This window comes from Eggerthella guodeyinii, assembly GCF_009834925.2.
In the GTDB taxonomy this organism is placed as follows: domain Bacteria; phylum Actinomycetota; class Coriobacteriia; order Coriobacteriales; family Eggerthellaceae; genus Eggerthella; species Eggerthella guodeyinii.
Genome location: NZ_CP063310.1, coordinates 2010070 through 2064344, shown reverse-complemented (window position 1 = coordinate 2064344; position 54275 = coordinate 2010070). Strand labels below are relative to the sequence as shown.

At 66.6% G+C, this 54275-nt stretch carries 61 protein-coding genes (2 of these 61 only partly in view); 8 read left to right on the top strand and 53 right to left on the bottom strand.

The features are described 5' to 3' along the window. Positions 1-175, bottom strand: the 5' portion of a protein-coding gene (locus GS424_RS08595) for a PadR family transcriptional regulator (protein ID WP_160941546.1). Its footprint begins 146 nt before the window's first position; 175 of the gene's 321 nt are visible here — the first part of the coding sequence; the start codon lies at positions 173-175; the stop codon falls past the left edge of the window. Between the two features lie 394 nt (positions 176-569). On the opposite strand from GS424_RS08595, the gene GS424_RS08590 reads away from it, so the two are divergent. Beyond that, on the top strand, positions 570-830 hold the full coding sequence (locus GS424_RS08590) for a hypothetical protein (RefSeq protein WP_160941547.1): 261 nt from the start codon (positions 570-572) through the stop codon (positions 828-830). A 28-nt stretch (positions 831-858) separates the two neighbouring features. After that, complete coding sequence (locus GS424_RS08585) at positions 859-1473, top strand: acetate uptake transporter (RefSeq protein ID WP_160941548.1); 615 nt, start codon at positions 859-861, stop codon at positions 1471-1473. A gap of 90 nt (positions 1474-1563) precedes the next feature. On the opposite strand, the gene GS424_RS08580 is transcribed toward GS424_RS08585, so the two are convergent. From GS424_RS08580 to GS424_RS08495, 18 genes are all read right to left on the bottom strand, one after another. Then, a complete protein-coding gene (locus GS424_RS08580) occupies positions 1564-2376 on the bottom strand; it encodes a rolling circle replication-associated protein (protein WP_160941549.1) in 813 nt (270 codons plus the stop codon). Between the two features lie 212 nt (positions 2377-2588). After that, positions 2589-3203: a Lar family restriction alleviation protein gene (locus tag GS424_RS08575; RefSeq protein WP_160941550.1), complete on the bottom strand. Its 615-nt coding sequence runs from the start codon at positions 3201-3203 to the stop codon at positions 2589-2591. Next, a complete protein-coding gene (locus GS424_RS08570; RefSeq protein ID WP_160941551.1) occupies positions 3196-3828 on the bottom strand; it encodes a zonular occludens toxin domain-containing protein in 633 nt (210 codons plus the stop codon). The genes GS424_RS08575 and GS424_RS08570 overlap by 8 nt, the downstream gene beginning before the upstream one ends. Further along, on the bottom strand, positions 3829-4110 hold the full coding sequence (locus GS424_RS08565) for a hypothetical protein (RefSeq protein ID WP_160941552.1): 282 nt from the start codon (positions 4108-4110) through the stop codon (positions 3829-3831). Position 4111: 1 nt separating this feature from the next. Next, on the bottom strand, positions 4112-5728 hold the full coding sequence (locus GS424_RS08560; protein WP_160941553.1) for a hypothetical protein: 1617 nt from the start codon (positions 5726-5728) through the stop codon (positions 4112-4114). A 76-nt stretch (positions 5729-5804) separates the two neighbouring features. Then, the gene (locus GS424_RS08555; protein WP_160941554.1) at positions 5805-5969 is read right to left on the bottom strand and encodes a hypothetical protein; all 165 of its coding nucleotides are present in this window, start codon (positions 5967-5969) and stop codon (positions 5805-5807) included. A 21-nt stretch (positions 5970-5990) separates the two neighbouring features. After that, positions 5991-6140, bottom strand: a complete 150-nt coding sequence (locus GS424_RS08550; RefSeq protein ID WP_160941555.1) for a hypothetical protein — start codon at positions 6138-6140, stop codon at positions 5991-5993. After that, the gene (locus GS424_RS08545; RefSeq protein WP_160941556.1) at positions 6140-6421 is read right to left on the bottom strand and encodes a hypothetical protein; all 282 of its coding nucleotides are present in this window, start codon (positions 6419-6421) and stop codon (positions 6140-6142) included. The genes GS424_RS08550 and GS424_RS08545 overlap by 1 nt, the downstream gene beginning before the upstream one ends. A 102-nt stretch (positions 6422-6523) precedes the next feature. After that, positions 6524-6739 carry a hypothetical protein gene (locus tag GS424_RS08540; protein WP_160941557.1) on the bottom strand — a complete coding sequence of 72 codons (216 nt, stop codon included), beginning with the start codon at positions 6737-6739 and terminating at the stop codon, positions 6524-6526. Then, positions 6732-6959 (bottom strand): hypothetical protein, encoded by a 228-nt coding sequence (locus GS424_RS08535; protein ID WP_160941558.1) that lies wholly within the window; start codon positions 6957-6959, stop codon positions 6732-6734. Before GS424_RS08535 ends, GS424_RS08540 begins: the two co-directional genes overlap by 8 nt. Continuing rightward, on the bottom strand, positions 6960-7232 hold the full coding sequence (locus GS424_RS08530; protein ID WP_160941559.1) for a hypothetical protein: 273 nt from the start codon (positions 7230-7232) through the stop codon (positions 6960-6962). A gap of 10 nt (positions 7233-7242) precedes the next feature. After that, complete coding sequence (locus tag GS424_RS08525; RefSeq protein ID WP_160941560.1) at positions 7243-7590, bottom strand: hypothetical protein; 348 nt, start codon at positions 7588-7590, stop codon at positions 7243-7245. Between the two features lie 286 nt (positions 7591-7876). Beyond that, on the bottom strand, positions 7877-8335 hold the full coding sequence (locus tag GS424_RS08520; protein ID WP_235904739.1) for a hypothetical protein: 459 nt from the start codon (positions 8333-8335) through the stop codon (positions 7877-7879). 160 nt (positions 8336-8495) lie between these two features. Beyond that, positions 8496-8903, bottom strand: a complete 408-nt coding sequence (locus GS424_RS08515) for a MerR family transcriptional regulator (protein WP_160941561.1) — start codon at positions 8901-8903, stop codon at positions 8496-8498. 60 nt (positions 8904-8963) lie between these two features. Continuing rightward, entirely contained in the window at positions 8964-9410 is a 447-nt protein-coding gene (dut, locus tag GS424_RS08510) for a dUTP diphosphatase (protein WP_160941562.1), read from the bottom strand. A gap of 1 nt (position 9411) precedes the next feature. Beyond that, entirely contained in the window at positions 9412-9858 is a 447-nt protein-coding gene (gene nrdR / locus GS424_RS08505; protein WP_009307018.1) for a transcriptional regulator NrdR, read from the bottom strand. A 106-nt stretch (positions 9859-9964) separates the two neighbouring features. Beyond that, on the bottom strand, positions 9965-11479 hold the full coding sequence (locus GS424_RS08500) for an ATP-binding cassette domain-containing protein (protein ID WP_160941563.1): 1515 nt from the start codon (positions 11477-11479) through the stop codon (positions 9965-9967). Positions 11480-11877: 398 nt separating this feature from the next. Then, positions 11878-12147 (bottom strand): hypothetical protein, encoded by a 270-nt coding sequence (locus GS424_RS08495; protein ID WP_244977711.1) that lies wholly within the window; start codon positions 12145-12147, stop codon positions 11878-11880. Between the two features lie 142 nt (positions 12148-12289). On the opposite strand from GS424_RS08495, the gene lexA reads away from it, so the two are divergent. After that, complete coding sequence (gene lexA / locus GS424_RS08490) at positions 12290-12928, top strand: transcriptional repressor LexA (protein WP_160941565.1); 639 nt, start codon at positions 12290-12292, stop codon at positions 12926-12928. A 57-nt stretch (positions 12929-12985) separates the two neighbouring features. On the opposite strand, the gene GS424_RS08485 is transcribed toward lexA, so the two are convergent. From GS424_RS08485 to GS424_RS08380, 22 genes are all read right to left on the bottom strand, one after another. Further along, complete coding sequence (locus GS424_RS08485; RefSeq protein WP_160941566.1) at positions 12986-13537, bottom strand: signal peptidase II; 552 nt, start codon at positions 13535-13537, stop codon at positions 12986-12988. Then, a complete protein-coding gene (gene hflX, locus GS424_RS08480) occupies positions 13524-14840 on the bottom strand; it encodes a GTPase HflX (protein ID WP_193666559.1) in 1317 nt (438 codons plus the stop codon). Before hflX ends, GS424_RS08485 begins: the two co-directional genes overlap by 14 nt. 198 nt (positions 14841-15038) lie before the next feature. Beyond that, complete coding sequence (gene miaA / locus GS424_RS08475) at positions 15039-16019, bottom strand: tRNA (adenosine(37)-N6)-dimethylallyltransferase MiaA (protein ID WP_160941567.1); 981 nt, start codon at positions 16017-16019, stop codon at positions 15039-15041. Beyond that, positions 16000-17379, bottom strand: coding sequence for a tRNA (N6-isopentenyl adenosine(37)-C2)-methylthiotransferase MiaB (gene miaB, locus GS424_RS08470; RefSeq protein WP_160941568.1), 1380 nt, complete (start codon positions 17377-17379; stop codon positions 16000-16002). The genes miaA and miaB overlap by 20 nt, the downstream gene beginning before the upstream one ends. A 10-nt stretch (positions 17380-17389) precedes the next feature. After that, the gene (locus GS424_RS08465; RefSeq protein ID WP_160941569.1) at positions 17390-17740 is read right to left on the bottom strand and encodes a stage V sporulation protein S; all 351 of its coding nucleotides are present in this window, start codon (positions 17738-17740) and stop codon (positions 17390-17392) included. A 156-nt stretch (positions 17741-17896) separates the two neighbouring features. Then, positions 17897-18982 carry an ATP-binding protein gene (locus GS424_RS08460; RefSeq protein WP_154331910.1) on the bottom strand — a complete coding sequence of 362 codons (1086 nt, stop codon included), beginning with the start codon at positions 18980-18982 and terminating at the stop codon, positions 17897-17899. Positions 18983-18994: 12 nt separating this feature from the next. Then, positions 18995-20527, bottom strand: coding sequence for a ribonuclease Y (gene rny / locus GS424_RS08455; protein ID WP_160941570.1), 1533 nt, complete (start codon positions 20525-20527; stop codon positions 18995-18997). Positions 20528-20782: 255 nt separating this feature from the next. Beyond that, entirely contained in the window at positions 20783-21541 is a 759-nt protein-coding gene (locus GS424_RS08450) for a regulatory protein RecX (protein WP_160941571.1), read from the bottom strand. A gap of 1 nt (position 21542) precedes the next feature. Continuing rightward, positions 21543-22601, bottom strand: coding sequence for a recombinase RecA (recA, locus tag GS424_RS08445; RefSeq protein WP_160941572.1), 1059 nt, complete (start codon positions 22599-22601; stop codon positions 21543-21545). A gap of 273 nt (positions 22602-22874) precedes the next feature. Further along, positions 22875-24104, bottom strand: coding sequence for a CDP-diacylglycerol--glycerol-3-phosphate 3-phosphatidyltransferase (pgsA, locus tag GS424_RS08440; RefSeq protein ID WP_160941573.1), 1230 nt, complete (start codon positions 24102-24104; stop codon positions 22875-22877). A 5-nt stretch (positions 24105-24109) separates the two neighbouring features. Further along, a complete protein-coding gene (gene rimO / locus GS424_RS08435) occupies positions 24110-25420 on the bottom strand; it encodes a 30S ribosomal protein S12 methylthiotransferase RimO (protein ID WP_160941574.1) in 1311 nt (436 codons plus the stop codon). Positions 25421-25435: 15 nt separating this feature from the next. Then, a complete protein-coding gene (locus GS424_RS08430; protein WP_154331904.1) occupies positions 25436-25933 on the bottom strand; it encodes a YajQ family cyclic di-GMP-binding protein in 498 nt (165 codons plus the stop codon). 143 nt (positions 25934-26076) lie between these two features. Beyond that, positions 26077-27216, bottom strand: coding sequence for a helix-turn-helix domain-containing protein (locus GS424_RS08425; protein ID WP_244977710.1), 1140 nt, complete (start codon positions 27214-27216; stop codon positions 26077-26079). Positions 27217-27220: 4 nt separating this feature from the next. Continuing rightward, positions 27221-29752, bottom strand: a complete 2532-nt coding sequence (locus GS424_RS08420) for an FtsK/SpoIIIE family DNA translocase (protein WP_160941575.1) — start codon at positions 29750-29752, stop codon at positions 27221-27223. 100 nt (positions 29753-29852) lie between these two features. Continuing rightward, a complete protein-coding gene (locus GS424_RS08415) occupies positions 29853-31808 on the bottom strand; it encodes a ribonuclease J (RefSeq protein ID WP_114532765.1) in 1956 nt (651 codons plus the stop codon). Between the two features lie 214 nt (positions 31809-32022). Further along, positions 32023-32919 (bottom strand): 4-hydroxy-tetrahydrodipicolinate synthase, encoded by an 897-nt coding sequence (gene dapA / locus GS424_RS08410; protein WP_154331902.1) that lies wholly within the window; start codon positions 32917-32919, stop codon positions 32023-32025. A 101-nt stretch (positions 32920-33020) separates the two neighbouring features. Then, positions 33021-33788: a 4-hydroxy-tetrahydrodipicolinate reductase gene (gene dapB, locus GS424_RS08405; RefSeq protein WP_160941576.1), complete on the bottom strand. Its 768-nt coding sequence runs from the start codon at positions 33786-33788 to the stop codon at positions 33021-33023. 174 nt (positions 33789-33962) lie between these two features. Further along, the gene (gene pnp, locus GS424_RS08400) at positions 33963-36200 is read right to left on the bottom strand and encodes a polyribonucleotide nucleotidyltransferase (RefSeq protein ID WP_114532759.1); all 2238 of its coding nucleotides are present in this window, start codon (positions 36198-36200) and stop codon (positions 33963-33965) included. A 154-nt stretch (positions 36201-36354) separates the two neighbouring features. Next, positions 36355-36642: a 30S ribosomal protein S15 gene (rpsO, locus tag GS424_RS08395; protein ID WP_009307039.1), complete on the bottom strand. Its 288-nt coding sequence runs from the start codon at positions 36640-36642 to the stop codon at positions 36355-36357. Between the two features lie 251 nt (positions 36643-36893). Beyond that, positions 36894-37346 carry a GNAT family N-acetyltransferase gene (locus GS424_RS08390; protein ID WP_160941577.1) on the bottom strand — a complete coding sequence of 151 codons (453 nt, stop codon included), beginning with the start codon at positions 37344-37346 and terminating at the stop codon, positions 36894-36896. Positions 37347-37395: 49 nt separating this feature from the next. Beyond that, a complete protein-coding gene (locus GS424_RS08385) occupies positions 37396-38550 on the bottom strand; it encodes a sensor histidine kinase (protein WP_160941578.1) in 1155 nt (384 codons plus the stop codon). A gap of 12 nt (positions 38551-38562) precedes the next feature. Further along, positions 38563-39261, bottom strand: a complete 699-nt coding sequence (locus tag GS424_RS08380) for a response regulator transcription factor (protein ID WP_160941579.1) — start codon at positions 39259-39261, stop codon at positions 38563-38565. Between the two features lie 268 nt (positions 39262-39529). On the opposite strand from GS424_RS08380, the gene GS424_RS08375 reads away from it, so the two are divergent. The 5 genes from GS424_RS08375 (at position 39530) to GS424_RS08355 (ending at position 43028) form a co-directional block, all read left to right on the top strand. After that, positions 39530-40207: a leucine-rich repeat domain-containing protein gene (locus GS424_RS08375; protein ID WP_160941580.1), complete on the top strand. Its 678-nt coding sequence runs from the start codon at positions 39530-39532 to the stop codon at positions 40205-40207. A 25-nt stretch (positions 40208-40232) separates the two neighbouring features. Then, entirely contained in the window at positions 40233-41339 is a 1107-nt protein-coding gene (locus GS424_RS08370; protein ID WP_160941581.1) for a 3'-5' exonuclease, read from the top strand. 137 nt (positions 41340-41476) lie between these two features. Then, positions 41477-41704 carry a type II toxin-antitoxin system RelB family antitoxin gene (gene relB, locus GS424_RS08365; RefSeq protein ID WP_101722542.1) on the top strand — a complete coding sequence of 76 codons (228 nt, stop codon included), beginning with the start codon at positions 41477-41479 and terminating at the stop codon, positions 41702-41704. Further along, complete coding sequence (locus GS424_RS08360; RefSeq protein ID WP_280527521.1) at positions 41705-41977, top strand: type II toxin-antitoxin system RelE family toxin; 273 nt, start codon at positions 41705-41707, stop codon at positions 41975-41977. It abuts the gene before it with no gap. Between the two features lie 268 nt (positions 41978-42245). After that, the gene (locus GS424_RS08355) at positions 42246-43028 is read left to right on the top strand and encodes a C39 family peptidase (protein WP_160941582.1); all 783 of its coding nucleotides are present in this window, start codon (positions 42246-42248) and stop codon (positions 43026-43028) included. Here GS424_RS08355 and GS424_RS08350 read toward each other — a convergent pair. The 12 genes from GS424_RS08350 to hrcA all read right to left on the bottom strand — a co-directional run. After that, positions 43013-43264: a TIGR03905 family TSCPD domain-containing protein gene (locus GS424_RS08350; protein ID WP_160941583.1), complete on the bottom strand. Its 252-nt coding sequence runs from the start codon at positions 43262-43264 to the stop codon at positions 43013-43015. The genes GS424_RS08355 and GS424_RS08350 overlap by 16 nt on opposite strands. Positions 43265-43314: 50 nt before the next feature. Next, a complete protein-coding gene (gene recO, locus GS424_RS08345; protein ID WP_160941584.1) occupies positions 43315-44091 on the bottom strand; it encodes a DNA repair protein RecO in 777 nt (258 codons plus the stop codon). 6 nt (positions 44092-44097) lie between these two features. Continuing rightward, positions 44098-45642 carry a PASTA domain-containing protein gene (locus tag GS424_RS08340; protein ID WP_160941585.1) on the bottom strand — a complete coding sequence of 515 codons (1545 nt, stop codon included), beginning with the start codon at positions 45640-45642 and terminating at the stop codon, positions 44098-44100. Positions 45643-45831: 189 nt separating this feature from the next. Continuing rightward, positions 45832-46755 (bottom strand): GTPase Era, encoded by a 924-nt coding sequence (gene era, locus GS424_RS08335; RefSeq protein ID WP_160941586.1) that lies wholly within the window; start codon positions 46753-46755, stop codon positions 45832-45834. A gap of 20 nt (positions 46756-46775) precedes the next feature. Continuing rightward, the gene (locus tag GS424_RS08330; protein ID WP_160941587.1) at positions 46776-47255 is read right to left on the bottom strand and encodes a diacylglycerol kinase family protein; all 480 of its coding nucleotides are present in this window, start codon (positions 47253-47255) and stop codon (positions 46776-46778) included. A gap of 23 nt (positions 47256-47278) precedes the next feature. Beyond that, positions 47279-47740 carry an rRNA maturation RNase YbeY gene (ybeY, locus tag GS424_RS08325; protein ID WP_154332305.1) on the bottom strand — a complete coding sequence of 154 codons (462 nt, stop codon included), beginning with the start codon at positions 47738-47740 and terminating at the stop codon, positions 47279-47281. 5 nt (positions 47741-47745) lie between these two features. After that, positions 47746-48702, bottom strand: coding sequence for a PhoH family protein (locus GS424_RS08320; RefSeq protein ID WP_154331891.1), 957 nt, complete (start codon positions 48700-48702; stop codon positions 47746-47748). 101 nt (positions 48703-48803) lie between these two features. Then, positions 48804-49931 (bottom strand): C39 family peptidase, encoded by a 1128-nt coding sequence (locus tag GS424_RS08315; protein ID WP_160941588.1) that lies wholly within the window; start codon positions 49929-49931, stop codon positions 48804-48806. A gap of 146 nt (positions 49932-50077) precedes the next feature. Next, on the bottom strand, positions 50078-51409 hold the full coding sequence (locus GS424_RS08310) for a MiaB/RimO family radical SAM methylthiotransferase (RefSeq protein ID WP_160941589.1): 1332 nt from the start codon (positions 51407-51409) through the stop codon (positions 50078-50080). Then, entirely contained in the window at positions 51406-52203 is a 798-nt protein-coding gene (locus GS424_RS08305) for an RsmE family RNA methyltransferase (RefSeq protein WP_160941590.1), read from the bottom strand. Before GS424_RS08305 ends, GS424_RS08310 begins: the two co-directional genes overlap by 4 nt. A 10-nt stretch (positions 52204-52213) precedes the next feature. Beyond that, entirely contained in the window at positions 52214-53353 is a 1140-nt protein-coding gene (gene dnaJ / locus GS424_RS08300) for a molecular chaperone DnaJ (RefSeq protein ID WP_154331887.1), read from the bottom strand. A 58-nt stretch (positions 53354-53411) separates the two neighbouring features. Beyond that, on the bottom strand, positions 53412-54275 hold the 3' portion of the coding sequence (gene hrcA / locus GS424_RS08295; RefSeq protein WP_160941591.1) for a heat-inducible transcriptional repressor HrcA. It continues 150 nt past the right edge of the window; the window shows 864 of its 1014 coding nt (coding positions 151-1014); its start codon lies beyond the right edge, outside the window; it ends in the stop codon at positions 53412-53414.

The following is a 54275-nucleotide window of genomic DNA, read 5'->3' as shown; positions in this document are numbered from 1 at the left end:
GCCCGTTCTTCTCGAGCCGCACGAGGATGGTGTACACGGTGCCCTCCACCACGTCGGAGAAGCCCAGCTCGTTCAGCCGACGCGTGATCTCGTAGCCGTACGTCTCCTCCCGGCCGACGATCTCCAGCACGCACCCTTCCAGCACGCCCTTCAGCATCTCCGTCAAGTGCTCCACGCCGCCCACCGCCTTGCTAGTAAGTATCACCAACTACCAGTACATAGTACTGCGCAGTAGTGTTGGAGTCAAGCATTAGAGTTACTCTAAGATCGATGCGCGCGCAGGGAGCGGCGGCGCATCGATCGCCGAGGGGAGGGCTTCCCTGCCTCCTCGACGAGAAGTCTCGACAGATCGTCGATGAACAAGCGAAGCTGGCTCGCCGGCAAGGGCCCCCAATGCTCGCCAGCGAGCCAGACCAGATGCACCGCCAGCACGAGGGCGACCGACAGCGTTGCCGCGGCTCCGGCTATGATGCCAACGGATTCAAGCGGCACATCGTACTCGATTCTTCTTTGACGAGACAACAAGAAAGACGGCGATGCAAACTCCGTACACGGGAAGCAGGACGAGATTGAACGATACGATGATACCGAAAACCACCAGCACGGCATCGAAAACCACGAACATCGCGAACACGGCCTTCTCTTGGATCACTAACGCGCTCCTGATCCTCGTCGAAGCAAGCCGAGCTGCATATGATTATTATCGCACTCATCGTCGAAGCGCAGCGAGGGCGATCACCGACAATACCGATACGTTCGGTGGCCGAGGAACCATCGGCGCGCTTTGTTGCTTGCGAGCCGGTATCATTGCTCAAAATTTACTGTTTTAGTAGGAATTAATCGAAAGGAGCTGCAAGCATGGGGGAGATGAAGATGGAACAACGAAGCTCGTGGGCCGACCCGAGTGCTTTAGGGCTGTTCGGACTCGCAATCGTCACGCTTGTCGCTTGCTCCCAGAAGCTCGGCTTTACCGACGGGACGGCAGCCCTTATGGGATGGGCCATCCTGCTCGGAGGGTGCGCCCAGCTTGTCGCCGGCCTGATCGATCTGAGGAAGAACAACGCGTTCGGCGGCACGGCATTCATCGCTTATGGGCTGTTCTGGCTTGCTATGGCGTTCGGATGGGCGACGACGAACGGCATGTTCGGCTCCTATGCCGCCGAGACGTTCGATCCGCATCAGACTGGGGTCGCCTTCGTCGCATACCTGCTCTTGACCGCGTTTATGACCGTAGGGGCGCTGCGTACCACCAAGGTGCTGTTCTTCATCTTCCTCGCCATCGATTTCCTGTTCGCCGGCTTGGCCCTGAGTGCTTTTGGGGTAGCCCACGAGACGACGCATACGCTTGCCGCGATCAGCGAGCTGGTCATCTCGCTCCTCAGCTTCTACGGGGCAGGCGCCAATATCTTGAACAGTCACTTCGACGAGCAGTTCCTACCGCTCGGCAAGCCCTTCTGGTCAAGCAAATCCTGAATTCCTATTTAGGTTTACATAAGCTGCATTATCACCTCTACCTGGGGAAACAGGCGAGGGAAGGGGAGAATTCCCGGATGATCTAAGCTGTCAATATATCACGTAAAGCTCGTGCGCTACCTTTCTCGGCTCTACGCTTGAATCGAATATTACCGATTCGCTCCCAGAAATCAAGACGTTATTTTCGTCCGTCACAAAATCGAGGTAATCATGGTAGGTGAGGTGCCTCGAAGTCGGGCGCTTGACACCGCGCGAGCAATTATAAAGCCGTATGCCGCTCTCGTAGTTGACCAACCTGGCTCCCTTCTTGCTTTCGGCATGATCGTCCGTCAGATAGGCGCACAGGTAGTTCCCGAGGTTGTTTATGTCGCCCTCGAAGCCCTGGACGTTGACGAAGCCGTGCCCCCAAGCGTCGCGCACGGGGTGTTCCTCGTCGGTGTTCGGCATGTACGGAGCCTCGCCGGCGAAAAAGAGGACGACGTGCATATGCCAGGCACCGCGAGCCTGTTTTTCCTTGACATAGAGATACTCGAACGAACCGTAGCGCCGTTTCATATTGCGGAAAAAGTAGCGCATGTCGTCACGGATGCGGTCGTTTTCCTGCATGTTCTCGGCGTAGGTGAGCGTCAGGTAACGCACCGATTCCGGCATTGTGTAGTTGCAGTTGACCACGGCTTTTAGACGGTTGAAAGACTTGCGAACGCTTGCTAGATTGTCGCCCTTCTCAATTGACTTCTCACGATAAGGACGGAACTCTTCGCTCGTCGTGACGTAGTAAAACCATTTGTTCACCCGCATCACGCGAGGGCGCTTCGGGTCGGGCGGCAGGAACGGGCAATGGGTGACGAGCGCAGTAGCGCCGCACTCGGTCAGCTTGATATAGGGATAGGGTTCCTCGACCACGAAAACCTCCTAAATCGTGCGCCCTCCTGACCTGGGAAAGGGCGCATTGTGTCACTTAATCAAGTTAATAAGGGGGCACCGCCCCCGAGCACGTCCGGCAAGACGTGCGGGCAAAGCCCGCATCGCTGACGCGCTGCGCTTGCCAACGCCCCGGTACCGCGACGATCAAACCCGCATCGCCGCGGTACCGGGGCGGGTGGGGGAGTGTAAGCCTACCAGACTGACAAGGATCGACCGATAGACCAAACGGCAACGGTAATAACCAGAACAGCGAAGAACACCGCAACAGGGCTAAGCTTGGAGGGGGAAGCTGACGACGAGCTCTTGGGAGCGGGCGACAGATCGGGCTTGGTGGGCACGGAAAGCACATCGCCAACGCGCTGGTTCCAAGCGTGGACGGCTTCCGACTTCGAACGGTTGTAGTCAGCGTAGTTGAAAGGCTTAGAGCAAAGCCCGCATGTCTTGCAAGTCGCGACAACGAGATAACGCCCGGTCACATCAGCCGTCAAAGAATCGTACGATTCGCCGTAGAATTTGCGAATCTGCGCCGATGAGAAATCAACTTGACCGATAGCTGAATCACTGCCACAGCACGGGCAGGGAAGCAGCATCGAACCGTCATCGACCGCGACAACACGCTGATTCCAGCGATGAACCGCCTCAGCCCTCGACCGCTCGGGGGTCGGATAAACGCACGGGGAGATTTGTGCATGGCAACCTCTGCAATGCACAATGTAAGATGGATCGCCATCATCGAGCTGCCGCATATCGGCGACGAACGCAGGGTTTCCGCAAAACGGACAGGGAAGCAGTTCGGCATCATCCATGATCGGGCTCCTTGCTACTGAAGAGCTTCAGCGTGTCGTACAACTCATAATAGCGCTTGCGTCCCAGGAAGAACTCACTGCCCAGGCGCTCCTTCATGCCGTACCAATACGTCACGCCCACGCAGAGGGCGCGGCCAGCGAGAAGGACGTTCAGGAGCTGGCCGAACTTCCCGAAGTTGTTAAACTTGCGGTGCTTGACCTCGTACTCGACCAACGAACGTATCTGCTTATCTATCATCGTGTCGAACTGGGCGACCATGTAGATATCATACCCCAACTTCCGGTGCTGGGAGAAGAAGCGAACCCACTTCAAGCGATCCTTGGCGTTCCAATCTCGAGCGTTGAATAGCAGTTGACATTCGTCCAGATAGAGCTTTATAGAACCCTCGCGGTTCTTCCGGCGGTCATCATGGTTAGAAAAATACTCCAAAGCGAACTTTTCCAAAAACTCCGGCGTCATCTGGGGATTGTCTACGAAGTAGAACAACCCGAGCTGGTAAGAGCTCGCGTCGATCTCGAAGTTGGCGATAACGGGCTTCTTCGTTTTGAGCGCCCAATGGATGTTCATGGCCTGGTGCAAGCTCTTGCCGCTTCCAGGCGTGCCGGTGAAGAGATAAATCGTCATCTATTCCACCCACTTGATCAATCGCCATACGAACATGCAGAACCACGCGAAGAGCATCATGCCCAGCCAAACGTTGAAGATGGTCACGAAATCGGAGATCGGGAACAGCCAATCGACGAGCGCGCCGAACTGGCCGACGCCCTCGGCCACCGGCATATCGGCGATCATCTCCGGGAAAGGGTCGATGTCGAACCAGGAAACGAGCGCGACCAGGAAGTTATAGACGGTGTCCAGAATCAGGCCCAACAGGCCGTCGATGAAGCTCAGATCAGGCATCAGCATGTCAATCGCTCCTTGCCTTGAGGAAGAGGGAAATCGAGAAGTACAGCAATCCCACCACCAGCATCACGTCGAACGCCATATGGAACGTGCCCTGCATATCCCGATAATCCGTCAGGTCGATGACCAGCGGGGCATCGAAATAGCCGAAACCCACGTCGAACTCGAACACCAGCGAATCATCGGCCATCGTTGCAACGCCGCCACCGGCCACGTGCTCGACGAGCAGCTGTATATCGTAGATCAGGCAGAAGGGGAACAGCTGCTGAACGGGCAGCTTCGCGAGCTTCTCGGCTTTCTGCGCCGTCGTCTCGTCGCCGCCAGGGTCGGGATCGGGATCGCCGCCCGGGTCAGGGTCAGGCTCGGGATCGCGCACCACCTTGTCGTAATCGGCGGTGTCCTCCAGCGACGAAGGGACGGTAACGACCTTCTCGCTGTTGGCGATGTTGTTGGTCACGTAGCTGTTAACGATCTGCTGCGCCGCTTCGGAGCCAACACCTGCTTGGGCAACGCCGCCAAGCATGTCAGAAGAAGCGATTGGAGCATTCGACGAAAGAAATCCCGAATTTGAACTATCAATCAAAGAATCGTCCCATACGCCATTGCTGTAAATTTCACCGCCTTTTCCGGAATCTGTATTGTCAATTAAGCTAATAACAGAAGGAAAAACGGGATAAACAGCACAAAGAGACGTATCTACATCAGCAGGATTAAAGTATCTATACTCATAAGAACCCGAAGGGTCAACAGTTTGATATTTCAAAGAATAATTACCATCTGTACCCTTCGACCATGAAAACGGACGCGGAACCAAAAACAAACGACCATCAGTATTTTGGAATAAAATAAAAAACACTTGCCCAGAAAAGACATTAGACAAAAGCAACCTATTGTCCGAAGTATAACCAACCTGAAACATATTATATTGACTACCAAACTTGTAACCATTGCTGAGAACATTATTGGATAGCAACGATATAGAGGGAATATCAACATCCAAGCCTTTGATTTTCTTACCAGAACCAATGCCCAAGCCAGTAAGCAAACCGTTCTCGTCCTCACCGGCGGGATTGGTCAAAAAGTCGATGAGATACCCCGCAGCATCGGCCAAGTCCTTGACAGCAACCACCCCGGCACCTGTGCAAAGCGCAATGATGGCAGCGTTGAGCTTGTTGCCGCCGTCGCCGTTAGGCTCGGGAGGTTCGCCGCCGTTCTGATCCCAAGTCCATAGACCTTGACTAATGGCACCGCCGAACAACAGAGCTTGGAGGTAGCCGGTCTGAGAACCATACGTTTGTTTGTCTTTCAAGCTCAGATCATCCCAGGCTTGAACGAGCGAAACGCCAGCAACAGCCGTGCAGATCGCAGCGAACGCAGCAGCAGCCGTTTCGGTGGTAACACCCGCAGCCGTCAAAGCCGCCGGCAACGCGAGCGCGGGTAGGATGGCGTGGGCTTCCTGAGCGCCGAACTCGGACAAGTATTGATCATAGAGCGAGGACAGATAATCGTCCTGGTCGTGCCATGCCTCGAACGCCGCCGAGTAGTTCGGCAGGGACAAGGCGACGGCAAGGAAAAGAGCCGTCAAGGCTCTGGGGACTATCGTTGTTATGCGTTCCTTCATCTTCACCCCTCACGAGGTCGCGCATCCCTCGCGCGAGCGCGAACGCTGCGCGCCCACGCAAGGGGTAACGATTGGACTAACGGCCGACAATGCGGCGCACCAGTTTCAGGATGATGCCGACACCGACAATGCCGCCGAACACTCCCATCAAAGTAGGAATGTTGGAAGCAATCGCGGTACCCAGCGAACTGGCAAGATCAAAAACGCTAGCGGTAAGCGCAGTGAAAATCCCTTCAAGCATAGTTTCACCCCCTTTCAAAAGCTACGAAACGAACTTATGTACCATCCGGAAGAACGCGCCAACAATCCAGGGCACGAACGCCAGAACGAAACCGAACACCAAGCCACCGAATGCGAAGGGCGACAGCGCGTCGTAATAGGCAAGGTTGAACAAAGCGTCGAGGGCATCCATCAGGGCACCACTCGGTCGAGCAGGATGCGGGCGAGCATGATCCCGGCGCACAGCCATACGCCCAGCACCAGCAGCACCGCGTCCGTGTGCAGGTAGTCGGCGTAGGCTAGCGCCTCGTTCCAACCAGGCGAAGGAGCTTCAACAGCAACGAGAGCGCTTGGTTCAGCGTCCGCAGCATCTTGGGGAACCTCCTTCTCGGCGGCATCGTCCACGGGTGCGGCGGCATCAGGCCGCGCGCCTCCGGTATCAGCACCGGCAGCTTCTCGGGATTCATCGGCCATCACGACCCCCTACGTCCAGGCGGCGAGCGTCCTTTACGAGCAGGATGCAAGCGGCAACGAAGGAGACGGCGGCGATGCCCAGGCACGTATAGCAGACAAGCATCAGCGACCGCCTTTCGGGTAGATGTCGCGGTAAGCCAGAGAGACGCGTTGGATGGAGGGGAACATGGTGACGCCCCCGTCGTCCATCAAACGAAAATCGACCGTCGAAATGAAGCAGCCGTGATGCTCGTTCCAAGCGCGGACGAACGCCGCGATGTCGCGTTCGGCGGCAGGGATGCCATCGCCAGAGGACATGACGGTAAAGAGCCTAGGCATCGGGGCACCTCCCGCGATCGCAGCCGACAGGATCAGAAAGGGTTTTCGAGTACTCGACGTTCACCCCGCCGATCACGTACGTCCCGTTCAGGGCGTTGTAGAGGGGCACCACCGCATCGAAGAAATCGGCAGGGGAGAGGAGGACGGAGCGGAGCAGCCGGCCGCGGCAATCGTAGGCGCGGGCGACGTCGGGGCTGAGGCCGCAAGCGGTGCAAGCCATCTAGACCACCGCCCGCAACGCATAGCGAGGCTCGCGTTTGACGGCATCGTCCGCGAAGTTGAAGAACGTGCCGTAGTCGAAATTAATCTGGCCCAGAGCCTGACCGATAAGCTCGATGGCCTCGGGCGAGCGCTGGAACGTCACGACAAACTGGCCGTTGTAAGGATTGACCGAAACCTCAAGGAGGTTGCCGCGAGGAACGCCCTCCGGAGCAGCGGGGCATACCTTGTGAAAATTCGCGTTCTCGATCACGTCGAAGCAAGTCGGCTTCATGGCGCACCGCCTAGGCATGGTGCGAGGACTGGGCGGCTTCGGCAGCCTCGGACTGGGAGAGCAAGGGCGCGGCAGCCATGGCCTTGGCATCGGAGAAGAGGTTGAGCAAACGGCCCTTGAACGTGCCATACTTCTCGTCGAATCGGAATTCCACGAGCATATGCGCGTCCTGGTAGTCGGCGAGCAGCGAGCAGTCCAAGTCGCGAGGGACGGACAGGACGAACGTCTCGGTTGTTCCACGGGTGGAGAACTTGGCTCGACGGTAGTCGATGACCTCGACGACCTTACCGGAGGCGTCCTTCTTATCGAACGATTTCGCCTCGAGGCCGAGGCAGACAGCAGACAGTTTCGCGCGCATAATATCACTCCTCAATCCGTTTGCCCAGATCAAGGGGGATATTCTCTTTCTAATACAGCTTTACATAAGACATATTATCAATAAACTATAGTATATGATGAAGGGAAACGAGAGGGATTGGAAACGATTATGCTTATCAGTATTATCGCGGTGACCTTGTGGTGGTGTGGAGATTTGCGTTTCGCTTCGCGCAAACACCCTAATCTCGGCGATAGGTCTCAGACAAAGAAAACGCCGCGGGATCGGTGCGTATCCTGCGGCGTTGTATGCGGTTTGGCGGCGGTTGCTATCCCCAGGTGGACGTTCCGGCGGCACCGGAGCCGACATCCGTCATGGCACCCGTGTAGTCGCCGCTTTCCATCATCTCGAGCACGACGGGCATCATCAGGTAGAACGAGATCGCGTTGAGCGCGAACGCGACGCCGCAGACGGCCATGCCGACGATCGCCGATCGCTTGAGGCGCTGCGCGAGCACCGAGACGTCCGTGTGCTTCGCGATGAGCTTCTTGAGCTTGCGAAACGCGACGATGGCGCAGACGAGCCCGACGCCGCTGAGCAGCACGCCGCCGATGAACAGCGACACGGGCCCGGCGATGCTGGCCACCATGACCATCGTCTGGGACTTCTTCAGCTCGCGTAGGTCGTTCATGTTCGAAGACGGTACCGGAGCGCCGTTGAGCTCCGTTTGACGCTCGGGATCGTGCCCGGGAGGCGGCTCAGGCGGCCTATGTTCGCTATCAGTCATGCATCTTCCTTGTTTCTCGAAATTTCATGGCTTCTGACCTGGGGTTTTATAAACGAGGCTCTGAGAGCCGTTCTAAGGCCCTATCTTGCCTTCGGACGAGTCCTAGGTCATGGAAATCGCGCTTTTTCAACCGGATCTGGCGAGTACTATACCATGAAGGTCATCGAGGACCCCGATCCGTCGACAATTCCACACCTGCGGCGCTCAGCCGCTTCAAACTTTCGTCGAGTTCCGCGCGTTGATACTCGAGCACCGTCTCCTGGGCCCGTACGATGGCCAGCCGCTCGTCGCGCGTCGACGCGCCGCGCCGCTGCAGCTTCACGTAGTATTGGATGCCTTCGATGGACAAGCCGCTTTTCCGCAGCGCGTCGACGAAGTACAGCTGCGCCACGTCGGATTGCGAGAACGTGCGCACGCCGCGCGCATCGCGGGCCAGCTCGGGAAAGAACCCGCACTTGTCGTAGTAGCGGATGGTGAACGCGGAAATGCCCGTCATGTCGGCGACCTCGCTGATGCCGAAGCACGGCAACGTGCTCCGGGCGCTTTCACCGTGCTCGCTCGCATCCATCGGCGTCCCCTTTCGTCCTTGCTTAGAGTTACTCTAAGTGAGCGGAAACGGCGCGACGACCTACAGGCTCACGCCGCTGCTGCCGAAGCCGCCCGCGCCGCGCTCCGTCTCCGGCAGCTTCGCGCATACGTCGAATGAGGCGTCGGGCACGCGCATGATGACGAGCTGCGCGATGCGGTCGCCCCGCTTGATCTCGAACGCGTTCTGCGGATCGAGGTTGACCAGGATGGCCTGGATCTCGCCGCGGTAGTTGCTGTCGATCAGACCGGGCGCGTTGACCAGCGACACGCCGTGCTTGATGGCCAGCCCGCTGCGCGGCAGCACGAAGCCGGCGTAGCCGCACGGGATGGCCACGGCGATGCCGCACGGAACGAGCTTGCGCTCGAAGGGCTTCAACGTGTCGTCGCAGGTGGCGCGCAGATCCACGCCGGCGTCGCCCTCGTAGGCGTACGCGGGAACGGGCAGCTCGGCATCGAGCTGCTGCAAAGGTACCGATACGTGCTCCATGTTAGCGCAATCCCTCCAATGCGGCGGCGAACTCCTCGACGTTGCGGAAGTCCTTGTACACGCTCGCGAAGCGCACGTAGGCGACGTCGTCGAGCTTGGCGAGGCGCACGAGCACCATGTCGCCCAGATCCTTCGATCCGATCTCGTTGCGCGAGGCGTTGCGCAGCTCGGCCTCGATGCTGTCGATGAGCGAGGCGATCTGCTCGGGCCCGATGGGTCGCTTCGCGGCGGCGTTGAGCAGCCCGCGCATGAGCTTCTGGCGATCGTAGGCCTCCGACGAGCCGTCGGCTTTGATGACGATGAGCGGATTGTCGCCCAGGCGCTCGTACGTGGTGAAACGACGCCCGCATTCGAGGCATTCGCGGCGCCGGCGAATGGCCGTGCCGTCTTCGGAAGGCCTCGAGTCGACCACTTTCGACTCTGGATTGCCACAGGAAGGACAACGCATACTTGCTCCTTTGCCGATTTTGGTTCAGCCTAACATACAATATATAGTGGTTCAATCGGCATACCGGATTCGCGCAAAAAACCTGCACGAACCGTGCGCGCCACCCCTACCGAACGGCGCGCACATACGTATCCCCCAGCCCAACCTCCCCTTTCGCCCGTTCGACCTCGAATACCCAGCGCTCGTCCACGAGCGCGTCGAGGAACCGCTCGTCATGCGACACGAGCACAAGCGCGCAGGCGCATTCGCCGAGCACGTCCTGCAGGGCCTCGATCGAGCGGATATCCAGATGGTTCGTCGGCTCGTCCATGACGATGAGATGCGGCGACGAGAGCAGGCTGCGCGCGATCAGGAGCTTGCGCACCTCTCCCGGGCTCAGATCCTCCCCGTCGAGCACGCGCGACGGCGGCGATTCGAGCCGCGCCACGATAGAAAGCACGCGTCCGCGCTCGGCCGGCGAGAGCCCGTGCAGCTCGTCGAGCAGCGCGCGCACCTCGCCGTCGTCTGCCTCCTGCGGAAGGTGCGCGACGCCCTCCGACAGCGTAACCCGGCGCAGGAGGGCTCTGAGCAGGGTGGACTTCCCTGCTCCGTTTCTGCCGACGAGTCCGATGCGGTCCTCGTTTCCCAGGTACAGCTCGGGATGGTGCAGCGCGCGTCCCGCGCCGAGCGGCATGCTGCCGGCGGGAAGGCGGGCGAGCACCTTGCGGGCGGCGGGAGCGGCATCCGTTTCCAGGGAGCCTCGGGCCTCCTTTTTGGCATCGAGGCCTTCGATACGCTTCTCGACGGCCTCGATGCGCTTGTCCATCTGCGACGAGAGCTTGCCCGCCTTGCCGTCCTGCCCGGAATAGACGGCGAGCTTGATCTTCGCCCGCCCGTCGCGATCGTGCCGGTCGAGGTGCCGCGCCGAACGGCGGGCCGACGCGCGGGCGGCGACCCCGTCGCGCCGCGCACTCTCGTTCCTGATGCGGGCAAGCTCCTCGCGGGCTTGGCGGCGCTCCGTGCGCACGGTCTCCTGGCGCAGGTCGAGCTCCCGGCGCGCCTGCGTGTAGGTGCCCGGGATGGCGACAGCCCGTCCCGCCTCGACGAACACGCACGATTGCACGAGACCGTCGAGCAGCGTGCGATCGTGCGACACGAGCAGCCCGACGCCCTTGAACGAGGCGAGCGCCTGCGCGACGAGGGCACGCGTGGGCGCGTCGAGGTGGTTCGTCGGCTCGTCGAGGGCGAGCACCTGCGGCTCCGCGGCCAGCGCGCAGGCGATCTGGATGCGCTTGCGCTCGCCATGGGACAGCGAATCGTAGCGCCACAGCCATTCGTCCTCGATTTCCAGCAGCGCGCGCAGTTTCACGGCCGTCGAGCCGTAGTCGCAGGCGAACTCCTCGAGCGTCGCAGGGGGCAGCGCGGTGGACTGCTCGCATATCGTGCCGCGCGTCCGGGGCGACACCGACCCCCGATCGGGCGGGAGCGCGCCGCACACGCAGCGCGCGAGCGTGCTCTTGCCGGCGCCGTTCGGCCCGACGATGCCCGTCCAGCCGTTCGAGAACGTGAGCGAGACGTCGTCGAGCGCGGGCTCGTCGGCACCTTCGTAGGTATGGGAAAGATGATGGGCGGTAACGAACATGGCGACCTCCGTCTGAGAGGCGCACGGGCGGCTCGGTGCAGCGTTCAGCGATGCCGATGAAGGGAATGCCAAGCGGCTTGGGAAAGCGGATGAAGCGCGAGGCGGAGTCGAGAACGATGGCGAAAGCGCACCCGATGCGGCTGATGGATACCTGCAAGGGGTGAAAAGAGGGCTTTCGTTATCGCTTCATGTTCCTTGTCTCCTTCGCGAGGCGCGCTCGCCTGCGGGTGCGGCGGCGCGGCACGGTTGCTGCTCGGCCGAGTCTACCACGGCGGGCGGAATGCGTAAACCCCCGAATGGACGCGCCTCCGGGGTGGCGGAGGCGCTACGCAGCCACAGAAACGCAGCATCTGTGGGTTATGGAACGGCCGCTGCGGGCCGTGGGAGAACGACGGGCGCTACAGCCCCATGAACAAGCTGGCGAACGCGAGCGCCGCGAACACGCACCCGCCGACGACCGCCTGCCAACGCTGCACGCGGCCGAACGACACGCCTTGCGCCGTGCCCGCGCGCACGGCGGACGCGAACGACGCATCGCCGCGCCCCGCATGCGCGCCGCGCCCGGTTTGGGCCGCGCGCTCGGGAAACGCGATAATGCGCGCCTGCCGAGCAGGTGCCGAATCGAGCTTCGGTTGAAGGGCCGAGGTTCCCTCGACGGGGTATTTCATCTCAAAATTCTTCATTTTATGCCCTCCTGCTCTTGCGTAGAACCTTTGTTCGCGTATATAATAGGTCGAACAAAGGTTCATGTCAATAGAAATTTCATACATTTGTTCGGTAGAAGATAGGGCGGCGACGAAAGGACGATCCATGGCCGAGAAAGTGACGAAGCGCCAGCAAGCGGTGCTCGACTGCATCGAGGAGTGCATTCGGGAGAAAGGGTACGGCCCGACCGTGCGCGAGGTATGCCAGAGCCTCGGCCTCTCCTCCCCCTCCACCGTGCACGTGCACTTGAAGGCGCTCGAGGAAAAGGGCCTCATCAAGCGCGACCCGCTCAAGTCGCGCTCCATCGCGCTCACCTATCCGCTCGAGGACGCTGCGCTGGCCACCAACGTCGTCGCGCCCAGCTTCAGCAACATCGTGAGCGTGCCCCTCGTGGGCAACGTGGCGGCCGGCTCGCCCATCCTCGCCGAGGAGAACATCACCGACACCCTGTCGCTTCCCACCGAGATCGTGGGCGACGCCCCGTCGTTCTTGCTGTCGGTGCGCGGCGAGAGCATGATCGAAGCGGGCATCAACGACGGCGACTACGTCGTGGTCAAGGAGCAGCCCGTCGCGAACAACGGCGACATCGTCGTGGCCATCATCGACGACGGCGCCACGGTGAAGCGCTTCTTCAAGGAAAGCGACCACATCCGCCTGCAGCCGGAGAACTCCACGATGGACCCCATCATCACCACCGATTGCGCCATCGCCGGCAAGGTGGTCGCGGTCTTCCGCCGCCTGTAACGTCGCACGCCGAACCAACGAAACGCCCCGCCGCTCGATGGAAGCGACGGGGCGTTTCTATTTGGCGTCGCGCCTCAACCGGGATGCCAGGTACGAGCCGTACGCCCGGAGGTCGAACGCGTCGCCGTGCGCAAGCGCCAGCGCGACGAAGACGACGAGCGAGACGCTGAGGTAGCAGTCCTTCACGTCGAACACGAACGCCCCGGGAACCTGCAGGAAATCGAGGCTGCCGCCCCAGAACACGCGGTCGACGAGCCCGCAGACGCAGCCGGCCAGGCCCACGGCGAACACGAAGGCCGCCGCCTTGCCCGGCTTCTCCACCGACGCGCGGTAGAACGCGTACGCGCTGAGCGCCAGCGCGATGGCCAGCACGTTGAGGGCGATGGCCACCGCCGGCACGCTGAGCACCTCGATGAAGTTGCCGCCCCAGGTCATCTTCTCGTTGACCGTCGGATAGTACTGCAGGACGTCGCCGACGAGGGAGAAGCTGTACCCCATCCCCCACCGCGCGATGACGAGCTTGACGCCCTGGTCGACCGCCACGAGGAGCGCGATCGACCCGATGAGCGCCAGCCGCCCTCCCGAGGGGGACGGCCTACTCGCCGCCATGCACGAACGGCCTGAACAGCCCGGCGTACGAAGGGCCCGCGAGCATGACGATGCGCGTGCCCGCCTCCTCGTGCGTCTCCGAGAGAATGTGGCAGCGCTCGTGCGCGATGGAGACGAGGTCGCCCCGGCTGTAGGGGATCAGCACGTCGAGGTGCTCGTCCTGCGCCGAGGCGACGCGGGCGACGTGGTCGACGAGCGCGCCCACGCCCTCCCCTGTCGCCGCCGACGCGAACTGCGCCTGCGGATGGCGCGCCTTGAGGGCCGCGAAATGCTCCTCGTCGAGCAGGTCGCACTTGTTGAACACGAGCACGCGCAGCAGGTCCTGCGCCTGGATCTGGCCGAGCACGTCCTCCACGGCGGCGATCTGCGCCTCGTACTCGTCCGACGACGCGTCCACCACGTGCAGCACGAGGTCGGCGCCCGTGATCTCGTCGAGCGTCGACTTGAACGCCTCGATGAGCGTCGTCGGCAGCTTCTGGATGAATCCGACCGTGTCGGTGATGGTGATCTCACGGCCCTCGGGCAGCTCGAACTTGCGCGTGGTCGAGTCGAGCGTGGCGAACAGCTTGTCGTACGCCAGCACGTCCGCATTCGTCAGCCGGTTGAGCAGGCTCGACTTGCCGGCGTTCGTGTAGCCGGCCAGCGCCACCTTGAACATGCCGCTCTCGTAGCGGCTCTCGCGCTGGACGGCGCGCACCTCGGCCAGGTGCTTGAGCTCGCGCTTGATGGACGTGATGCGCTTGCGCACCATGCGGCGGTCGACCTCGAGCTGGCTCTCGCCTTCGCCGAAGCGCGACCCCACGCCGCCGCCCATGCGGTTGGAGGCCAGGTGGGCCCACATGCCACGCAGGCGCGGCAGCAGGTACTCGTTCTGGGCGAGCCGCACCTGCAGCCGCCCCTCTTTGCTGGTGGCGTGCAGGGCGAAGATATCGAGGATGAGCGCCGTGCGGTCGATGACCTTCACGTCGCGGCCCATCGCCTTCTCGAGGTTCGCCTGCTGCGAGGGCGTCAGCTCGTCGTCGAACACCACGAGATCGGCCGCGTGGGCGCGCGCGAGCTCGGCCACCTCGTCGGCCTTGCCCGTGCCCACGAACGTGCGCGGGTTGGGAGCGTCGAGCTTCTGCGTGGTGGAGGCCACCACGTCGGCGCCCGCCGTGTCCACGAGGCGCTCGAGCTCGGCGAGCGACGACGCCAAGGGCCAGGTGGAGCCGGGGCGGTCAACGCCGACGAGCACGGCGCGCTCGCGGCGTTCTTCGGCGACGGGGGTCATGCCCCGCGTGATAACAGATTCGTATTCCGTCATGGATGCAACCTTTCGATGCGAAGACGAGCACGCCGGCATCGGCGTCGGCGCGCGGAGACAGTCGGAAGCGGCGGCGGCCGCTAGAGGAACGCGTGTGCTGTCTGCATGATAGGTGCTCCGATCTTGAACGGTTCGACGGCAGAACCCTGCCTGTGGCTCCGTATCATACCACATGCGCCCTTCCGTCCGGAGAAACCGTCAGGCAACGCCGCCGTCCAGCAGCCCGAGCGCCTCGTCGACGAGCGACGGCAGCTCGCGCCCGGTGGCGTCGAGCCATCGGATGCGCGCGTCCTTGCGAAACCACGTGCGCTGGCGCTTCGCGTAGCGCCGCGTGGCCAGCTTGATCCGCTCGACGGCCTCGTCGAGGGAGACGAGCCCGTCGAGCGCGTCGACGATCTCCTTGTACCCGATGGCCTGAGGCGCTGTGACCCCTTCGCGGAACCCGCTTCTCAGCAGCCCCTCCACCTCGGCCACGAGGCCCGCCTCCACCATGGCGTCCACCCGCGCGTCGATGCGCGCGCGCAGCGCGTCGGGATCCACGGCCAGGCCGAGGAAGACGGCCGGCACGAGCTGCGGGAGCTGCGCGAGCCGGGCGCGCTGCTCGGCGTAGGTCGTGCCCTCCTCGAGCAGCTCGAAGGCGCGCACGACGCGCTTGACGTCGGCTGCCGGGATAAGATCCGCGCTCGCCGCATCGCGCGCGGCCAGCAGCTTCCACAGCGCCTCGGCGCCCTGCTCGCGCGCCACGGCCTGGTAGCGGTCGCGCACGGGGTTGCCCACCTGCTCGCCCGCGGGGAAGTCGTACGCGTCGACGGCCGCGCGCACGTAGAAGCCCGTGCCGCCCGCCAGCACGATGCGCTTGCCGCGGGCGTCGAGGGCGCGGAAGCAGCCGCGCGCGTACTCCTGGTACAGCGCCGCGGAGAAGGGCTCGCCGGGGTCGACGAGGTCGAACCCGTGATGCGGGACGAGGCGCTCGGACGCGGGCAGCTTGCCCGTGCCGATGTCCATGCCGCGGTAGATCTGCATGGAGTCGGCGCTGACCACTTCCCCGCCCAGCTCGAAGGCGAGCGCCTGCGCGAGATCGGTCTTGCCGGACGCGGTGGGCCCGACGACGCAGACCGCCGGGGCGCTCAACGGGAACGGCGCGCCCGCTGCGGCCGGATCAGCGTTCCGGGGCCGCATCGCGCCCGTCCACGACCTCGCCCGCGAGGTACCACGTCTTCGCCTCGTCCACCCGCACGCGCACGATGCTGCCCGCGAGGTCCTCCGCACGCACGTCCACGGGCGCCGGGGCGTGCACGGTCTGGTTCTTCGGGCTCTTGCCCGCCAGCAGGCTCCCGTCGCGCTTCGAAGCGCCCTCCACCAGCACGTCGATCGTGCTTCCCAGGTCGCGCTGGTTCGCCTCGAACGCGCGCTCCTGCACGAGGTCCACGAGGCGGTCGAAGCGCTGCTGGATCACCTCGCGCGGCGTGTCGTCGTCCATGGACGCGGCCGGCGTGCCCTCGCGCTTCGAGTAGATGAACGTGAACACCTGATGGTAGCCCACCTCGTCCACGAGGCGGTACGTGTCCTCGAAGTCCTTCGCCGTCTCGCCGGGGAACCCGACGATGATGTCGGTGGACAGCGCGATGTCGCCCACCGCATCGCGCAGCTTCGCGATGAGGCCGCGGTAGTGGTCGCGCGTGTAGCGGCGGTTCATCGCCGCGAGCACGGCGTCCGAGCCCGACTGCACCGGCAGGTGCAGCGCCGGCATGAGCGAGCGCAGGGTGGCGAACTTGCCGATGACCTCGTCGTTGAGGTCCTTCGGGTGGCTCGTGGCGAACCGCAGCCGCTCGATGCCCGTCCGGTCGAGCGCGTCGAGCACCGCGGCGAAGCGGGGCGAGCCGTACAGGTCGCGCCCGTAGGAGTTCACGTTCTGGCCGAGCAGCGTGATCTCCTTCACCCCGGCGGCCACGTAGCGCTCGGCCTCGGCCACGATGTCCTCGAGGGGCCGCGACTTCTCGCGCCCGCGCACGTACGGCACGATGCAATACGAGCAGAAGTTGTTGCAGCCGATGGTGATGGGCAGCCACGCCGCCCATTCGTGCTCGCGGGCCGTGGGCAGCTCCGTGGGGAACGACGACGCGGCGTCGAGCACCTCCACCTGGTGGCCGCCTTCGGCGAGCGCCGCCTCCAAGAGGCGCGGCAGCGACCCGAGGTTGTGGGTGCCGAACACCACGTCGAGGTGCTTCAGCTCGTCGACGAGCTTCTCGCCGTCGCGCTGGCCGATGCAGCCGCCCACGGCGACGACGCGCTTCGACAGCGGCGTGCCCGCGCGCAGCGGGATGTTCTTGAGCGAGGCCACCTGGCCGTACAGCCGCGTGTCGGCGGCTTCGCGCACGCAGCAGGTCATGAACGCCACGATGTCGGCGTCCTCGATGGTCTCGACCGGCAGCGCGCCCAGCCCCTCGAGCATGCCGGCGATGCGCTCGGAGTCGTGCTTGTTCATCTGGCATCCGAACGTGCGGATGCAGAACGTCAAGTTCGTGAATGGAGTATGCATGCGATTCGTTTCAGCGGGTCTCGGGGGCGGAACGATGGGGATCGTCGCCCAGGGGCTGCGCGACGCCGCGCGTGTAGCGCGGGTCCACCGTGAAGCGGATGGCGGTGCGGTACTCGCCGTCGATGACGATGTCGGCGAACGACGGCACGCAGGCGATCTCGATGCCGATGGGCGACAGGAAGCCGCGGGAGATGGCGATGGCCTTCACCGCCTGGTTGACCGCGCCGGCGCCGACCGCCTGGATCTCGACGCTCACGCCGTCCTTCACCATGCCGGCGATCGCGCCGGCCACGGAGGCGGGCGACGACTTCGATGATACCTTTAAGCAGCCAACGTCTGGCTTGTGTTCGGAAGTGGACATGCCTATCCTTTGTCGTTGGGTAGTCCGTATGGTATGGCTTGTATGCTGCGATAGGATTCCGTTGTGCGATAGATAGGTTATTCTTATGCTCTTGCTATTCTACTCATTAACGCTATGGCACGCAACCTGCGGCTATGCTGTTGTCAAGCGGGTTCGTCATCGTAGCTTCTCGATGGGGATGTGGATGCGCACGCCGTCCTTGCCCACGCGCACGTCCGGCTTCACCGCGGGTTCCAGGTAGTAGTCGCGCGCGAGGTCGGAGAAGGCGCGCGCGATGCGCTGCGAGAAGGCGTCCAGGTCGTCGGGCGCGATCTTGAGGCCGCGGGCATCCCCCGCCGGCGCCTTCGCCGGACGCGCGACCGGGCGCGGCTCGGCGTCCCCCTCGATGCGCACGCGGTTGACCAGCGCATCCACCGGCGCGATCTCCCCGTCCAGAATGCGGCGCGCCGAGCGCTCGGAAATGAGCAGCCCGAGCGCTTCGGCCTCGTCGGCGAAGCCGGCGGGGTCGACGGCCACGGACAGGCGCTTGGCCACCGGCAGCTCGGAGGCGTCGGTGCAGAACGCGCGCATGGCGGAGGTGAGCGAGGACAGCCCGAAGGCGTAGAGCGTCGCCGCGATGTCGGTGAGCGAGCCGAGGTACACGGTGCAGTCGTGGCGGCATTCGATGGCGAACTCGCAGGCGGTGCGCAGGATGTTCTTCGGGCCGCGCACGGCGATGCTGCCCGATTCGGTGCGCTCGAACACGGGGAAGCTCGACTGGTCGGTCTTCTCGCCGAGGCGGTCGAGGTCGGTCTCCACGACGAGCGCGGCGCCCTTGCCCGCATCCGAGGCCGCGACGCACGCCGTCTCGGCGTTGACCGCGATGGAGTACAGCGCCATGCCGCGACCGTGGACGCCCCACTTGTCCATGTGCATGCTGTCGAGCTTCGAGGTGACGCGCGGCTCGAAGATGCGCTCGTGCATGGGCGCGGGCACGCCGTCGCCGTCGTCGATCATGACGAGCCGGCGGCGCTGGCCCTCGCGGGACACGGCGAGGAAGATGCTCTTCGCGTGCGCGTCGCGCGCGTTGCGCAGCATCTCGATGACGATGTCCTCGGTGGAGCGGATGTCGTGCGCCGCCTGCCGGCGCTCGGCCTCGGCGCTCCTCAAACGGACGAAGCCATCCCCGAGGTCGGCCTCGACCCGGAGATGGCTATCGCCGCATACGTTCTCTATGAAGGCTTCGAGCGCTTCGTCGGCCATGCCGCGCGCGTCCTACTTCGCGACGCCGACCGCGCGGCTCTCGCGGATGACCACGACCTTCACCTGGCCGGGGTACTGCATCTCGTTCTCGATGCGCTGCGCGATGTCGTGCGCGAGCACCGTGGTGGCGGCCTCGTCCACCGTGTCGGGCTCCACCATCACGCGCACCTCGCGGCCCGCCTGGATGGCGTACGTGCGCTCCACGCCCTTGTACGAGCTGGCGATCTCCTCCAGCTTCTCGAGGCGCTTCACGTAGGCGTCGAGCGTCTCCTTGCGGGCGCCGGGGCGCGCCGCGGACACGGCGTCGGCCGCCTGGACGAGCACGGCCAGCACGCTGGACGGCTCCACGTCGTTGTGGTGCGCCTCGATGGCGTGGACGATCTCGGCGCGCTCGCCGAAGCGGCGGGCCAGATCGGCGCCGATGACGGCGTGACTGCCCTCCACCTCGTGGTCGACCGCCTTGCCGAGGTCGTGCAGCAGGCCGGCGCGCTTGGCCGGGATGGGGTCGAGCCCCAGCTCGGAGGCCATGACGCCGGAGAGGTAGGCCACCTCGAGCGAGTGGTTCAGCACGTTCTGGCCGTACGAGGTGCGGTAGCGCAGGCGTCCGAGCGTGCGCACGAGCTCGGGGTGCAGGTCGTGGATGCCGGTGTCGAACGTGGCCTGCTCGCCCGCTTCCTGGACGCGCTGGTTCACGAACGCCTCGGCCTTGCCGAACATCTCCTCGATGCGCGCCGGATGGATGCGGCCGTCGGCCACGAGGTTCTCCATCGTCACGCGGCCGATCTCGCGGCGAACCGGGTCGAAGCACGAGATGGTCACGCACTCCGGAGTGTCGTCGATGATCAGGTTCGTGCCGGTCAGCTGCTCGAACGAGCGGATGTTGCGGCCCTCGCGGCCGATGATGCGGCCCTTGAGGTCGTCGGAGGGGATGTGGATGGTGGACACGGTGGTCTCGGCCGAGTGGTCCGCCGCCACGCGCTGGATGGCCAGACTGAGGATCGAGCGGGCCTTCTTGTCGGCTTCGGCCTTCGCGCGGGCCTCGGCGTCGCGGATGATGGCCGCGGACTCGTGCGTCACCTCGTCCTTGAGCGTGTCGAGCAGCTCCGCCTTCGCCTCGTCCGGCGTCATGCCGGCGGCGCGCTCGAGGCGGTAGTTCACTTCGCGCGTGGCTTCCTCGAGGTCGCGCTCGCGACGCTCGAGCTGGCCCTGCATGGACGAGATCTGGTGCTCGCGCGCGTCGAGCGACTCCACGCGGCGGTCGAGCGATTCCTCGCGCTGCGAGATGCGGTTCTCGGCGGAACGCACTTCGCGCAGGCGCTCCTTGCTCTCGGCTTGCGCATCCTGCTTCAGTTTGAGCGCTTCGTCCTTCGCTTCGATGATGGCCTCTCGGCGCAGCGTTTCGGCTTGTCGTTTCGCATCGTTCACCACGGACTCGGCCTCCTGCGCCGCACGCTTCGTGGACGCGTTGACCAGGTAGCGGGTGACGACGAAGCCGAGGGCGATGCCGATGACGGCTCCGATGATCAGCCAGATGAATTCGGGCATACGCTCCCCCTTTCGTTTCAGTTTCCGATAGAGCGTTACATTCAAGGGACATAGGCATAAAAAATCCCGGAAAACCGGGCATGAACGAACGCACGCGATACGGGTGGCATCGTATGAATTTGTCTATAAGAAGTACCCTCATCAGGTACGATCATTCAAGCTATACCATATGATAAAGGTTGTGCCCGAATTGTAAAAGCCCTGAGAGGAAATAATCTGAAAAGCGGGCGCAGAATACCGGGGAAACGAGGGCCTCTACCCCTCGGCGGGGTTCGCTTCGCACCACAGCCGAGCCGCCGTGGACGACACCGAGGCGCTGAAGCCCTTCTGGGCGAGGCGGCGATAGGCGGCGTCGCGCCGGTTCTTCGCGCGCGGCGGCTTGCGCTCGAGCAGCGCGAGGGCGCGCTCGACCTCGCCCGCGTCGTCGCCGTCGCCCGCAGCGAGCGCGTCGACGCTGTCGGCATCGATGCCGAGCCCCTCGAGCTCCGCCGCGATGCCGCGCCGACCGCGCCCCTGGGCGAGGCGGCTGCGCACGAGCACGTCGGCGAACCGGGCGTCGTCGACGAGGCCGCAGGCCAGCGCGCGCGACAGCGCCGCCTCGACGGCCTCGGGCTCGAAACCGTCGCGCGCGAGACGCTGGCGCAGCTGCTCGCAGGCCTGCTCGCGCACGAGGCAGAGGCGCTCGATCTTGCGGAAGGCGGCCTCAGGGTCGGCGAGGCGAGCGTCCTCGGCGGCATCGGCGGCATCGTAGCGAGGGGTCTTTTTGCGAGCACCGGAGGCACCAGAGAGGTTGCCTGATGCGGCGCGAAAAGCAGCGTGAACCCGCGGGTCGTCGGGCGCCTCAGGGAAACGGGCAGATTCCTCAGGGGAACGGGAGGGCGTCTCGCGGAAGCGGGCAGGTGCTTCATGGGGGCGGGACGACTCCGCGATGTCGGCAGAGGGCACGGCGCCTTGCTCGATGGCGGCGATCTCCGCGCGCAGGCGGGCGCGGAGATCGCTCGGGGACTCGGGCATGCTACTTCTTCTTCGTGGGCTTGGCGACCGGAGTGAGGGCGTCGGCCTCCTCGGTCGAGCGCGTGATAATGGGGATGTCGAAGGCCTCGCGCACCTTCGTCTCCAGCTCGTCGCGCAAATCGGGGTTCTCCTTGAGCGTCTGCTTCGCCGCCTCGCGGCCCTGGCCCAGGCGCTCCTCGCCGTAGGTGTACCAGGCGCCGCTCTTCTTGGCGACGCCGGCCTCCACGGCCATGTCGACGATGCAGCCCTCGCGCGAGATGCCCTCGCCGTACATGAGGTCGAACTCGGCCTGGCGGAACGGCGGGGCCACCTTGTTCTTGACCACCTTGGCGCGCACGCGGTTGCCCACGATCTCGCCGTCCTTCTTGATGGAGTCGATGCGGCGGATGTCGATGCGCACGCTCGAGAAGAACTTGAGGGCGCGGCCGCCCGTCGTGGTCTCGGGGTTGCCGAACATCACGCCGATCTTCTCGCGCAGCTGGTTGATGAAGATGCACGTGGTGTTCGACTTCGAAAGCGACCCTGCCAGCTTGCGCAGCGCCTGCGACATGAGGCGCGCCTGCAGGCCCACCGTGGTGTCGCCGATCTCGCCCTCGATCTCGGCGCGGGGCACGAGCGCGGCCACCGAGTCGACCACGACCGCGTCGATGGCGCCCGAGCGCACGAGCATGTCGCAGATCTCGAGCGCCTGCTCGCCGGTGTCGGGCTGCGAGATGAGTACCTCGTCGATATCGACGCCCAAGCGCGCGGCGTACACGGGATCGAGCGCGTGCTCGGCGTCGATGAAGGCCACGATGCCGCCCATGGCCTGGGCTTCGGCGATGATCTGGAGCGCGAGCGTCGTCTTGCCGCTCGACTCGGGGCCGTACACCTCGATGACGCGGCCGCGCGGAACGCCGCCGATGCCGAGCGCCGCGTCGAGCGGCAGCGCGCCGGTCGGAATCGCCCCGATGTTGAGGTCGTGGCCGCCCTCGCCGAACTTCATGATGGAGCCCTTGCCGAACTTGGTCTCGATCTGGTCGGTGGTCAGCTTGAGCATCTTCGATTTTTCTTCGTTCATGCGGTTCCTTCTCTTCCTGCCGCGAGCGCCAAGGACGCGGAGCGTTTGCTGCTTACCATTATACGAACATATGTTTGTCGGTCAAGCATTTTCGCGAAAGAAGCTTGCAACCCCAGTATAACGCCGCCGCATCACGCCGCGATGGCGCGCGTTCGACGCGCAGCACCGCTCGATCCAGCGCGTTTCCCACGCCGAAGGCACGCGGTTTCCACGTTTCCTGCCAGCCGATCCAACGCGGTTTCCACGCGGCTCTCGCGCGACCCCCGCGCGGTTCTAGCGCGCTTCCAGCGCCTCGAGCGCGAACTCGAGCGCCGCGCGCACGGTGAGCAGGCGCACCTCGTCGCGGGTTCCGGGGAAATGGCAGCAGCGCGCGCAGGTGAGGGCCGCGTCGGCGCGGCCGATCCACACGGTGCCCACCGGCTTGCCCGGCTCGGCCCCGCCCGGCCCGGCGATGCCCGTCACCGACACCGCCACGTCGCACGCGAGCGCGCGCCGGGCGCCCTCGGCCATGGCGCACGCCGTCTCCTCGCTGACCGCCCCGCACAGGGCGAGCGTCTCGCGGCCCACGCCCAGCACGTCGCGCTTCACGTCGGAGGAGTAGCTGACGATGCCGCCGCGCACGACGTCCGAGCTGCCCGGCACGTCGGTGAGCGTCGCGGCGATGAGGCCGCCCGTGAGGCTCTCGGCCGTGCCGACGGTCTTGCCCGCCGCGCGCGCCGCCTCCAGCACGCGCCCGGCCAGCTCGTCGAGCGCCTCGGGCGCGATGCCCGCGGCCTCCTCGGCGCTGAGCGCGTGCTCCCCCGCCCCGTCGGTCGCATCCGCTTCCGGTGCCGCCTCTCCGGCGGCCGCGGCCGCGCGCTTCGCGCGCTTGCCCGACGGCGTGAACCCGAGGATCTCCTTCGCCTTCACGAAGTAGTCGAGCATCGAGATGATGGTGAGCGCCACCGCGATGAGCATGGCCAGCCACGACACGAGGTACAGCGGGTTGTGCAGCACGCCCTCGGGGTCGGCGATGACCACGCTGTCCTTGATGATGAACAGCACGATGGCGACGATCTGCGTGACCGTCTTCGCCTTGCCGTACCAGCTGGCCGCGATGACCACGCCCTGGCTGGCCGCCACCATGCGGATGCCCGAGACGATGAACTCGCGCGTGAGGATGACGAGCGCCACCCACGAGGGCAGCACGCCCAGCTCGATGAGCGCGAGCAGCGCCGCCGCCACGAGGATCTTATCGGCCAAAGGATCGATGAACTTGCCGAAGTTCGTCACCTCGCCGCGGCTGCGGGCCAGGTACCCGTCGAGGCCGTCGGTGGCGGCCAGCAGGATGAAGATGCCGGCGGCGATCCACGACTTCGACGCCTCGGCGTCGGGCCAGAACGGGAAGTACTCCGGCCAGGGGCTGATGATGGCCACCACGAACACCGGCACGAGGCAGATGCGCAGCAGCGTCACCACGTTCGCCGGCGTCCACAGCTTCTCGTGGACGGGACCTTGCGTCATCGCGCTCACTCCCCTTCCATCTCGTAGAGCAGCGTGTCGGCGATGCGCACGCGGCGCACCTCGCCCGGCTCGCCCGCGGCGAGGTAGGTGACGCCGTCCACCTCGGGCGCCTGGCACATGGCGCGCCCGAACAGCTGGCCGTCCTCCTCGAAGCCCTCCACGAGCACGTCCATCTCGCGGCCGACGCGCGCGGCGATGCGCGGGCAGCACACGGCGTCGGCCAGGTCGCGCAGGCGCTGCGCGCGGTCGGCCTTCTCGTCCTCGTCCACCTGGTCGGGCAGGTCGTAGGCGCGCGTGCCCTCCTCGCGCGAGTACGGGAACACGCCCACGTAGTCGAACAGCCCCTCCTCGACGAAGGAGCACAGGTCCTCGAACTGCTCGTCGGTCTCGCCCGGGAAGCCCGCGATGAGCGTCGTGCGCAGCGTGGCGCCCGGCACGTGCGCGAGCACGCGCTCGACGAGCGCCAGGAACTCCTCGCGCGAGCCCGTGCGGTTCATGGCGCGCAGGATGCCCGCGTCGACGTGCTGCAGCGGGATGTCGAAGTAGTCGCACACGTTCGCATGCCCGGCCACGGCGTCGAGCAGCTCGTCGGTGAGGCCCTCCGGCTGGATGTACATGACGCGGAACCACGTCTGCGTGAACTCCTCGGCCAGCGCGGACACGAGCGCCGCCAAAGACGACGGCTCCTCGAAGTCGGCGCCCCAGCGCCCCGTGTCCTGGGCGATGAGCACGATCTCGCGCGCACCGGCCGCCACCTGGGCGGCCACGTCGGCGCGCACGTCGTCGAGCGGGAAGCTGCGGTAGCGGCCGCGGATGTACGGGATGGTGCAGTACGTGCAGAACCGGTCGCACCCGTCGGAGATCTTCACGTAGGCCGACACGGCGCCCGGCAGGGCCGCGGGCGCCTCGGCGCCCTCCGCAAGCCCGTCGAGCCCCAGCGCGTCGGCCACGACGGCGGCGATGTCGTCCTCGCGGCTGCACGGCACGAACGCGCGCGCCTCGGTCAGCTCGCCGGCCAGGTCGTCGCCGTAGCGCGCGGGCATGCACCCGGCCACGATGAGCGCGGCGCCGGCTGCCACGTTGGGCAGCCCCGCCACGTCGAAGATGGCCTCGAGGCTCTCCTCCGTGGCGCTCTGGATGAACGAGCAGGTGTTGACCACCACGGCGTCGGCGCAGGCCGGGTCGTCCTCGATCGAGAATCCCGCCTGCACGAGCCGCGCGCGCATGTGCGCCGTGTCCGCTTCGTTCTTCGCGCATCCCAGCGTGACGAAGGCGACGCGGGACGCGACGGGCGCCGCGTCAGATGAGCGTGTCATAATGGCGCGACCGTCCTAGCGGTAGTTGACGAACTGGAGCGGCTGGCCGTAATCGTTGCCCTTGAGGAACGCGATGACCTCCTGCAGCGCATCGCGCGACGGCGAGCTGACGCGCAGCTTGTCGCCTTCGATCTGCACCTTCACCTTGAACTTCTCGGCCTTGATGTCCTTGTTGATCTTGCCGGCCACGTCCTTCTCGATGCCTTCGACGATGGTGGCCTTCTGGCGCACGCTCTGGCCGGCGGCCGCCTCGGGCTCGGCCCACTGCACGGCGGCCAGGTCGATGCCGCGGCGGATGAGCTTCGAGCCGATGACGTCGATGACCTGCTTGGCCACGAAGTCGGCCGGAGCCGCCACCGTCATGGTCTTGTTCGCCTTGTCGAGCGAGATCTCGGCGCCCGAGTCCTTCAGGTCGTAGCGCTGGGCGAGTTCCTTCTTCGCTTGCTGGAAGGCGTTGTCCACTTCCTGCATGTCGACCGTGGACACGACGTCGAAGCTGGATTCCTTGGCCATGAGCGTTCCTTTCCGTGCGACGCGGCCCGCGCTTGCGGGCCGCTCGAATTTTCGTTTGCGCACAGCATAGCGCATTTTCGTGCTCAGACCGGCAATTTCAGAGGCGCTCCACGACGAATGGGCGCCCTCGACCGGCGGGTTTCCTACGCCCCGGTCGAGCCGTCGTCCGTTCCCGTGCCCGCATCCGCGTCTCCCGCGTCGGCGCTGCCCGCGTCCTTCTTCTTCGCGTCCGGATGGTCTTCGTACCACTGATCCAAGTAGGCGTCGAAGTCCACCGTGGCCATCGGCATGCCGCTCGCGTCGGAGCCGTCGAAGACGACCGCCTCGCCGTCCGCGGTGATGGTCACGCCGTCGCTCGCCCAGGCCGCGAACGTCCACACGTCGCCCTCGGCGAGCTCGACCGTCTCCTCCTCGCCGCCCGAGAACATGCTCTCCGTCGCCACGCCGTCCTGCGTGATGACCGCGTACACGGGGGTGTTCTTCGCGATCGAGTACGTCACCTTCAGGGTCGTCGGCGCGGTTTCCGCGGGCGCGGCCTGCGGCTGGGAGTTCTCGCCGTCGCCGTCCGTGCCGCTGCCGTCCTTCGTCGGATCGGTGACGCCCGTCACCGGCAGCTTCGTCAGATCGTCGTTCGAAGCGCCGCCGGCGTTGCCGAACACCAGCACGAGCACCACGATGAGCAGCACGAGGATCACGCCGCCGGCGATGATGAACGGCAGCTTCGACTGCACGACGCTCGAGGCCTTCGGCCCGGCGTAGAAGTTCGTGTACTCGGCGTTCGGCAGCGCCGCGTGGCGGCTGGGGTGCGTGCGGTCCTCGGAGTAGAGGCGCCCCGCCCCGCCGCTGCGCGTGCCGTAGTCGCGGCCGTAGTCGCGCCGATCGTCGTACATGGTGCGCCCGAGCGCGTTCTGCCGCGGGGGGCGCTCGTCGGCCTGCTGCGCGGGGCGGGCGCCTTGGCGCGCGGACGAGCGCGCGGTGCGCGACGTGCCGCCCATGTCGAAGCCCGAGGGCTGCGCGTCGTTGCGGGCGCGTCCCACCTGGTAGGCGTAGGCCTCGTCCAGGTACATGCGCGTCATCTCGGTGGGGTTGAGGCCCACGAGGCGCGCGTAGGCGTTCACCATGTTGCGCGCGTAGCCGCGCGGGGGCATGCGCGAGAAGTCGTCCTCCTCGATGGCGCGGAGGATGTCGGGCCGGATGCGGAGCCGCCGCGCGGCCGTCGCGAGGTCGTAGCCCTTGCGCTCGCGGGCCTCTCTCAAAATGGTTCCGAATGTCACCTGCGCCACCTCGTCACTCCTCCGGGCTCGCCGCGTCGTGCGCCTCGAAGGCCTTCAACGTCTCGAGCTCCATGGCGTCCACGAGCACTTCGCGGGGCTTGCTGCCGTTCGGCGATCCCACGACGCCCTTTTCCTCCAGCATGTCCATTATACGCCCAGCGCGCGAATAGCCCACCTTGAGGCGGCGCTGGATGTTCGAGGTTGATCCGAGGCCGCTCGACACCACGATGTCGGCTGCCTCCCAGATGAGCGGGTCGTCGTCGGAGACGCCGCCGCCCGAGCCGTCGGGCTGCGACGCGCCCAGCGTGATGAGGTTCGTCTGCAGGATCTCGGAGTGGTACTCGGGCTCGCCCTGGTCCTTGAGCATGGCCACCACGGCGTTGATCTCGTCCTCCGACACGTAGCAGCCCTGGATGCGCTGCGGCCGGGCGAACTCGGGCTTCGACAGCAGCAGGTCGCCCAGGCCGATGAGGTTCTCGGCGCCCGGCGTGTCGAGGATGACGCGGCTGTCGATGCCGCTGGCCACGTTGAACGAGATGCGGTTCGTGATGTTGGCCTTGATGAGGCCCGTCACGACGTTCGTGGACGGGCGCTGCGTGGCCACGATGAGGTGGATGCCGGCCGCGCGCGCGAGCTGCGCGATGCGGCTGATGGAGAACTCGACTTCCTTGCCCACGTTCATCATGAGGTCGGCCAGCTCGTCGATGATGATGACGAGGTAGGGCAGCTCGGCGCCCATCTCGCCGGCGGGCGGCTCCTCGCCGGCCTCGACGGCCCTCTGCTGGGCGGCGATCTCGGCCTGCACCTTCGCGTTGTACTGGCCGATGTTGCGGGCGCCCACCTTCGAGAACACCTTGAGGCGGCGCTCCATCTCGGCCACGCCCCACGACAGCGCGCTGGCCGCCTCGCGCGGCTCGGTGACCACGGGGACGTACAGGTGCGGGATGCCGTTGTAGGGCGTGAACTCCACGCGCTTCGGGTCGATCATGATGAAGCGCACCTCGGAGGGCGTGGCGCGCATGAGGATGGACATGATCATGGCGTTGATGGCCACCGACTTGCCCGAGCCCGTGGTGCCGCCGATGAGCAGGTGGGGCATCTTCGCGAGGTCGGAGATGATGGAGCGGCCCTCGACGTCCTTGCCGATGACGATCTGCAGCGGGCCTTCGGTGGCGTCCTTGATGACGTCGCCGAGCAGCACGCTTTGGCGCGAGCGGTTCGGCACCTCGATGCCGACGTAGTTCGTGCCGGGGATGGGCGCGAAGATGCGCACGCCCGGCGCGGCCAGCGCGAGCGCGATGTCCTGCTCGAGCGCCGTGATGCGGCTCACGCGCACGCCGGCGGGCAGGTCCACCTTGAACAGCGTCACGGTGGGGCCCGCGACCCAGCCCACGACCTCGGCCATGATGGCGAAGCTTTCGAGCGTCTCCTGGAGGCACGCGGCGGTGTCGGCCAGCTCGGCGTCGGAGGCCTTGTCCTTCTTGGAGTTCTTCGACACGGCCAGCAGGTCGGCGGGCGGCAGCACGAAGCCGTCCGCCGGGCTCGGCGCGGCCAGGGGCGTGGAGCTGGCCGACGACTTGGGGGCCGACGAAGGGCCGGCGTCCTTATCGTGCTTGCGGCCGAGCTTGCGTGTGAGCGCCTGCGGGGCCTCGCCCACCGCCTCCTCCGCGGCGGATGCGCGGCCGCCGATGACCTGCGTGGCCAGCGACTGCGACGCGCGGCGGGGCTTGCTCGGACGGGCCTTCGCGGCTTCCTTGGCGCGCGGCAGGACGTTCGTCGCGCCCGCCTCCACCACCTCGCCGGTCGTGGGCACCACGGGCACCTTCGCGCCTCCTTCGCGCCTCACGCGGGCGTAGGGCGGCGCGGCCAGCACGCCGCCGTCGCCCTCCTCGCCGACGAGCGCCCGGCGCGCGTCCTGCACGCGCTCCACGAGCTTCGACACCGAGAACCCGATGATCACGAGCCCGGCCAGGATGACGCCGACCATGACGATGCACGACACCACCTGCCCGAACAGGCTGAGGCCCACCCACGCGATGCCGGCGCCCACGTAGCCGCCGCGCGCGACGAGCTCGTCGGCCAGGAACAGCCGGTCGGTGGCGTCGGGCGCGGACTCGGGCGTGAACAGGGCCAGCATGGTGAGCACGGCCACGAAGATCATCACGAGGCCCACGGCCACGCGCAGCGGCACGCGCTCGCGGTCGAAGCGCGCGAGGAAGCTGGCGCCGATGACCAGCAGGAAGAACGGCAGCAGGTAGGCACCCAGGCCCAGCGTGAGGTGGAGCGCCGACGAGACGAACGAGGTGACCACGGCGTTCGTGGGCAGCACCGCCGCCACGAACAGCACGACGGCGAGCACGGCGAACGCCACGCCCGTGATGTCGCGGCGCGTGCGCTCGTCGAACAGGCGGGGTTCCTCCGCCGCCTGCGCGCGGGAGCCCTTGGCCTGCTTCGCCCGCTTTTCGGCGGGAGAGGCCGCCTTGCCCTTCGATTTCGCCGCGGAAGACGGTTTCGGCTTCGCGGTGCTGGATGACTGTCGGGCCACGCCCTACTCCTTTATGCTGCGTTTGATCTGCGTTTCATGAGTTCGTTTCGGCCGATGACGCGGCCGCATGCGCCCATAAGGTGCATGCGGCCATTATAGCTTAAACCTCGAGCAAGTTCACAATCACCATGGGGCGGGTTTTCGTGCGCTCCCACAGCAGCGACAGCAGGGCATCGCGCCCGGCCTTCTTCCACTCCTTCTGGCCGCCGCCCTTGCCCATGGCGCGCCCGAGGGCGCTCTTCACGGTGTTCTGCGCGTCGCGCACGAGGAAGTCGTCGTCGCCGCCCGTGATGCCGTGCATCTCGATCTGCACGCTGCCCACCACGTTCTTGCCCTTCGGCGACACCGCGGCGGCGATGGCCGCGAAGCCCTGCGAGCCCAGCGCGTTGCGCTCGTCCAGCACGCCCTGCGACGTGTCGCCCACCGACAGGCCGTCCACGAACACGATGCCGCTCTGCACGGTCTCGCCGCGGACGACGCCGTTCGACGTCAGCTCGAGGCTCTCGCCGTTCTCGCAGATGAACACGTTGTCGGCCGGCACTCCCGTGGCCTCGGCCAGGCGGGCGTGGGCGCGCAGGTGCGTCGCCTCGCCGTGCACCGGCATGAACGCCTTGGGCTTCACGATGCTCAGCACCAGCTTGAGCTCCTCGGCGCCGGCATGGCCCGACACGTGCACGCGGGCGCGGTTCTTGTCGTACACGTCCGCGCCGATCTTCGCCAGGCCGTTGATGACGCGTGTGACCGCCTTCTCGTTGCCCGGCACCGGCGTGGCCGACACGATGACCGTGTCGCCCTCGTCCATGGTGATGGTGCGGTGCTCGCCGTTGGCGATGCGGGCCAGCGCCGAGAGCGGCTCGCCCTGGCTGCCCGTGCACATGATGACCACCTGCTCGGGCGGGATGCCCTTGAGGTCGTAGGCGTCGATGAGGTCGGTGTCGCTGATGCTGAGGTAGCCCAGGCGTCGCGCGATGTCGGTGTTCTGGATCATCGAGCGGCCCGTGACCACCACCTTGCGGCCGTTGGCCACCGCCGCGTCGCAGATCTGCTGCATGCGGTGGATGTGGCTGGCGAACGACGCGATGATGACGCGCCCCTTCGCCTGCGCGATGATCTTCGCCAGCTCCTTGCCCACCTCGGCCTCCGACGGCGTGAAGTTGGGGTTCTGCGCGTTCGTGGAGTCGCTCATCATGAGGTCGACGCCGATCTCGCTGAACTTCGACAGCGCGCCGAAGTCGGTGTTCACGCCGTCGATGGGCGTCTGGTCCAGCTTGAAGTCGCCCGTGTGCAGGACGTTGCCGGCCGGGCTCTGGAAGAACACGCCCACGGCGCCCGGGATGGAGTGGTTCACGGCGAAGAACTCGGCCGTGAAGCAGCCCAGCTTGATCTGGTCGCCGGGCTTGATCTCCACGAGCTTGGCGTTCTTGATCTTGTGCTCGGCGAACTTGCCCTCGATGAGGCCGAGCGTCATCTTCGTGCCGTAGATGGGCACGTTGCGGTCGAGGTCCTTCATGAGGTACGGCAGCGTGCCGGTGTGGTCCTCGTGGCCGTGCGTGATGATGATGCCGCGCAGCTTGTCGGCGTTCTCGAGCACGTAAGTGTAGTCGGGCAGGATGAGGTCGACGCCCGGATGGTTGTCGTCGGGGAACATGAGGCCGGCGTCGTCGAGGATCATGTCGCCCTTGCACTCGAAGGCCGTCATGTTCTTGCCGATGGCGTCGAGGCCGCCGAGCGGGATGATCTTGAGCGTGGCGTTCGGATCCTTCTTCGGCGAGGCGAAGCTGCGCCGCGCGCTCTGGTCGTTGCGGTCCGCCGGGCGCTGGCCCCCCTGGGAGGCCTGCTCGCCCTTCGTCAGCTGCGGGCGCTTGTGCTCGAGCTGCACGTGCTTGTACGTGCGCGTCTTCTTGTTGTTCTGGCCGTTCTGGCCGGCGTTCTGGCCGCTTTCGCCGCCACCGTTCGCGCGGGGCGCTTTCTCACCCTTGCGCGGGGTCCCGCCGGTGCGGTTCTCCGTGCGTGCGCGATCGCTTCCGCGCTGAGCGCGCGGGTTCTTCTCTTCCATGTCGTTCCTTTTTCTCGGGCGACGGGGGGGCGCATATGCGAGGAGCCGGGGCATCCCGGCTGGTCTCGCCGCAGGTGGAAATCCGTTCGCACCTGCAAGCCCGCACATCGCGGTTATGTCATGCACCGCTTCACGCGATGCTTCGGTCCTTGCTTGCGAAACCGCTTGGACGCAGCGCTCGCGCGCGGCGTCCAAGCGGTTTCGGCGGTCGCGCTCACGCGTCGAGCACGCCCACTTCGCGCATGGTGGCGGCCAGGCGCTCGGACTGCTCGGGCGTGGCGTCCACGAGCGGCAGGCGCACGCCGCCCACGGGGAAGCCCAGCAGCTTGAGCGCTTCCTTGACGAGGATGGGGTTCGAGGTTTCGAACAGCCCCGTCATGAGCGGCATCAGGCGCTCGTTGGCCGCCGCGGCGGCCTCCCAGTCGCCGGCCGCGCACAGATCCACGATCTCCTTCATGCGCGCCGGAGACACGTTGCCGATGGTGGAGATGACGCCGGTGCCGCCGAGCTTCATGATGTCGAACGTGGCGGCGTCGTCGCCGGAGTACACGGCGAAGCCCTCGGGAGCGCCGTCGACGATGGCCTTGATCTGGTCCATCTTGCCCGACGCCTCCTTCACGGCCACGACGTTGGCGCAGTCGTGCGCGAGGCGCAGCGTGGTGTCGGCTTCCATGTTCACCACGCAGCGGCCCGGGATGTTGTACAGGATGATGGGCAGCTCGACCGCGTCGGCGATGGTGCGGAAGTGCTGGTACATGCCCTCTTGCGGGGGCTTGTTGTAGTAGGGCACCACGCACATGAAGCCGTCGACGCCGAGCTCTTGCACATCGCGGGCGAAGTTCACCGTGTCGGCCGTGCAGTTGTCGCCGACGTTCGCGATGACGGGCACGCGGTCGCCCACGGCCTCCACCACGGCGCGGAACAGCTCCATCTTCTGCGGGTAGAACACGGTCGGGCTCTCCCCCGTCGTGCCGTTGATGATGAGGGAGTCGCTGCCGCCGTCGACGAGGCGCGCGGCGAGCGCCTGAGCCTTGTCGAGATCGAGCTCGCGATTCCCATCGAAGGGCGTGACCATGGCCGGTATCATTCGGCCGAACCGGGGCTGCGACATGCTCTGACTCCTCACCTTCCACGCGCGCCGCCGAGTGCCGAGCGCGCATCCATCGTACACGAACAAGTGCCTGAACGGCTATTATGCCACGAGACGGGCCGTCAGGCCATGAAGTTCTCCAAACCTACAACGAGTCCCTCGCACGAGCCCACGCTGCGGATGCCCAGCAGCACGCCCGGCATGTACGACGTGCGCTCCCACGAGTCGTGGCGGATGGAAAGCGTCTGGCCCAGCGAGCCGAAGATCACTTCCTGGCTGGCCACGTAGCCCATCGAGCGCACCGAGTGCACGGGGACGCCGTCCACGAGCGCGCCGCGCGCGCCCTCGGCGCCCTCGATCTCGGTCTCGTTGCCCGGCGCCTCGCTCGCGCGGCCGTCGCGCGCCTCGGCGATGATCTGCGCCGTGCGCACCGCGGTGCCCGAGGGGGCGTCCTTCTTGTTGCAGTGGTGGAACTCGATGACCTCGGCCTCCGGGAAGTACGGCGCCGCCGCCTTCGCGAACTCCATCATGAGCACCGCGCCCGTCGTGAAGTTCGGCGCGTAGAACAGGCACGTGCCCGCCGGTGCGAGCGCGGCCAGCTCCTCGAGCGTCTCGTTCGACAGGCCCGTCGTGCCCACCACGCAGTCGACGCCGGCGGGAAGGGCCTCGCGCAGGTTGTCGGCGACCACGGAGGGCTGGGTGAAGTCCACGAGCACGTCGAACGCCCACGACTCGAGCGCCGCCGCCACCGTCGGGTACACGGGGAAGTCGACCTCGGGCCTATGCGGGTCGATGCCGCATGCAAGCTCCATGTCGTCCGCCGCGCGCACCGTGTCGCACACGGTCCTGCCCATGCGGCCCGCGCATCCCGCAACTGCCACCTTGATCATCGCTACCTGCCTTTCGCTTCGTTACCGTGCGTATCCTACCACGTCGAAGGCGGGGTTTGCGCGCCCGTTACCCGGTCGGCACGATTTGTCCGGGCAACGTCGCCCCCGCAACGACGAAGGGGCCGCGCGCGGCCCCTTCGCAATCAACCTTGCAGCGCGTGCGCGCCGGAATCGCTACGCGTCGTGGCGACGGCGCGGCGTGCGGCCGCCGTTGCCCTCGCGCCCGCTGCGGCCCGGACGGTTGTCGCGGCCGCCGTTGCGGTCGCCGCGATCCCCGCGGTCGCTGCGCTCGCGACGCTCGCCGCTGGGGGCGGAGCCTTCGGGAGCGTCGGGCTTGTCGAGGCGGTCGAGCGAGATCTTGCCCGTCTTCGGGTCCACCTCGAGCACTTCCACCTTGATGACGTCGCCGAGGTTCAGCACGTCCTCCACCTTGCCGACGCGGCCGTTGGCCACGCGGGAGATGTGCAGCAGGCCGTCCTTGCCGGGGGTCAGCTTGACGAACGCGCCGAAGTCCTTGATGCCCACGACCTCGCCGTCGAACTGCTCGCCCACCTCGGGCTCCTTCACGATGCCGAGGATCATGGCCTTCGCGGCCTCGCCGGCCGGGCCCTCGATGGCGGCGATGTGGATGGTGCCGTCTTCCTCGATGTTGATGCTGGCGCCCGTCTCCTCCTGGATGCCGCGGACGACCTTGCCGCCCGAGCCGATGACGTCGCGGATCTTGTCCACCGGGATGTGGATGGTCTCGATGCGCGGCGCGAACTCGGAGAGCTCCTCGCGCGGCGCGGAGATGGTCTCCAGCATGGCGCCGAGGATGTGGGCGCGGCCTTCGCTGGCCTGCTTGAGCGCGCGGGCGAGGATCTCGACGGACAGGCCGCGGGCCTTGTTGTCCATCTGCAGGGCGGTGATGCCCTTCTCCGTGCCGCACACCTTGAAGTCCATGTCGCCGAGGAAGTCCTCGATGCCCTGGATGTCGGAGAGGATGACCACGTCGTCGCCCTCCTTGATGAGGCCCATGGCGATGCCCGACACGGGCGCCTTGATGGGCACGCCGGCGTCCATGAGGGCCAGCGTGGAGCCGCAGGTGGAGGCCATGGACGACGAGCCGTTCGACTCGAGGACCTCGGACACCACGCGGATGGCGTAGGGGAACTCGTCCTCGCTCGGCAGCACCGGGAGCAGCGCGCGCTCGGCGAGGGCGCCGTGGCCGATCTCGCGGCGCTTCGGGGCGCCCATGCGGCCGGTCTCGCCCGTGCAGTACGGCGGGAAGTTGTACTGGTGCATGTAGCGCTTGCCCTCGGCGGGGTCGATGGTGTCGAGGCGCTGCCATTCGTTCAGCATGCCGAGCGTGCAGACGGAGAGCGCCTGCGTCTGGCCGCGCTGGAACAGGCCCGAGCCGTGCACGCGGGGCAGGTAGCCCGGCACGATGTACAGCGGGCGGATGTCCTCCGGACGGCGGCCGTCGGCGCGCTCGCCCGTCTCGATGACCATGGCGCGCATGGCCTTCTTCTCGAGCTTCTTGAGCTCGGCGGCGATGTCGCCCTTCCAGGCGGCGCGCTCCTCGTCGGAGAACTGCTCCTCCTTGATGCGGGCCTTGAGCTCCTCGACCTTGCCCATGCGCGACAGCTTGTCGGCATCGTGCAGCGCGGCGGACATCTCGGCCATGAACGGCGCGACGCGCTCGGCGATGGCCGGGTCGGCGACGTGGATGGGCCACTCGCGGGGCTCGATGTTCGCGCGCTCGAGGAAGCGCTGCTGGACCTCGCAGAACGCGGCGATGGCCTCCTGGCCGAACGTCATGGCGGCCAGCATGTCCTCTTCGGAGATCTCGTCGGCGCCCGCCTCCACCATGGAGATGTAGTCGGCCGTGCCGGCGATGGTCAGCTCGAGGTCCGAGTTCTCGGACTCCTCGAACGTGGGGTTCACGATGAACTCGCCCGTCTCGACGTCGCGGCCGATGCGCACGCAGGCGGCGGGGCCGTCGAAGGGAGCCGCGCCCAGCATGAGGGCCGCGCTGGCGCCCATGACGCAGACGGTGTCGGGCGGGTTGATGCTGTCGACGACGAGCGTCGTGCACACGACGTGCACCTCGCGCTTGAAGCCGTCGGCGAAGCCGGGGCGGATGGGACGGTCCACCATGCGGGCCGTCAGCGTGCCCTTGTCGGAGGGACGCGCCTCGCGCTTGAGGTAGCCGCCCGGGATGCGGCCGACCGCGTACATCTTCTCGATGAAGTCGACCGTGAGGGGGAAGAAGTCGTAGTCCTTCTCCTCCTTCGAGATGACGGCCGTGACGAGCACGGTCGTGTCGCCCTGCGTGACGACGACCGCGCCGGTCGCCTGCTTGGCGAGCTCGCCAGTCTCCAAACGGTACTGCTTTCCGTACAGTTCGAAGGATTCGACGATTTTTTCCATATGTTGCTTTCTTTCTCTTCACCTGAACGGCCCTAGTGCCGCTCAGCTTCTTCGGCGCCGGGGTACTTACCGTTCCCCCGCCGCCGCGAGCGGATGCGCCCTTGCGTCCCGCCCGCCGTCTATGTAAAAGCCCGCCAAGGCGGGCTTTCATACGCTAGATGGTGTCGCGAATGCCGAGCTGCTTGATGAGCGTACGGTACTCCTCGATGTTGCGGTTCTTGATGTACTTCAGAAGACCGCGACGCTTGCCGAGGAGCATCATGAGGCCTCGGCGGGTGTGGTTGTCCTTCTTGTGCACCTTGAGGTGCTCGGTGAGGTTGCGGATGCGCTCGGTGAGGATCGCCACCTGAACCTCGGGACTGCCGGAATCGCCTTCGCCCTTGCCGAATTCCTTGACGAGCTCGGCGGTGCGCTCCTTGCTGATGCTGAGTTTGCTGGCCATGTGCTATTCCACCTTTCGTGCGCAGCGCCTCGTTCGGGGCGCCGCTCCCTGCACGCCTGCCCGGCCCGGGCCCGCGTGCGTCGTATGCGCGTCCCTCTGGGTGGGCATGCGGTGAACATGCGGACCAAGCGGAACGTGCCTGCGTTTTCGCAGCCCGCCTATTGTAGCGGCAAGCGGCGCGCGCGGCAAGCGGGCGACGGGGCGCCCACAGGTTCCGCACAAAGCGCCGACGATCCGTTGCCGCCCCGCCATCAGGACAGACGCAGCTCCATGAACACGTCGGCCATCGGGTTGCCGCCGTAGCGGTCGATGTCGCGGAAGCCCAGGCGCCGGTAGAGCGCGATGGCGTTCGCGCTCGTGGAGACGGTGTCGAGGCGCACGGCGTCGTACCCCCGCTCGCGCGCGAAGGCGACGGCGCGCTCGGCGAGGCGCCGGCCCCAGCCCCGGCCCTGCAGGCGCTCGAACACGAACAGCGTCTTCAGCTCGCAGGTCCGCGCGTCGAGCGCGCGCACGCCCGCGCATCCCACGACCTCGCCGCCGTCCTCGACGAGGCACCAGAGCGCCTCGTACGCCTCCTCGATGCGCATCAGGTGCGCATGGCGCCCCTCCGGGTCGAACGAGCGCCCCGACTCGGGCAGGCAGCGGCCGAGGAAGGCGAACAGCGCCTCGTTGAGCGGCGGCTCGTAGGCGACGAGCTCGATCATAGTACGGCTCCTTCTTTCCGGCACCGGTGCGGGGCTGCGCGGGGCCGCGTCACGAGCGCGCCACGCTGGGGCCTTGGGGGATCCAGATGGTGAACGAGGTGAGGCCGGCGTCGCTCGAAGCGTAGATGTCGCCGCCGTGGGCGCGGGCGATCTCGCGGGAGATGGCGAGGCCGAGGCCCGCGCCGCCCGCCTGCGACCCGCGCGACTCGTCGGCGCGGTAGAACTTCTCGAACACGCGCTCGAGGTGCTGCGGCGACAGCTCGCGGCCCTGGTCGCTCACCGTGAGCTCCCACCACACGAAGCCGTCGGCCGCCGTCACGAGGCCCGTGCGCACCTTCACGTCCGTCTCGGGGTCGGCGTAGGCCACCGCGTTCTTGATGACGTTGTTGAGCACGCGCGCCACGCGGCCCGCGTCGGCGAACACCGACAGCTCGGCCGGCCCCTCGTAGACCAGCTCGAGGCGGCGCCCCTCGGCCAGCGGGAAGAACTCGTCCATCACCTGGTTCACGAACAGCGCGCCGTCGAAGCGCGAGCGCTCGATGGGGATGGCCTGCAGGTTGTAGCGCGTGATCTCGAAGAACTCGTCGAGCAGCTCCTCGAGCCGGTAGGCCTTGTCCAGCGTGATGTTCGTGTAGCGGGCGCGCACGTCGAGCGGCAGGTCGGGCGACTCCTCGAGCAGCGTGAGGTAGCCGATGATGGAGGTGAGCGGCGTCTTGATGTCGTGCGCCAGGTACACCACCAGCTCGTTCTTGCGCTCCTCGGCCGCCTTCGCGGCGCGCTCGTTCTGCTCGGAGGCGGCCTTGATGGTGTTGAGCGCCATGGCGGTGGGCGCCAGCTCGCTCGGCAGCATGACGGGGCCGTCGCTCTTCGCCAGGATGTCGGACATCGAGTCGAGCAGCAGGTCGAAGTAGCGCAGGCCCCGGTTGATGCCCGAGCGCACCACGAGCACGATGCCCAGCACGAAGCCGATGGCCGAGCATATCATGAACGTGCTGGCGAGCATCGTGTGCAGCGTGTAGTTGTAGTCGAGCAGCTCGTAGACGGCGTTCGACACGGTCGAGCCGAACACGGTCATGAAGCCGCCGTACAGCACGAGGTATATGACCATGAACAGGATGACGTTCACCACCGTCCGGCGCAGGATGGCGTTCGAGAGCCGCTTCGTCTGGTCGATCCGCGCCTGGGAGCGCGCAGGTGCCTCCATAGCTTCCTCCTCCTAGCCCAGCTTGTAGCCGACGCCCCACACCGTTTCGACGAACTCCTGGGACGAGTCGACGGCGGCCAGCTTCTTGCGCAGATGGCGGATGTGCACCATCACCGTGTTGTTGCTCTGGGCGTTGGCCTCCTCGCCCCACACCGCCTCGAACAGGTCGCGCGAGGCCACGGGATGGCCGCTGTCGCGCATGAGGCAGGCGAGGATGGCGAACTCCTTCGGCGTGAGGCAGAGCGGCTCACCGTGCAGCGTGGCCGCGTAGGCGCTCTCGTCGAGCGCGATGCCGCCGCACTCGAGCACGCCCTGGTCGGCCGCCTTCCCCGCGTCGGCCGCCGCGCTGCGGCGCAGGCGCGCGCGGACGCGGGCGACGAGCTCGCGGGGCTTGAACGGCTTCACCACGTAGTCGTCGGCACCCAGCTCGAAACCCACCACCTTGTCGATCTCCTCGTCCTTCGCCGTGAGGAAGATGATGGGCGCCGAGCTCGTGCGCCTGAGCTCGCGGCAGCAGGCGAACCCGTCCATGCCGGGCATCATGATGTCGAGGATGACGAGGTCGAAGGGCTCGCCCGCCTGCTCGGCCAGCAGGTCGGCCGCCGCGTAGAACACCGAGGGGGAGAACCCCGCCTCCACGAGCAGCTGCCCCACCAAGTCGGCGATGGCCTGCTCGTCGTCGCACACGGCGATGCGCATCTTCGATTCCACGCGTTCCTCCTCGCTCATCTTCGCGCCCGGCGGGGCGCGCCGGGCGCCCTGCGCCCTCCGTCTCGTGCCATTGTATAAGCCTCCGCGCGCGCCCGAGCCCCTGACAAGGCAAGATTAAGGAAAACTTAAGAGACGGTGCGCATGGCGCCGACCCTTTGGAGAGATGGCGGATCGACAGCCGCAAAGGCGCCACGTGATATTCCATTCCCCTTGCGCGACTGTTACTATGATTAAATCGGTTCGGAATCGAGCGAGCAAGGAGACAAGGATGAAAAAGAGCATTCTCGGCTCATCCGTCAACTGGGAGTTCAGCCAATCCGATGGAACGCTCAGAATATCGGGAACGGGGAAGATGCCGAGATTCACCCAGAACAAGGAATCGGGACGCTTCGATGACAATCCGTGGAATTCTATAAAGAACGAGATCGCCACGTTGATCGTGGACGAGGAAGTCGTTTCCGTTTCGGGAGCGGCGTTTTGGAAATGCAAAAACCTGACCAAAGCAATCATGCCGCATGTACTGCATATACATGCTGGAGCATTTTACGAATGCAGCGCTCTTGACGAGGTTGCAGTCGAAGAAGTCGTGACCATAGGAGAAGGGGCGTTCGAGAACTGCTCTTCGCTGCGTCGGATCGCACCCGAACTGTCGCCTTCGTCGAAACGCAAAATCGAATCCTTGGTCTTTGTCGACGAATGCGCGTTTTCCGGTTGCGAAAACCTCGACAGCGTGACGTTCAGCAATCTGAAAGCGGTCGGTCGTGGGGCGTTCTATCGTTGCTCTTCGCTGCAATCGGCTTCCTGCGAAAGACTCGCCTCCATTGCAGAGCATGCGTTTAGAGAATGCTCGAGCCTGGCGGAATGCCGAGTGCGCAACGGTTGCGTAATCGCTGAAGGGGCGTTCTCGAAATCGTCGTTGTCCGCGCCGACGAAATTCATCGATTAGATCGGCTTCTTGGAGGATGAGACAGATGCTGTACACCTTTTTCGATGTGGAAACGCCAAACAGGCACAACGATCGTATTTGCTCGATCGGGGCCGTCGTCACCGATCAGGACGGTGCCATCGTAGAAAAGAAGTCGTATCTCGTAAACCCCGAATCGGGCTTCGACGACATCAACATTCGTATACACGGCATCGCTCCGACAGACGTCCTCAACGCGAAGACGTTCCCGGAGCTCTGGGATGATTCACTGTCCGCGTTCTTCCCCGTCGACGGCGTGGTTGCGCATAACGCTCGATTCGACCTCGGCGTCTTGACCAAGACGCTGGTTTCATACGGCATCCCCTCTCCCAAGATGAGCTACGCATGCACGCTCGACATGTCGAAAAGGATCGACTTCATAGGCGGCGGGAAGCTTCCACAAGTATGCGAGGCTCTGGGCATCGATTTGGCGAAGCACCATCAGGCCGAGAGCGATGCCGCGGCGTGCATGCGCGTATTCTGGACGCTCGTCAGAATGACCGGCAGCATGCCGGACTTCATAGCATACGAGCCAGGTGCGAAACGCCGCAAGCAAAGCGGAGGTCAACATCGAAGCGTCTCCGACAAGACCAAGGCCATGCAGTGGCTTATACCGTTGCTGGAAGAAGTCGTGTCCAACGGAGAGGTGTCGACGTTCGAAGCAGAGGCAGTTTTGGAGTTCTTCGGACTGCACGAAGAACTAGCGTCCGACCCTGCGCTTTCGCCCGTCGTCTCGCTGCTTCAAAACGCTATCGCAGACGGATGGATCGACGAAGCCGAGTCAAACGAGCTCGCAGGCCTCATCTCCCACATCGTCAATCCCTCCAACAGCATTGAAGGCAACGTGGGCTTCGCCGACAAAAAATTCGTGCTGACCGGTTCCTTCAACCACGGAACCAAAGATGACGTCTCGGCATTCATTCGAGGGCGCGGCGGCGAGGTGCTGCAGAGCGTCACTAAAAAATGCGATTACGTGGTCATTGGAGGATGCGGCAGCGAGGCGTACTCCCTCGGCAGTTACGGCGGCAAAGTCAAGAAGGCGCTCGACTGGCAAGCAAAAGGCGTGCCTATGCAGGTCATCGAAGAATGCGATCTATACGGCGAAGGGAAATAACTCCTCCCTCGCGGCGGCTAGAACCCCCTGAAGCGACCGGTTCCGTATTCGGGACGCGTTTTCTTGCATACCGTTGACAACGTAAACGGTATGCACCATAATGAGTTGACAATGTAAACTCATTAAAGGAGACACTTATGGCCATGACGGCATCGGCTATTCGGTTCGAACCGAACGAGAAAGAATGGATTGCCGCATTCGCCGAGATGAACGGTTCCACGTTTTCCGCGCAAGTGCGCCAGTGGACGCTCGAGCGTCTCGAGGACGAGCTTGACGCTCGGGACCTTTCGCAGGCGATCGAGGAAGACGACGGTACGCGCATTTCCTGGAGCAAGGCCAAGGCCGATCTCGGGCTGGCGATCTGATTGGGCTATTCGGTAGAGCTGACGAGCGGCGCGGTAAAGCAGCTGCGGAGCCTCGATCGTAAAACCCTGTTGCTGGTATCGGAGCTGATCGAGCGCCTTGACGGGTGCGAGAACCCCTGCACGCTCCCCAACGCGAAGAAACTCCAGGGAGTGAAGAACGGTTGGCGTTGGCGTACCGGGACGTATCGCGTGCTCGGCACGGTCGACGGCGACCGCATAACGATCGAAGTATTCAAGATCGGACACCGTCGAGACGTATACCGCAACCTCTAACGGAAGCAGCGGCGAACACCTTGTCGATGCGACCGCCATGCCAGACGACCGCATCGATTGTGCGCACGCGCGCGACCCCTTCTCGAAATCATCCCCATTAAGGAAAACTTAAGCAATCGGTTGACGTTTCTTCTGGGACGGGGTGGGCGCGTCCGAGGGATACTTGACGGCGAGGACGGCGCGCTGCGAGCGGGCCGGAGGTCGTCCGGGGCAGCGCCTCGGACGACGCCTCGCCATCCCTGTATCCGACGCTTTCGAGGAGGCTCCCATGCCGTACACGAATTCCTTCGACGCGAGATCGCATCCGAGCCGCCAGGCCTACCGCGCGCAGCCGACCCGCCGCATGGTCGTTCCCCCGAACCGCGCCTACGCCGCACCCGGCGCGCACCGCATCCGCGCGCGCACGCCGGGGCAGCTCGCCGTCGTGCTCGTGCTGTTGGCGGCCCTCGGCGGCGCCTGCTGGTACGCCGTGAGCACTCTGACGGGCGTCGTCGTCGGCGCGCAGGCGGGCGGGGCCTCCTCCTCCGAGCCGCAGTCCACGCCGCAGAGCGCCTGGAAGGCCGGCGAGGTGCCGGCGCTGTACCAGCGCGACCCCGCCTGGGCGAGCGCCGCCTACGCCGGGGACTCGTTCGGCACGACGGGCTGCGGGCCCACGTGTCTGACGATGGTGTACGTCGCGCTGACCGGCCGCACCGACATGACCCCGGCCGACATGGGCGCGTTCTCCGAGCGCCTCGGCTGCGCCACGCCCGACGGCACCGCCTGGGCGTTCATGACCGACGGCGCGGCCGAGCTGGGGCTCGTCGCCGAGGAAGTGCCCGCCGACGAGGCGAGCGTGCGCCGCGCCCTCCTGGCCGGCTCCCCCGTCGTATGCAGCGTGGGGCCGGGCGACTTCACCAGCACGGGCCACTTCATCGTGCTCACCGGCATCGACGAGCAGGGCCGCCTGCTCATCCGCGACCCCAACAGCCCCGAGCGCACGGGCAAGGCCTGGGACTTCGACACCGTGCTCGGCCAGTGCCGCGCGATCTGGGCCTACACGGCCGCCTGACGCGCTTCGCGCAGCCCCTTCACCAGCTGGTCGGCGCACGAGGTGCTGCGCCGGCCGCAGGTGTTGCCTTCGAGCACCGCGGCGACCTCCTCCACCGTCATGCCCTCGATGAGCTTGGACACGGCCTTGAGGTTGCCGTTGCAGCCGCCGACGAACTCGACGTGCGCCACCTTGTCGCCGTCCAGGTCGATGTGGATCGCGCGCGAGCAGACGCCGCGCGGGGTGTACTGGTACATGACCCTCTCCTTCGATGTACAATCTCCACGCGGGCCCCGCCCGCGCCTTCTCAGAACAATCCGCAGGTGAACAGGAAGTTCAGCGACTTGAGGTTCGATCCCACGTGCTCGTGCACCCACTGCTGGCAGAAGCGCAGCACGGCGAACGAGGCGGAAAGGTCCACCTCGAGAGCCTCGATCTCGGCGAACGTGGAGCCCAGCAGCGCCCGGCACCACGCCAGCGTGGAGGCCGGCACGAGGACCGTCTCGACGTTCGGCCGGCACGCGGCGCACACCACCCCGCCCTCCTGGTACGAGAGCGGCACGAGGGCGTCCGACGAACCCGCCGGCGCCGGCACGTCGCGCCCGCAGCCCACGCACACGTCGAGGCTGGGGCGCAGCCCCGTGAACGCGAGCGTCTTGAGCAGGTGGGCGGCGCACACGGCCGGCACCTGCGCGGCCTCCACCCGCCCCAAGCTGGCGAGCGCCGCGCGCGTGAGCGCGAACAGGCGGGGGTTCTCCAGCCCCATCTGCGTAACGCGGTCGAGCAGCTCGGCCATGGGCGCGGCGCCGGAGGCGTGCTCGATGTCACGGCGCAGGCGCTCGTTGCTCTCGACGAGCCGCACTTCCTTCACGATGTCGAGGCTGCGCCCGCGCGCGAGGAGCGCGTCGGCCACCGAGTACAGCTCGAGGCGCGCCGCGAACGAGCTGGCGGGCTTGCGCGCGCCCTTCGCCACGGCCCGCATCTGCGAGCCGTCCTCGGCGAGCATCGTCACGATGAGGTCGCTCTCGCCGAGCTTCGTCTTGCGCAGCACGATGGCGCGTGCGCCGTAGGTGGGCTGGGACACGCGCGCCTACGAGATGCTGGCGATGGCGTTGTCGCTCGTCCAGACGATGGCGCCGCTCTTCTGCTTCGAGGAGCCGTACACGGTCTCGCCGTCGAGCGAGGTCACCGCCCTGCCCGTGATGGTGAACGACGTGGTCTCGTTGCCCTCGTACTTCACCGCGTCCACGGAATCCACCAGGTACGCCGTGCCGCCGATGGTGATGGGCTCGCCGGAGCCCTGCACGCCGCCGAGGTACGACAGCGCGGCCTGCTCCAGCTCGGAAGCGCGCGACAGCGCGATGGACACGGTGACCGTGGAGCCGGAATCGGCCTTCGCGCCGGCCGCGGGGTCGGTGCCCAGCACGGTGCCGGGCGCGACGCTCTCGTCGTACACGTAGCTCGCCACGGGCTCGTACCCCTCGTCCTGCAGCAGCTTGGACGCCTCGTCCCACGTCTTGTTCGCCACGTCGGGCACGGTGTAGGGCACGGCCACGGTGACGGTGATCTCGGTGTTGGCCTTCGCCTTCGAGCCCGCCTCGGGGACGATGCCCAGCACGAGGCCCTCGTGCTCGTCGGACTTCTCGGTGACGAACGTGACGTTGTCGAAGCCGTCCTTCTCGAGCTGAGCGGCCACCTCGTCGCGCTGCTTGCCCACGGCCTCGGGGATCGTGCGCGCCTCGGAGACGTGGATGGTGACCTCGGAGCCCGTTTCCTCGCGCGCGCCCGCGGTGGGGTCCATGAGCAGCACGACGCCCTCGGTGTCATCGGACTTGATCTTCTCCTCGTGCACGGCGAATCCCTTGGACTCCAGCACGTAGACGGCGTCGGACTGCGTCATGCCCACGACGTCGGGCAGCATCTTGCCGCCCCACAGCTCCAGGTAGTACGTGACGCCGGCCGCGGCGCCGCCGACGGCCAGCAGGCAGATCAGCACGATGGCCACGATCTTGCCCTTGCCGCCCTTCTTCTGGTTGGCGTCGGGCGCGCGGAACTCCTTCTGCTTCGGGGCGGCCTGGCCCTCGATGCGCGGCATCTCCATGGTGTCGCCCGGGCCCCACGACTTCTTCGGCGGCACGTAGCCCGCGTCGACGAGGCACTCGTCGAAGCCCGAGAAGTCGGAGCGGCCGGAAACGGGCTCCTCGTCGGGGCGGCGGGGCACGAACGGCGTGAGATCATCGGCAGCGCGCGCGGCCTCGTCGTCTCCGACGGAGCTGAAGTCGAACGCGTTGCCGTTCTCGTCGACGTTCACGCCCGCCACGTCGATGGCGGGAAGGCTGGAACGGTCGAGCGGGCCCGACGTGCCGAGCTCGTCGGCGGGCGCGGGCTCGTCGGCGGACACGACGCCCTCGAAGTCGGGGTCGAGCCCGTCGGTTGCGGCGTCGGCCGCCTCGGGCGCCTCGACCGCGTCGTCCTCGGGGGCCTCGGGAACCTCGTCGGCCGCGATCGAGCGCAGCGTCGCGTCGCTCGTGGACGCGGCGGCGACGGCCGCCATGCGGCCGGTCAGCGGAAACCCGCACTCGTTGCAGAATTTCGCGCCTTCTTTGTTATCGGATTGGCAGTTCGGACAGATCATGCTGGCTTACTCCCTCGCGCAAACGGCACCTTCTGAGATTGTAGCCGAAAACGGGCCGCGCGCAGGCGGACAACGCGCCGATTGCGCGCTTCGTGACAATACCTGCAAAAAATCCCGCCCTCTCGGCCGCGGCGAAGGCCTCAGGGCCCTCGCCGTCCTTCGCCGCGGCGACCGGGCAGGCGGGGCCTCCTACGCGCCCTCGCCGTAGCCGAAGCGGCGGATCTGGCTGGCGTCGCGGCGCCAGTTCTTCTTCACCTTCACCGACAGGTCGAGGAACACCCGGCAGCCGAGCAGCTGCTCGAGGTCGGCGCGCGCCTCGGTGCCGATCTGCTTGATGGCCGCGCCCTTCTTGCCGATGATGATGCCCTTCTGGCTGTCGCGCTCCACGTACACGATGGCGTAGATGCGGTAGAGGTCCTTCTTGCGGTCGTACTCCATCTCCTCCACGTGCACGCCGATGGCGTGGGGCACCTCGTCGTGGAACGAGCGCAGGATCTTCTCGCGGATGAACTCGGCCACCACCACCTCGATGGGCTGGTCGGTCTCCATGTCGGCCGGGAACCACGCCGGCCCCGGCGGCAGCAGCGCCACCACCTCGTCGACGAAGTCCTGCACGTGCTCGCCCGTGGCGCTCGACAGCTCCACGACGGCGTCCCAATCGCCCAGCTGGGCGGCCGCGAAGCGCTGGCGGTCCAGCTGCTCGCCGTCCACGAGGTCGATCTTCGACAGCACGAGGATCTTCTTCGAGCGCGTGCGCTCGAGCTGCGCGGCCACCCATTCGTCGCCCGTGCCCACGGGCTTCGACGCATCCACGAGGAAGGCGACCACGTCCACGTCCTCGAGCGCCTTGAGCGCGGACGTGTTCAGCTCCTCGCCGAGGGCATCCTGGGGTTTGTGCAAGCCGGGCGTGTCCACGAGGATGAGCTGGAACTCGTCGCGGGTCAGCACGGCGCGAAAACGGTGGCGCGTGGTCTGCGCCGTGTTCGACGTGATGGCTATCTTCTTGCCCATGATGGCGTTGACCAGCGTCGACTTGCCTGCGTTCGGGCGTCCGACCAGCGTGACAAACCCGGATTTGAAGGATTCGTCCTTCGGGGGAAACATATCGGTCATCGATGGAACCTTTCTCGGTATCAGCTCAGAAGCGCCAGAAGGCGCGGGAGGAACACGGCCGCGGCGACCGCCACGGCGCCGAGCGCGCATACGAGCACCGCGCCGGCGGCGCAGTCCTTCGCGTGCTTGGCGAGCTCGGCGTAGTCGGGCGACACGAGGTCGACCACCGACTCGAGCGCCGTGTTCAGGCACTCGGCGGCCAGCACGAGCACGATGCAGATGGCGATGGCGGCCCACGACAGCGCGTCGATGCCGAGCGCGATGCCAAGCGCGACCGCCGCGGCGCCCACCGCGAAGTGGATCTTCATGTTGCGCTGCGTCCGCGTGGTGTAGGCGATGCCCTCCCAGGCACACGAAAACGCGCGCCCGAGCGAGAACCGAGCGCGCGAGCCTTTGTCCGCGTGGTTGCGGACGAACCGACCGTCGCCGCGCGCGCCGCCCTCCGGCGACGGCGACCCCTCGGTGCGATCGTCTTCATCCATGGCGTTGGTCGCGTCCATGCAATCCCGCCCCTCCCCCGAGCCTAGCGCTTGGACCAAGCTTCGAGGATCTCCGCCTCGCGCTTCTCCATGACCTCGGCCTCGTCGTCCTCGATGTGGTCGTAGCCGCACAGGTGCAGCAGGCCGTGCACGAGCAGCAGGCTGATCTCCTCCTCGAACGTGGTGCCGAACTCGCGCATCTGGCGCGAGGCCACGTCGGGGGCGATGATGACGTCGCCCAGCTCGAAGACGGGGTCCTCGGCCAGCGTCATGGCCGACAGGTCGTCGTCCACGCCGTCGCACTCGAAGGACAGCACGTCGGTGGGGCCTTCCTTGTGGCGGTAGCGCTCGTTGAGCTCGGCGATGGCCTCGTCGGTGACGAAGCTGATGGACACCTCGGTGTTGAAGGGCTTGTCCTCGCGTGCGAGCACGAACTGGGTGAGCTCGTGCAGCGGCAGCTTCTCGAGGTCCTCTTTGCGATAGTCGTAGTTGATCTGGATATCCATGGTTCTCAAGCCTTTCTGCTTGCCTGATCGTAGGCCGAGACGATGGCCGCCACCAGCGAGTGGCGCACCACGTCCTTGCCCGTGAAATCGCAGAACGCGATGTCGTCGACGTCCTCGAGGATGGCGCGCACGCCCTTGAGGCCCGAGATGCCGCGCGGCAGGTCGAGCTGGGTCACGTCGCCCGTCACCACCATCTTCGAGCCGAAGCCGAGGCGCGTGAGGAACATCTTCATCTGCTCGGGCGTGGTGTTCTGCGCCTCGTCGAGGATGATGAAGCTGTCGTTCAGGGTGCGCCCGCGCATGAACGCGAGCGGGGCGATCTCGATGACGCCGCTCTCGATGAGCTGCGTGGCGCGCTCCATGTCGGTCATGTCGAACAGCGCGTCGTAGAGCGGGCGGATGTAGGGGTCCACCTTCTCGGTGAGGGTGCCCGGCAGAAAGCCCAGGCTCTCCCCCGCCTCCACCACGGGGCGCGTGAGGATGATGCGGCCGACCTCCTTGCGCTTGAGCGCGGCCACGGCCATGGCCATGGCGAGGTAGGTCTTGCCGGTGCCCGCGGGCCCGATGCCGAAGGTGATGGTGTGCTCGCGGATGGCGTCCACGTAGCGCTTCTGGCCCGCCGTCTTCGGGCGGATGGCCCGGCCGCGGTACGTGAGCAGGATGTCCTCGCGCAGCGCCTGCGGGCTGAACTCGGCCGTGCGCAGCAGGTCGATGGCGTGGCGCACGTACTCGAGCGTGGGCTCGTCGCCGCCTTCCACGAGCTTGATGAGGTCGGAGAACAGCGCCGTGAGGGACTGCACCTCGAGCGGGTCGCCGACGAGCTCGATGGTGTCGCCGCGCACCGTGATGCGCGAGGCGAAGGCGTCTTGCACGACGTGGAGGATCTCGTCCGCGGGCCCGACGATGAGCGCCATGTTCACGCTTTGCGGGGCCGTGAGGGTGATTTGCGTTTGGTCTGTCATGGGAGCATTGTAGCACGTACGGCTGCGACCGGCCGCGATGTCATCGAACCGACAAGGGAATATAGTGCAGGTGCTCAATTTCGGGCGGGAACGGCGGCGCGTCACGCGAGCCGGTAGGCCCACAGCCCGATCGTCTGGCCGAGCACCGTGTCCACGTCCCAGGCCCTGTTCGAGCGCTCCGCCGAGTATGGGTCGTTGATGGCGAGGTTCCCCTCGTCGTCGATGCCCGTGATGACGAAGAAATGGCCGTTGTCGGTGAAGTCGCCGGGGCCGACGTTGCAGATGAGCACCGCGCCGCCTTCGAGCGCGGAGCGGACGCTGTCGGCGTCGGCGGCGAGCGCCTCGCAGGAGAGCCCGAGCGAGGCCGCCTCGTTGACGAGGAACGTCGCGTCGGTGCCGTCGAAGGCCGTCTCGTAGCCGCCGTCGCTCGCGCGCTTGCCCATGTCGTAGGGCGAGAGGTCGCCCTTGCCCGTGAGGCCCTGGTACACCATGGAAAGCGACGTGGGGCAGCAGCCCGTCAGCGCGAACGCCGTGGAGCTGTAGACGGTGGACCCCCAGCGGGAATCCCACTGGTAGAGGCGCGGCACCTCGCCGGAGGCGGGGTCGTCCGTGCCCAGGGCGCTCTCGGCGGGGTAGGCGTCGGGGAACGTGCGCACGAAGGGCACGGCCTCGGGCTCGACGGCGGCCAGCTTGAGCAGCTTGTGCTGCACGGCCTCGCCGTCGCCGGCGTAGGCGTCCGGATGGGCGGCGATCCACGCGACGTCGTCGCTCGTCTCGGCCGCCTGGACGAGCTGGGCGGCCAGCTCGTCGCCGAGCACGGCCTTGAGCTCGTCCTCGTCGATGGGGTCGCGCTGCGCCTGCTGCTGGACGGGGGCCTGGTCCGCCTCGTCCGGCGCCGGCGCGGCCGCGCCGGCGGCCATGCAGCCGCGGACGCCCGCGACGAGCGCGACGACGATCGCGATCGCGGCGACCGCGATCGCGAAGCGCTTGAGCCCGACGGCGCGCACGAGGTTCGTCGCAGCCTCGGAGAGGGCGAACAGGGGCTCCGGGCCGCGCGCCTCCCACGAGTGCCGGTTGCCCGTTCCGGAACGGCTCGAACGGAGACGGCCCGAGCTGATCGGCTCGTGCGATTCGTGCGCGTCGCGGCCGACGGGCGCTTCCCCGCGCATGCGGGCCTGACGCTCTTCGAGCCTTCTCCGCGCTCGCTCGCGCGCTTCGTCATCGGCCATCGGCGCCTCCCGTCCGCTCCAGCTATCCTGAAAACCATAGCACACCTGATCCTATGGAGGAATCCTACGGGGGAAGCTCCCCATACGCACACCATGTTCCCCCAGGGGCGCACGGCGGGCGGCGACGCGCGGCCGGGGCGGCGAGGCTACATCGTCACCTTCACGAGCGCGCCCTGCGGGGCCCCGGCGGGGGCGGGCAGCTCGAAGTAGCTTTCCGACATGGCGACGCCGCCCTCCTCGACCAGGGCGAGCTCGACGGTTCCGGCGCGGCGCGCGCGCTCGGCCGCGCGCAGCTCGTCGCCGAGGGCGCGCAGCGCGGCGGCGCGGGCCGCCTTGACCTCGGGGGGCACCTGGTCGGCGCGTGCGGCGGCGGGCGTGCCGGCGCGCCGCGAGTACGGGAACGCGTGGATCTTGGCGAAGCGGCAGGCGCGCGCCAGGGCGAGCGTCTCCTGGAACTCGGCGTCGGTCTCACCGGGGAAGCCCGCGATGACGTCGGTGGACAGCGCGAGCGCGGGCACGGCGGCGTACAGGCGCTCCACGAGCGCGAGGAACCGCTCGGCGTCGTAGGGGCGCGCCATCTCGCGCAGCACCTTCGAGCTTCCCGCCTGCAGCGGCAGGTGCAGGTGGCGGCAGACGCGGCCGTCGGTCGCGGCGAGGAGGTCGACGAGCGCGTTGTCCACGTCGCGCGGCTCGACGCTCGAGATGCGGAAGCGCACGGGGAACGCGCCGGGGCGGTGCGCATCGGCCGTCTCGTCGAGGAGGCGGCGCAGCAGGTCGGCGAGGCGCGTGGCGGACGGGTCGCGCCTCGGCCCGTCGCAGTACGAGCCCAGGTTGATGCCCGTGAGCACGATCTCGCCCGCGCCCGCCCGCGCGTACGCGACGCACTCGCGCACGACGTCGTCGGCAGGGCGGCTCGTCGCCCGCCCGCGCGCCACGTGCACGATGCAGTACGTGCACGCGTTGTCGCACCCGTCCTGCACCTTCACCCCCACGCGCGTGCGGAAACCGGACCCGATATGGAGCAGGGGCGCAACGTTCGACGAGAACGCCTCGCGCGACGCGCCGTGGGAAGAACCTGCAGGCCCCTCGGCTTGCGCGGCAGGGACGTTGGCAGGACCGGCGAGCTCTCCGGCGGAGCCCTGGGAGGAACAGGCTTCGCACCAGTCCCGTATCGCGTCGGGCAGCTGGGCCTTCCCCACCACGGCGACGCGGTCGTCGAGGGCCTCGTAGAACGCCGCGTCGATGGCGGCGGCGCAGCCGGTGACCAGGACGCGGGCGCGGTCGTTCGCGCGCAGGGCGCGGCGCACGGCCTTGCGCGTCTTCTTCTCGGCCTCGCCGGTGACCGTGCACGTGTTGACCACGATGAGGTCGGCGTCCGCCTCGGCCGTCTCGACGCCGCAGGCGGCAAGCTGCGCCGCCGCGTCGTCCGACTCGACGCGGTTCACCTTGCATCCCAGGTTGACGACGGCGAAGTTCATCGCGCGCCCGCCCTCGCGCGCCGCTCCAGCTCGTACAGCACGAGCGCGGGCGCCACGATGCCGGCGGTCTCCGTGCGAAGGATGGACGGGCCGAGCGACACGAGCGAGGCGCGGGGGTTGCAGGCCACAAGCGCCTCCACCTCGCGCTCGGTCAGGCCCCCCTCGGGGCCCACCACCACGGCCACGCGGGCGCCCTCGGGCACCGGGCCGTCGCCGAGCGCTCGGTCGAGCGCGGCGTCGAGCCGCGACGTGCCGGGAGCCTCCTCCCAGCACACGAGCACCGCCGCGGCGGTCTCCAGCAGCGCGCACGTCTCCCCCAGCCCCGCCGGCTCGCGCACGTCGGGCACGGCCGGCTGCCCCGACTGCATGGCGGCGCTCTTCGCGATGGCGCGCCAGCGCTCGGCCTTCGCCGCGCCCTTGCGCGCGTCGAGCCGCACGATGGAGCGCTCGCACGCCAGCGGCGCGAACGCGGCCACGCCCAGCTCGGTGGCGTGGCGGATCACCGTCTCCATCTTGTCGCCCTTGGCCAGCCCCTGCACGAGCTCCACCGCCGGGCCCCCGCCGGCGCGCTCGAAGCGCTGGGCGATGCGCACGACCGGGAGCGCGTCGTCGAAGGCCACGATCTCGCAGGCGAAGTAGTCCTGCGCGGCGTCCACCACCGCGATGCGCTCGCCCGGCGCCAGCCTGAGCACCCGGGCGTGCTTCGCGTCGTCGGCTTCGAGGCGCAGCGGGAACGCCGCGGCCTCCTCGTCGGCCAGGACCTGGTCGCGCAGGTAGAAATGCTGAAGGGACATCGCGGATCCGCTAGTTGAACGCGTCGCGGAGCTTCTGGAGCGGGGTGCGCTCGTCGGCCACGTTCTCGCCCAGCTCCTCGGCCAGCTGCTCCAGCAGCTCGCGCTGCTTCTTCGTCACCTTCTTGGGCACCACCACGTTCACGTGCACGAACATGTCGCCGCGCGACTCGCTGCGGAACTTCGGCATGCCGAAGCCCTTCACGCGCACCACCTGCTCGTTCTGGCAGCCCTCGGGGATGCGCACCTGCACCTTCTCGCCCTCGAAGATGCCGTCGATCTCGATCTCGGCGCCCAGGGTGGCCTGCACGATGGACACGTTCGCCCGGGCGTGCAGGTTGTCGCCGTCGCGCTCGAAGAACTCGTGCGGCTGGATGCGGCACGTGACGATGAGGTCGCCCGGGCGGGCGCCGTGCATGCCGGCCTCGCCGAAGCCGGACAGGCGCAGCTGCTGCGCGTCGCGGATGCCCACGGGCACCTCCACGGTGACGCGCTGGCGGTCGGGCACGCGGCCCTGGCCCTCGCACTCGGGACACGGATTCTCGATGGTGTGGCCCGTGCCGCCGCAGGTCTTGCACGTGGTGGCCGTCTGCATGTCGCCGAGGAACGTGTGCTGGATGGTGACCACGCGGCCCTGCCCGTGGCAGTCGGGGCACGTGATCTCGCGCCCGTCGGGGCCGAGGCCCGAGCCCTCGCAGTCGGGGCACGGCGCCAGGCGGTCGTACACGATCTCCTTCTTCGCGCCGGCGGCCACTTCCTCGAGCGTCAGGCGAAGGCCCACGCCCATGTCGCGGCCCTCCTTGCGCATCGGGGCGCGGCCGGCGGCCTGGCCGCCGAAGAAGGAGCTGAAGATGTCGCCCATGCCGAAGCCGCCGCCGAACAGGTCCTCGAAGTCGACGTAGCCGCCGCCCCCGTAGGGGCTGCCGCCGCCGGCCGCGCCGGGAACGGTGCCGAAGCGGTCGTACTGGGCGCGCTTCTGCGCGTCGGACAGCACGTCGTAGGCCTCGTTCAGCTCTTTGAACTGGTCCTCGGCGTCGGGCGCCTTGTTCACGTCCGGATGAAGCTCGCGCGCGCGCCGACGGAACGCCTTCTTGATCTCGTCTTCGGTTGCTTCGCGGGACACGCCCAGAACTTCGTACAGATCCTTCGCCATCTTGCTTTCGAAACCTTTCCTCACGGACGGCGCGGGACGCGCCGCCTCCACGTGTTGTTTATACGTCCTCCAGCGCCGCGCTTGCCATGCGCACCGCCTGTATCACCTTGGAATAGTCCATGCGCGTGGGGCCCACCACGGCCACGACGCCCGCCGACGCGCCCCGCCCGTAACGGCTGGCCACCACCGACACGCCGGCCAGCGCGGCCGCGTCGTTCTCGCGCCCGATGCGCACGCTGGGAACGCCCGCGCTCCGCCGGGCGGCGTCGTCGAGGATCTGGAGCAGCACGGTGTCGTCCTCGAGCACCTGCATGACGGGCAGCAGCGCCTGGGACTGGCTGAACTCGGGCTTCGTCAGAAGCGAGCTGACGCCCAGCCGGTGCGTGCGCGACGCGTCGCCCTCCTGCAGGCACGACAGCACCTCGTCGAGCGCCATGCGCACGAGCGGGTCGCGGAACGCCTCCACCATGCCCTCGCCCAGGCCGTCCTCGATCTCCTGCAGCGATTTGCCGCCCATGACCTCGCTCAGGAAGCGCTGCACGCGCGCCAGGTCGTCGGGGGCCACCTCTTCGGCGAACTCCATCTGGCGGTTGAACACCTGGCCGTCCTCGGTGACGAGCACCACGAGGGCGCGCAGCGGCGACAGCGAGATGAGCGAGAGCTGCTTGATGTGCAGGTTCAGCACCGACGGCGCCAGCACGATGGACAGGCAGTCGGTGAGGCGCGTGAGCGCCGACGACGTCTGCTCGAGCAGCGCGTCGAGCTCGCTCGCGCTGCGGCGCAGCTGGTCGACGACGGGCCGGTAGCGGTCGTCGCCGGCGGCGAGGTCGGACTGCAGCAGGTTGTCGACGAACGCGCGGTAGCCGAAATCGGTCGGGATGCGCCCGGCGGACGTGTGCGGCTGCGTGATGTAGCCGCCGTC

What these genes read in the sequence shown, in the direction of transcription:
- GS424_RS08315 (WP_160941588.1), bottom strand. Translation starts at nt 49,931, where the DNA reads ATGGCCGATGACGAAGCGCGCGAGCGAGCGCGGAGAAGGCTCGAAGAG.
- GS424_RS08560 (WP_160941553.1), bottom strand. Translation starts at nt 5,728, where the DNA reads ATGAAGGAACGCATAACAACGATAGTCCCCAGAGCCTTGACGGCTCTT.
- pgsA (WP_160941573.1), bottom strand. Translation starts at nt 24,104, where the DNA reads ATGACGCAAGGTCCCGTCCACGAGAAGCTGTGGACGCCGGCGAACGTG.
- miaB (WP_160941568.1), bottom strand. Translation starts at nt 17,379, where the DNA reads ATGCATACTCCATTCACGAACTTGACGTTCTGCATCCGCACGTTCGGA.
- GS424_RS08370 (WP_160941581.1), top strand. Translation starts at nt 40,233, where the DNA reads ATGCTGTACACCTTTTTCGATGTGGAAACGCCAAACAGGCACAACGAT.
- miaA (WP_160941567.1), bottom strand. Translation starts at nt 16,019, where the DNA reads ATGCGGCCCCGGAACGCTGATCCGGCCGCAGCGGGCGCGCCGTTCCCG.
- GS424_RS08430 (WP_154331904.1), bottom strand. Translation starts at nt 25,933, where the DNA reads ATGGCCAAGGAATCCAGCTTCGACGTCGTGTCCACGGTCGACATGCAG.
- rimO (WP_160941574.1), bottom strand. Translation starts at nt 25,420, where the DNA reads ATGACACGCTCATCTGACGCGGCGCCCGTCGCGTCCCGCGTCGCCTTC.
- GS424_RS08330 (WP_160941587.1), bottom strand. Translation starts at nt 47,255, where the DNA reads ATGGACGCGACCAACGCCATGGATGAAGACGATCGCACCGAGGGGTCG.
- GS424_RS08355 (WP_160941582.1), top strand. Translation starts at nt 42,246, where the DNA reads ATGCCGTACACGAATTCCTTCGACGCGAGATCGCATCCGAGCCGCCAG.
- GS424_RS08520 (WP_235904739.1), bottom strand. Translation starts at nt 8,335, where the DNA reads ATGACTGATAGCGAACATAGGCCGCCTGAGCCGCCTCCCGGGCACGAT.
- dapB (WP_160941576.1), bottom strand. Translation starts at nt 33,788, where the DNA reads ATGATCAAGGTGGCAGTTGCGGGATGCGCGGGCCGCATGGGCAGGACC.
- dut (WP_160941562.1), bottom strand. Translation starts at nt 9,410, where the DNA reads ATGGAGCACGTATCGGTACCTTTGCAGCAGCTCGATGCCGAGCTGCCC.
- GS424_RS08385 (WP_160941578.1), bottom strand. Translation starts at nt 38,550, where the DNA reads ATGGAGGCACCTGCGCGCTCCCAGGCGCGGATCGACCAGACGAAGCGG.
- pnp (WP_114532759.1), bottom strand. Translation starts at nt 36,200, where the DNA reads ATGGAAAAAATCGTCGAATCCTTCGAACTGTACGGAAAGCAGTACCGT.
- GS424_RS08495 (WP_244977711.1), bottom strand. Translation starts at nt 12,147, where the DNA reads ATGAAATACCCCGTCGAGGGAACCTCGGCCCTTCAACCGAAGCTCGAT.
- dnaJ (WP_154331887.1), bottom strand. Translation starts at nt 53,353, where the DNA reads ATGGCGAAGGATCTGTACGAAGTTCTGGGCGTGTCCCGCGAAGCAACC.
- era (WP_160941586.1), bottom strand. Translation starts at nt 46,755, where the DNA reads ATGACCGATATGTTTCCCCCGAAGGACGAATCCTTCAAATCCGGGTTT.
- GS424_RS08465 (WP_160941569.1), bottom strand. Translation starts at nt 17,740, where the DNA reads ATGTCCACTTCCGAACACAAGCCAGACGTTGGCTGCTTAAAGGTATCA.
- GS424_RS08555 (WP_160941554.1), bottom strand. Translation starts at nt 5,969, where the DNA reads ATGCTTGAAGGGATTTTCACTGCGCTTACCGCTAGCGTTTTTGATCTT.
- GS424_RS08375 (WP_160941580.1), top strand. Translation starts at nt 39,530, where the DNA reads ATGAAAAAGAGCATTCTCGGCTCATCCGTCAACTGGGAGTTCAGCCAA.
- GS424_RS08540 (WP_160941557.1), bottom strand. Translation starts at nt 6,739, where the DNA reads ATGCCTAGGCTCTTTACCGTCATGTCCTCTGGCGATGGCATCCCTGCC.
- GS424_RS08545 (WP_160941556.1), bottom strand. Translation starts at nt 6,421, where the DNA reads ATGGCCGATGAATCCCGAGAAGCTGCCGGTGCTGATACCGGAGGCGCG.
- GS424_RS08530 (WP_160941559.1), bottom strand. Translation starts at nt 7,232, where the DNA reads ATGAAGCCGACTTGCTTCGACGTGATCGAGAACGCGAATTTTCACAAG.
- GS424_RS08415 (WP_114532765.1), bottom strand. Translation starts at nt 31,808, where the DNA reads ATGGAAGAGAAGAACCCGCGCGCTCAGCGCGGAAGCGATCGCGCACGC.
- GS424_RS08570 (WP_160941551.1), bottom strand. Translation starts at nt 3,828, where the DNA reads ATGACGATTTATCTCTTCACCGGCACGCCTGGAAGCGGCAAGAGCTTG.
- GS424_RS08460 (WP_154331910.1), bottom strand. Translation starts at nt 18,982, where the DNA reads ATGGCCGACGAAGCGCTCGAAGCCTTCATAGAGAACGTATGCGGCGAT.
- GS424_RS08340 (WP_160941585.1), bottom strand. Translation starts at nt 45,642, where the DNA reads ATGATCTGTCCGAACTGCCAATCCGATAACAAAGAAGGCGCGAAATTC.
- GS424_RS08535 (WP_160941558.1), bottom strand. Translation starts at nt 6,959, where the DNA reads ATGGCTTGCACCGCTTGCGGCCTCAGCCCCGACGTCGCCCGCGCCTAC.
- lexA (WP_160941565.1), top strand. Translation starts at nt 12,290, where the DNA reads ATGGCCGAGAAAGTGACGAAGCGCCAGCAAGCGGTGCTCGACTGCATC.
- recA (WP_160941572.1), bottom strand. Translation starts at nt 22,601, where the DNA reads ATGAACGAAGAAAAATCGAAGATGCTCAAGCTGACCACCGACCAGATC.
- GS424_RS08500 (WP_160941563.1), bottom strand. Translation starts at nt 11,479, where the DNA reads ATGTTCGTTACCGCCCATCATCTTTCCCATACCTACGAAGGTGCCGAC.
- relB (WP_101722542.1), top strand. Translation starts at nt 41,477, where the DNA reads ATGGCCATGACGGCATCGGCTATTCGGTTCGAACCGAACGAGAAAGAA.
- GS424_RS08305 (WP_160941590.1), bottom strand. Translation starts at nt 52,203, where the DNA reads ATGTCCCTTCAGCATTTCTACCTGCGCGACCAGGTCCTGGCCGACGAG.
- rny (WP_160941570.1), bottom strand. Translation starts at nt 20,527, where the DNA reads ATGCCCGAATTCATCTGGCTGATCATCGGAGCCGTCATCGGCATCGCC.
- GS424_RS08565 (WP_160941552.1), bottom strand. Translation starts at nt 4,110, where the DNA reads ATGCTGATGCCTGATCTGAGCTTCATCGACGGCCTGTTGGGCCTGATT.
- GS424_RS08550 (WP_160941555.1), bottom strand. Translation starts at nt 6,140, where the DNA reads ATGGATGCCCTCGACGCTTTGTTCAACCTTGCCTATTACGACGCGCTG.
- GS424_RS08515 (WP_160941561.1), bottom strand. Translation starts at nt 8,903, where the DNA reads ATGGATGCGAGCGAGCACGGTGAAAGCGCCCGGAGCACGTTGCCGTGC.
- nrdR (WP_009307018.1), bottom strand. Translation starts at nt 9,858, where the DNA reads ATGCGTTGTCCTTCCTGTGGCAATCCAGAGTCGAAAGTGGTCGACTCG.
- GS424_RS08525 (WP_160941560.1), bottom strand. Translation starts at nt 7,590, where the DNA reads ATGCGCGCGAAACTGTCTGCTGTCTGCCTCGGCCTCGAGGCGAAATCG.
- GS424_RS08585 (WP_160941548.1), top strand. Translation starts at nt 859, where the DNA reads ATGGGGGAGATGAAGATGGAACAACGAAGCTCGTGGGCCGACCCGAGT.
- hflX (WP_193666559.1), bottom strand. Translation starts at nt 14,840, where the DNA reads ATGACGGAATACGAATCTGTTATCACGCGGGGCATGACCCCCGTCGCC.
- ybeY (WP_154332305.1), bottom strand. Translation starts at nt 47,740, where the DNA reads ATGGATATCCAGATCAACTACGACTATCGCAAAGAGGACCTCGAGAAG.
- GS424_RS08310 (WP_160941589.1), bottom strand. Translation starts at nt 51,409, where the DNA reads ATGAACTTCGCCGTCGTCAACCTGGGATGCAAGGTGAACCGCGTCGAG.
- dapA (WP_154331902.1), bottom strand. Translation starts at nt 32,919, where the DNA reads ATGTCGCAGCCCCGGTTCGGCCGAATGATACCGGCCATGGTCACGCCC.
- GS424_RS08390 (WP_160941577.1), bottom strand. Translation starts at nt 37,346, where the DNA reads ATGATCGAGCTCGTCGCCTACGAGCCGCCGCTCAACGAGGCGCTGTTC.
- GS424_RS08350 (WP_160941583.1), bottom strand. Translation starts at nt 43,264, where the DNA reads ATGTACCAGTACACCCCGCGCGGCGTCTGCTCGCGCGCGATCCACATC.
- GS424_RS08575 (WP_160941550.1), bottom strand. Translation starts at nt 3,203, where the DNA reads ATGGATGATGCCGAACTGCTTCCCTGTCCGTTTTGCGGAAACCCTGCG.
- GS424_RS08320 (WP_154331891.1), bottom strand. Translation starts at nt 48,702, where the DNA reads ATGACAGACCAAACGCAAATCACCCTCACGGCCCCGCAAAGCGTGAAC.
- GS424_RS08450 (WP_160941571.1), bottom strand. Translation starts at nt 21,541, where the DNA reads ATGCCCGAGTCCCCGAGCGATCTCCGCGCCCGCCTGCGCGCGGAGATC.
- GS424_RS08485 (WP_160941566.1), bottom strand. Translation starts at nt 13,537, where the DNA reads ATGGCGGCGAGTAGGCCGTCCCCCTCGGGAGGGCGGCTGGCGCTCATC.
- rpsO (WP_009307039.1), bottom strand. Translation starts at nt 36,642, where the DNA reads ATGGCCAGCAAACTCAGCATCAGCAAGGAGCGCACCGCCGAGCTCGTC.